43 protein-coding genes, 1 tRNA gene and 1 rRNA gene (1 of these 45 running past the window's edge) are annotated in these 57,671 nt (G+C 60.5%); 22 read left to right on the top strand and 23 right to left on the bottom strand.

Annotated elements, in window-relative coordinates:
- A protein-coding gene (locus GTP27_RS20800; protein WP_161041020.1) for a hemerythrin domain-containing protein crosses the window boundary here: on the bottom strand, positions 1 to 316 show its 5' portion. It extends 254 nt beyond the left edge of the window; only the first 316 of its 570 coding nucleotides appear in the window; it begins with the start codon at positions 314 to 316; the stop codon falls past the left edge of the window.
- 340 nt (positions 317 to 656) lie between these two features.
- Between GTP27_RS20800 and GTP27_RS20795 the strand changes: the two genes are divergently transcribed.
- The 5 genes from GTP27_RS20795 (at position 657) to GTP27_RS24090 (ending at position 10,757) form a co-directional block, all read left to right on the top strand.
- Entirely contained in the window at positions 657 to 1,481 is an 825-nt protein-coding gene (locus GTP27_RS20795; protein ID WP_161041019.1) for a type 2 periplasmic-binding domain-containing protein, read from the top strand.
- Between the two features lie 130 nt (positions 1,482 to 1,611).
- A complete protein-coding gene (locus tag GTP27_RS20790; RefSeq protein ID WP_161041018.1) occupies positions 1,612 to 3,669 on the top strand; it encodes a S9 family peptidase in 2,058 nt (685 codons plus the stop codon).
- A 76-nt stretch (positions 3,670 to 3,745) separates the two neighbouring features.
- Positions 3,746 to 6,385 (top strand): aminopeptidase N, encoded by a 2,640-nt coding sequence (gene pepN / locus GTP27_RS20785; RefSeq protein WP_161041017.1) that lies wholly within the window; start codon positions 3,746 to 3,748, stop codon positions 6,383 to 6,385.
- Positions 6,386 to 6,806: 421 nt separating this feature from the next.
- Positions 6,807 to 7,577, top strand: a complete 771-nt coding sequence (locus GTP27_RS23680; protein ID WP_202416970.1) for an NF038120 family PEP-CTERM protein — start codon at positions 6,807 to 6,809, stop codon at positions 7,575 to 7,577.
- 18 nt (positions 7,578 to 7,595) lie between these two features.
- Positions 7,596 to 10,757 (top strand): S8 family serine peptidase, encoded by a 3,162-nt coding sequence (locus GTP27_RS24090; protein WP_161041016.1) that lies wholly within the window; start codon positions 7,596 to 7,598, stop codon positions 10,755 to 10,757.
- A 57-nt stretch (positions 10,758 to 10,814) separates the two neighbouring features.
- On the opposite strand, the gene GTP27_RS20770 is transcribed toward GTP27_RS24090, so the two are convergent.
- From GTP27_RS20770 to GTP27_RS20760, 3 genes are all read right to left on the bottom strand, one after another.
- Positions 10,815 to 11,255, bottom strand: coding sequence for a hypothetical protein (locus GTP27_RS20770; RefSeq protein WP_161041015.1), 441 nt, complete (start codon positions 11,253 to 11,255; stop codon positions 10,815 to 10,817).
- A gap of 69 nt (positions 11,256 to 11,324) precedes the next feature.
- Positions 11,325 to 12,476, bottom strand: a complete 1,152-nt coding sequence (locus GTP27_RS20765) for a TIGR04552 family protein (RefSeq protein WP_161041014.1) — start codon at positions 12,474 to 12,476, stop codon at positions 11,325 to 11,327.
- A gap of 52 nt (positions 12,477 to 12,528) precedes the next feature.
- Positions 12,529 to 12,669 (bottom strand): hypothetical protein, encoded by a 141-nt coding sequence (locus tag GTP27_RS20760; protein WP_161041013.1) that lies wholly within the window; start codon positions 12,667 to 12,669, stop codon positions 12,529 to 12,531.
- On the opposite strand from GTP27_RS20760, the gene GTP27_RS20755 reads away from it, so the two are divergent.
- Positions 12,668 to 14,314 carry a M28 family metallopeptidase gene (locus GTP27_RS20755; RefSeq protein ID WP_161041012.1) on the top strand — a complete coding sequence of 549 codons (1,647 nt, stop codon included), beginning with the start codon at positions 12,668 to 12,670 and terminating at the stop codon, positions 14,312 to 14,314. The genes GTP27_RS20760 and GTP27_RS20755 overlap by 2 nt on opposite strands.
- Before the next feature lie 72 nt (positions 14,315 to 14,386).
- Here GTP27_RS20755 and GTP27_RS20750 read toward each other — a convergent pair whose 3' ends face one another.
- The 6 genes from GTP27_RS20750 to GTP27_RS20725 form a co-directional block, all read right to left on the bottom strand.
- On the bottom strand, positions 14,387 to 16,243 hold the full coding sequence (locus tag GTP27_RS20750) for an alpha/beta hydrolase family protein (protein WP_161041011.1): 1,857 nt from the start codon (positions 16,241 to 16,243) through the stop codon (positions 14,387 to 14,389).
- A 162-nt stretch (positions 16,244 to 16,405) separates the two neighbouring features.
- A complete protein-coding gene (gene trhP / locus GTP27_RS20745; protein WP_161041010.1) occupies positions 16,406 to 17,767 on the bottom strand; it encodes a prephenate-dependent tRNA uridine(34) hydroxylase TrhP in 1,362 nt (453 codons plus the stop codon).
- Between the two features lie 120 nt (positions 17,768 to 17,887).
- Complete coding sequence (locus GTP27_RS20740) at positions 17,888 to 18,592, bottom strand: glutathione S-transferase N-terminal domain-containing protein (protein ID WP_161041009.1); 705 nt, start codon at positions 18,590 to 18,592, stop codon at positions 17,888 to 17,890.
- Positions 18,593 to 18,714: 122 nt separating this feature from the next.
- Positions 18,715 to 21,393 carry a bifunctional acetate--CoA ligase family protein/GNAT family N-acetyltransferase gene (locus tag GTP27_RS20735; RefSeq protein WP_161041008.1) on the bottom strand — a complete coding sequence of 893 codons (2,679 nt, stop codon included), beginning with the start codon at positions 21,391 to 21,393 and terminating at the stop codon, positions 18,715 to 18,717.
- A gap of 70 nt (positions 21,394 to 21,463) precedes the next feature.
- A complete protein-coding gene (locus GTP27_RS20730; RefSeq protein ID WP_161041007.1) occupies positions 21,464 to 22,393 on the bottom strand; it encodes a histone deacetylase family protein in 930 nt (309 codons plus the stop codon).
- Positions 22,394 to 22,609: 216 nt separating this feature from the next.
- Positions 22,610 to 24,190, bottom strand: a complete 1,581-nt coding sequence (locus tag GTP27_RS20725) for an isocitrate lyase (protein WP_161041006.1) — start codon at positions 24,188 to 24,190, stop codon at positions 22,610 to 22,612.
- Positions 24,191 to 24,625: 435 nt separating this feature from the next.
- On the opposite strand from GTP27_RS20725, the gene GTP27_RS20720 reads away from it, so the two are divergent.
- Together GTP27_RS20720 and GTP27_RS20715 are read left to right on the top strand one after the other, a co-directional pair.
- Entirely contained in the window at positions 24,626 to 25,099 is a 474-nt protein-coding gene (locus GTP27_RS20720) for a cache domain-containing protein (RefSeq protein ID WP_161041005.1), read from the top strand.
- Positions 25,100 to 25,209: 110 nt separating this feature from the next.
- The gene (locus tag GTP27_RS20715; protein WP_371865968.1) at positions 25,210 to 26,091 is read left to right on the top strand and encodes a transporter substrate-binding domain-containing protein; all 882 of its coding nucleotides are present in this window, start codon (positions 25,210 to 25,212) and stop codon (positions 26,089 to 26,091) included.
- A 15-nt stretch (positions 26,092 to 26,106) separates the two neighbouring features.
- Here the strand turns inward: GTP27_RS20715 and GTP27_RS20710 are convergent, their stop codons facing one another.
- Complete coding sequence (locus tag GTP27_RS20710; protein ID WP_161041004.1) at positions 26,107 to 29,568, bottom strand: pre-peptidase C-terminal domain-containing protein; 3,462 nt, start codon at positions 29,566 to 29,568, stop codon at positions 26,107 to 26,109.
- A gap of 309 nt (positions 29,569 to 29,877) precedes the next feature.
- Between GTP27_RS20710 and GTP27_RS20705 the strand changes: the two genes are divergently transcribed.
- The 3 genes from GTP27_RS20705 to GTP27_RS20695 all read left to right on the top strand — a co-directional run bounded on the left by GTP27_RS20705 (position 29,878) and on the right by GTP27_RS20695 (position 32,582).
- Positions 29,878 to 30,825, top strand: a complete 948-nt coding sequence (locus tag GTP27_RS20705; RefSeq protein WP_161041003.1) for an extracellular catalytic domain type 1 short-chain-length polyhydroxyalkanoate depolymerase — start codon at positions 29,878 to 29,880, stop codon at positions 30,823 to 30,825.
- Positions 30,826 to 30,919: 94 nt separating this feature from the next.
- Complete coding sequence (locus GTP27_RS20700) at positions 30,920 to 31,264, top strand: STAS domain-containing protein (RefSeq protein WP_161041002.1); 345 nt, start codon at positions 30,920 to 30,922, stop codon at positions 31,262 to 31,264.
- Between the two features lie 31 nt (positions 31,265 to 31,295).
- Positions 31,296 to 32,582 carry a PP2C family protein-serine/threonine phosphatase gene (locus GTP27_RS20695; protein ID WP_161041001.1) on the top strand — a complete coding sequence of 429 codons (1,287 nt, stop codon included), beginning with the start codon at positions 31,296 to 31,298 and terminating at the stop codon, positions 32,580 to 32,582.
- 39 nt (positions 32,583 to 32,621) lie between these two features.
- Here GTP27_RS20695 and GTP27_RS20690 read toward each other — a convergent pair whose 3' ends face one another.
- From GTP27_RS20690 to GTP27_RS20675, 4 genes are all read right to left on the bottom strand, one after another.
- A complete protein-coding gene (locus GTP27_RS20690; RefSeq protein WP_161041000.1) occupies positions 32,622 to 34,403 on the bottom strand; it encodes a DUF885 domain-containing protein in 1,782 nt (593 codons plus the stop codon).
- Positions 34,404 to 34,715: 312 nt separating this feature from the next.
- A complete protein-coding gene (locus GTP27_RS20685) occupies positions 34,716 to 37,250 on the bottom strand; it encodes a DUF4214 domain-containing protein (RefSeq protein ID WP_161040999.1) in 2,535 nt (844 codons plus the stop codon).
- Positions 37,251 to 37,799: 549 nt separating this feature from the next.
- Entirely contained in the window at positions 37,800 to 38,558 is a 759-nt protein-coding gene (locus tag GTP27_RS20680) for a hypothetical protein (protein ID WP_161040998.1), read from the bottom strand.
- 324 nt (positions 38,559 to 38,882) lie between these two features.
- Positions 38,883 to 38,958, bottom strand: a tRNA-Phe gene (locus GTP27_RS20675).
- A gap of 78 nt (positions 38,959 to 39,036) precedes the next feature.
- Here GTP27_RS20675 and GTP27_RS20670 point away from each other — a divergent pair.
- The 7 genes from GTP27_RS20670 (at position 39,037) to GTP27_RS20640 (ending at position 47,470) form a co-directional block, all read left to right on the top strand.
- On the top strand, positions 39,037 to 40,257 hold the full coding sequence (locus tag GTP27_RS20670; protein WP_161040997.1) for an FAD-dependent monooxygenase: 1,221 nt from the start codon (positions 39,037 to 39,039) through the stop codon (positions 40,255 to 40,257).
- A gap of 49 nt (positions 40,258 to 40,306) precedes the next feature.
- On the top strand, positions 40,307 to 41,032 hold the full coding sequence (locus GTP27_RS20665; protein WP_161040996.1) for a DsbC family protein: 726 nt from the start codon (positions 40,307 to 40,309) through the stop codon (positions 41,030 to 41,032).
- Between the two features lie 117 nt (positions 41,033 to 41,149).
- Positions 41,150 to 41,608, top strand: coding sequence for a (2Fe-2S)-binding protein (locus GTP27_RS20660; RefSeq protein ID WP_161040995.1), 459 nt, complete (start codon positions 41,150 to 41,152; stop codon positions 41,606 to 41,608).
- Between the two features lie 11 nt (positions 41,609 to 41,619).
- Positions 41,620 to 43,833, top strand: a complete 2,214-nt coding sequence (locus GTP27_RS20655; RefSeq protein WP_161040994.1) for a xanthine dehydrogenase family protein molybdopterin-binding subunit — start codon at positions 41,620 to 41,622, stop codon at positions 43,831 to 43,833.
- Complete coding sequence (locus tag GTP27_RS20650; RefSeq protein ID WP_161040993.1) at positions 43,826 to 44,404, top strand: nucleotidyltransferase family protein; 579 nt, start codon at positions 43,826 to 43,828, stop codon at positions 44,402 to 44,404. Before GTP27_RS20655 ends, GTP27_RS20650 begins: the two co-directional genes overlap by 8 nt.
- 12 nt (positions 44,405 to 44,416) lie before the next feature.
- Positions 44,417 to 46,237, top strand: a complete 1,821-nt coding sequence (locus GTP27_RS20645; protein WP_161040992.1) for a M61 family metallopeptidase — start codon at positions 44,417 to 44,419, stop codon at positions 46,235 to 46,237.
- 6 nt (positions 46,238 to 46,243) lie between these two features.
- Complete coding sequence (locus GTP27_RS20640; RefSeq protein WP_229634263.1) at positions 46,244 to 47,470, top strand: GGDEF domain-containing protein; 1,227 nt, start codon at positions 46,244 to 46,246, stop codon at positions 47,468 to 47,470.
- Here GTP27_RS20640 and trpC read toward each other — a convergent pair.
- The 6 genes from trpC to rpe all read right to left on the bottom strand — a co-directional run bounded on the left by trpC (position 47,463) and on the right by rpe (position 53,056).
- Positions 47,463 to 48,263, bottom strand: a complete 801-nt coding sequence (gene trpC, locus GTP27_RS20635) for an indole-3-glycerol phosphate synthase TrpC (RefSeq protein WP_161040991.1) — start codon at positions 48,261 to 48,263, stop codon at positions 47,463 to 47,465. The two genes, GTP27_RS20640 and trpC, sit on opposite strands and share 8 nt — an antisense overlap.
- A 40-nt stretch (positions 48,264 to 48,303) precedes the next feature.
- Positions 48,304 to 49,341: an anthranilate phosphoribosyltransferase gene (trpD, locus tag GTP27_RS20630; protein ID WP_161040990.1), complete on the bottom strand. Its 1,038-nt coding sequence runs from the start codon at positions 49,339 to 49,341 to the stop codon at positions 48,304 to 48,306.
- 90 nt (positions 49,342 to 49,431) lie between these two features.
- Positions 49,432 to 49,995 carry an anthranilate synthase component II gene (locus GTP27_RS20625; protein WP_155436143.1) on the bottom strand — a complete coding sequence of 188 codons (564 nt, stop codon included), beginning with the start codon at positions 49,993 to 49,995 and terminating at the stop codon, positions 49,432 to 49,434.
- A 1-nt stretch (position 49,996) separates the two neighbouring features.
- A complete protein-coding gene (gene trpE, locus GTP27_RS20620) occupies positions 49,997 to 51,493 on the bottom strand; it encodes an anthranilate synthase component I (protein ID WP_161040989.1) in 1,497 nt (498 codons plus the stop codon).
- Positions 51,494 to 51,704: 211 nt separating this feature from the next.
- Positions 51,705 to 52,388, bottom strand: a complete 684-nt coding sequence (locus GTP27_RS20615) for a phosphoglycolate phosphatase (RefSeq protein WP_161040988.1) — start codon at positions 52,386 to 52,388, stop codon at positions 51,705 to 51,707.
- Positions 52,389 to 52,390: 2 nt separating this feature from the next.
- On the bottom strand, positions 52,391 to 53,056 hold the full coding sequence (gene rpe, locus GTP27_RS20610) for a ribulose-phosphate 3-epimerase (protein WP_161040987.1): 666 nt from the start codon (positions 53,054 to 53,056) through the stop codon (positions 52,391 to 52,393).
- A 181-nt stretch (positions 53,057 to 53,237) separates the two neighbouring features.
- Between rpe and apaG the strand changes: the two genes are divergently transcribed.
- Complete coding sequence (gene apaG, locus GTP27_RS20605) at positions 53,238 to 53,612, top strand: Co2+/Mg2+ efflux facilitator ApaG/CorD (RefSeq protein ID WP_155436139.1); 375 nt, start codon at positions 53,238 to 53,240, stop codon at positions 53,610 to 53,612.
- A gap of 37 nt (positions 53,613 to 53,649) precedes the next feature.
- Here apaG and GTP27_RS24085 read toward each other — a convergent pair whose 3' ends face one another.
- The gene (locus GTP27_RS24085) at positions 53,650 to 53,775 is read right to left on the bottom strand and encodes a hypothetical protein (protein WP_286173295.1); all 126 of its coding nucleotides are present in this window, start codon (positions 53,773 to 53,775) and stop codon (positions 53,650 to 53,652) included.
- 22 nt (positions 53,776 to 53,797) lie between these two features.
- On the opposite strand from GTP27_RS24085, the gene mltA reads away from it, so the two are divergent.
- Positions 53,798 to 55,015 (top strand): murein transglycosylase A, encoded by a 1,218-nt coding sequence (mltA, locus tag GTP27_RS20600; RefSeq protein ID WP_161040986.1) that lies wholly within the window; start codon positions 53,798 to 53,800, stop codon positions 55,013 to 55,015.
- A 22-nt stretch (positions 55,016 to 55,037) separates the two neighbouring features.
- On the opposite strand, the gene GTP27_RS20595 is transcribed toward mltA, so the two are convergent.
- A complete protein-coding gene (locus GTP27_RS20595; protein ID WP_229634264.1) occupies positions 55,038 to 56,276 on the bottom strand; it encodes an MFS transporter in 1,239 nt (412 codons plus the stop codon).
- 153 nt (positions 56,277 to 56,429) lie between these two features.
- Here GTP27_RS20595 and GTP27_RS20590 point away from each other — a divergent pair, with 153 nt between their 5' ends.
- Complete coding sequence (locus tag GTP27_RS20590) at positions 56,430 to 57,206, top strand: enoyl-CoA hydratase (RefSeq protein WP_161040985.1); 777 nt, start codon at positions 56,430 to 56,432, stop codon at positions 57,204 to 57,206.
- A gap of 351 nt (positions 57,207 to 57,557) precedes the next feature.
- A 16S ribosomal RNA gene (locus GTP27_RS20585) occupies positions 57,558 to 57,671 on the top strand; the annotation flags it as partial.

Raw genomic sequence — 57,671 nt, 5'->3', positions numbered from 1 at the left:
CGCGGCGCAGGCATTTTTGCACGGCGTTGAGCATGGCGCGGCCGATGCGGCTCAGTGCTTCCAGATCTTTCACCAGTGCCGCGCTGCTGGCGTCGGCTGCGCGCACGGCGGGCAGCAGACAGGCTTCCACCTTGCGCTGGTGGCGCGTTTCGGCAAAGGTGATGAGTTCCTGCAACTGGCTCTGGATATGCACAGGATCGATTTCCTGCGGGCGGCGCGCGCTGTTCTGGACGTATTGCAACATGCGCGCGATGAAGTGGCGTTCTTTTTTCTGTTCTATCGATAGTGTCAGCAAGACATAGGTAGCAGTGAGCATGGCGATTCCCGTATTTCGTCAGACTTCGGCAGCACGTTAGGTATCGCGCCCGAGGTGTAGACCATTACCTTAGCGGCGTACCGGACTCATACAACGTCGATTTACAATTGTTCACAAGTAGTCGTGAGGCAATACGACAGCACATTACCGGCGGGTACCCTTGCTGCGTTGCTCTTGCCGGCGAGAAGCTGGCGCAGTGGTTTGCTCTGAGTCGTAGATTATGCACCTGCATGCGGCCGCCGTGGCAGTTTTGCCAGCATTGATACAAAATATTTTCCGCATCTATTCCTACAGGAAATCACGATAGAATAGTCCCCTGCACGTTCAATCCGGAGTCTGTTTGTCCTGCGTTGCCCATCCTGTACGCTGCCTGCATGGCATGCTGCCAGTCCTGCTGCTGGCTGCCGGGCTGGCGCACGCCGGTTGCAGCCGGCCTATCGTGGCGCCTGTCGCGCCCACCGGCTATAGCGTGATCGTCAAGGATAATCAGGTGAGCGGGGCGTTTCCCGACGCCCTGCGCGAGCTGGGTCGGCAATATGGTTGCGAGTTCGTCTTTCCTGTCGTGCCGCGTGCGCGCAGCACCTATATGTTCCTCAATTCCGGCGAATCGGATCTGCTGCTGCCCGCCTCGCGCAGCGAGGAGCGCGACCGTCAGGCCGAGTTTGTGCCGATGATGAAACTCCGGATGGCGCTGATCAGCAACAGGCGCAGTCCGGTACGCAGTAGCAGCGTGGCTGATCTGCTAGCGCATCCCGAGTGGCGCGGTGCTGTGGTGCGCAGCTATGTGTTTGGCAACGAATACAACAGCCTGATCGAGAAACTTGATGCACAGCACAGACTTTCCTATGTGGCCGCGCCCCTGATGGTGGCCCGCATGATGAAAGTCGGGCGGGTAGATTTTACCGTGGTGGCGCCGATCATTTTCCTGAGTTCGCTTTCGGAAGATGCCACGCTGGCGAATTTTTCCAGCGAGGTGCAGGTGGCCGCTCTGGACGGCTTGCCGCCCGCCGAGAGCGGCATCTATCTGTCGCAGAAGTCGCTGGGCGCGGCCGACCGCGAAGTGCTGCGCCAGCTGCTGCGCCAGGCCGCCAAGGGCACGCTGTGGAAGTGGTTCCAGCACTATTATCCGCCCGAGATTGCGGCCTATGCCATACGCCCGCACTGAGGGCCAGGCTGGTCTAAGTATCGCAAAGTAACAATTCTGCCAGCACTTTGATTGCTGCACTGCACTCTTGGTATCATGCGGAACAGCCGGCCACGAGCCGGCCTTTTCTTACAATGTCGGAGATCACCGAATGAAACTACCTTTGTTGCTGCTGGGCACCGCGTTGGCGGCTTCCAGTGCCACGGCTGCGCCGCGCGGCTTTACCGTGGAAGATCTGGTGCGGATGGAGCGCGTGGGCAGCCCCGTGCTGTCGCCGGACGCCAGTCGCGTGCTGTACACCGTGCGCGCCACCAATATGGACAAGAACCGCGGTAACACCCAGCTGTGGATGCTGGACCTGCGCGCACCGAAAGCCTTGCCGGTACGTCTGACCCAGGCCGAAGCCAGCAGCACGGACCCGGAATGGTCGCCCAATGGCGATGCAGTGTATTTCCTGTCGGCACGCTCGGGCTCGCAACAGGTATGGCGTTTGCCGCTGGCTGGCGGCGAAGCCGTGCGCGTGACGGATCTGCCGCTCGATGTGGAGAATTTCCGCCTGTCGCCGCAGGGTGACCGGCTGGCATTGAGCCTGGCCGTGTTCCGCGATTGCGCCGATCTGGCCTGCAGCAAAGCGCGCCTCGACGCACAGGCCAAGAACAAGGCCAGCGGCAAAGTGTATGACCGCCTGTTCGCGCGCCACTGGGATACCTGGGCCGATGGCCGCAACAATGTGCTGTACTCGGCGCCTATCGATGCCAGCGGCAAGGTTTCCGCCCAGCCGGTCAGCCTGTCCGGCACGCTCGATGGCGATGTGCCGTCCAAGCCTTTCGGCGACCACGACGAATATCACTTCAGCCCGGACGGCAAGACGGTGGTGTTCTCGGCCCGTATCGCCGGCCAGACGGAAGCATGGTCGACCAATTTCGATATCTACACGGTGCCGGCTGCGGGCGGCACGCCGGCCAATCTGACGGCGGACAATCAGGCCTGGGACAGCAAGGCGATCTATTCGCCCGATGGCCGCACGCTGGCCTATCTGGCCATGGACAAGCCGACCTTCGAAGCGGACCGTTTCCACCTGGTGCTGATCGATGTGGCAACGGGCAAGAAGCGCAGCGTGGCTGATAGCTGGGACCGTTCCATCGCCGATTACCGCTGGACTCCGGACAGCAAAACCGTGCTGGCCACGGCCGACGATATCGGCCAGCATCGGCTGTTCGCCATCGACGCGGCCAGCGGCAAGGTCAGTGCTCTGAGCGGCAATGGCTATGTGAGCGGCTTCGACGTGGCACGCGACACCATCGTCATGGCGCAAGCCAGCCTGTCCTCGGGCGCGCAGCTGTACAAGTTCAAACTGGGCGGCACGGCTGACAAGGCCCAGCAACTGACCCAGCTGAACGCGCAGGCGCTGGCCGAGGTGAAGTTCGGCGAGTACGAGCAGTTCTCCTTCAAGGGTGCCAACGGCGAAACCGTGTATGGTCATGTGATGAAGCCATGGAATGCCGAAGCGGGCAAGAAATATCCGGTCGCCTTCCTGGTGCATGGCGGCCCGCAGGGCAGCTTCGGCAACTCGTGGAGCTATCGCTGGAACCCGCAGGTGTATGCCGGTGCCGGCTACGCCACCGTGTTCATCGACTTCCACGGTTCCACCGGCTATGGCCAGAAGTTCACCGACTCGATCAGCGGCGACTGGGGCGGCAAGCCGCTGGAAGACCTGCAGAAAGGTCTGGCCGCTGCGGTGGAAAAATTCCCATGGCTGGACCGCGAGCGTAGCTGCGCGCTCGGCGCCTCGTATGGCGGCTTCATGATGAACTGGATCGCCGGCAACTGGTCCGATGGCTTCAAGTGCATCGTCAACCACGACGGCGTGTTCGATACCCGCGGCATGGCTTACTCGACGGAAGAAATCTGGTTTACCGAGTGGGAAAACGGCGGCCCTTACTACGAGGTGCCGGAACTGCACGAGAAATTCAATCCGGCGCTGAAAGTGAAAAACTGGAAGACGCCGATGCTGGTGGTGCAGGGCGATCTGGACTTCCGCATCCCCACCGCACAGGGCTTAGGCACCTTTACGGCGCTGCAGCGCCGTGGCATACCGAGCAAGCTGCTGATGTTCCCGGACGAGAATCACTGGGTGCTCAAGCCGGCCAACTCGGTGCTGTGGCATCACACGGTGATCGACTGGCTCGATACTTATCTGAAAAAATAAGCTGAACCACTCAGCTTATCCGATCATCCTTATCCAACGCCCGCCCATGCGGGCGTTGTCCCTTGCAAGGAATACCATGAAAAAAACTCTGATTGCAGCCAGCATTGCGCTGCTGCTGGGCCAGTTGCATGGCGCCGCCATGGCCGCAACGCCTGCCCGTGCTGAAAACGCCTACCTGTCGCAGCAGGATGCTGCGGCCCGTTCGGCCCGCGTGGCCAATGTCGATTACACGCTGGACTTCACGCTGACCGGCGCCGAGCGCTTCAGCGGCAGCACTACACTGCAGTTCGACCTGAACGATGCCAGCGCGCCGCTCACCATCGATCTCGATAAGGCCAGCGTGCATAGCGTCAGCGTCAACGGCAAAGTCGTGACCACCCAGTACAACCAGTGGTTTGTCACCATCGCTGCAGCCGATCTGGTGGCTGGCCGCAACACCGTCACCATCAGCTACGAGCGCCTGCACAGCACCAATGGCGAAGGCCTGCACCGCATGGTCGATCCGGTCGACCAGCGGGTCTACACCTACACCCACTTCGAGCCGGCCGCTGCACACCAGATGTTCCCCTCGTTCGACCAGCCCGACCTGAAAGGCACTTACGCCATTACCGTTACCGTTCCGGCAGACTGGGTGGTGTCGTCCACCAAGCGCGAGAGCGGTATCGAAGATCTGGGTGCCACGCGGCGCTGGACTTTCCCCCGCACCAAGCGCCTGAGTACCTATAATTTCTCCATGCACGCCGGCCCCTACAAGGTGTGGGAAGACGGCAGCGCGAAATATCCCATGCGTTTGTTCGCGCGCCAGTCGGTAGCCAAGCAAGTAGCGCCGCAGGACTGGTTCAAATACACGCGTCAGGGGCTGGCCTTCTTCGACCAGTACTTCGGCCTGCCTTACCAGTTCGAGAAATATGACCAGCTGCTGGTGCCGGACTTCCTCTATGGCGCCATGGAAAATGCCGGTGCCGTGACCTTTGCCGAAGGCGGCTTCCTGCACCAGAGCGAAATGACGGCGGCCCAGCGCCAGAGTCTGGCCGGTGTGATCATGCACGAAATGGCGCACCAGTGGTTCGGCGATCTGGTCACCATGAAGTGGTGGAATGGCCTGTGGCTGAATGAAAGCTTTGCCTCCTTCATGGGCACGCTGGCCACGGCCGAAGCGACCGAATTTTCCAACGCATGGCAGGGCTTCTACTCGGGCGGCAAGCAGGCTGCCTATGTGCAGGACCAGCGCGTGACCACGCACGCCATCGAAACGCCGGTGCCATCGACTGCCAATGCGTTCGATAACATCGATGCGATTACCTATTCCAAGGGCGCTTCCACGCTCAAGCAGTTGCGCCATCTGCTGGGTGAAGAAACCTTCCGTCAGGGCGTACATAACTATCTGGTCAAATACTCCTACCAGAACGCCAGACTCGATGATTTCATCGGCAGTCTGGGCGAGGCAGCCAAGCGTGACCTGAGCGGCTGGACCAAGCAGTGGCTGTATGAACCGGGCGTGAATACCATCGCGGCAGACTTCAGCTGCGCCGGTGGCAAGATCAAGCAGTTCACTCTGCGCCAGAGTGCGCCGAGCGCCACCATGCCTACGCTGCGCGAGCAGCGCGTACAGATCGGCCTGTTCAAGCTGACGCCGCAAGGTCTGGCCTTGAGCAAGAATCTGCCGGTCACCTATCAGGGCGCGGCCACGCCAGTGCCGCAGCTGCAAGGTGCGGCCTGTCCGGATCTGGTCTACCCCAACTATCAGGACTGGGGTTATGCGCAGGTGCAGCTCGACGCCCGCTCGTTCAGCACGGCGCAGGCTAACTTGAGCAAAGTGGCTGATCCTATGCTGCGCTCCATGCTGTGGCAAAGCCTGTGGGACAGCGTGCGTGCCGCCCAGCTGCCGCTCGATGATTTCCTCAAGACGGTGCTGGCCAATGCACCCGCCGAGAAAGACTACACCCTGCTGGGCGATGTGACGGGCAAGCTGCGTATGGCCAAGGCCTATCTCGACGAGATGGGGCCGGAGGTGGCCAGCTCCCGCGACCAGCTGCTGCCGCAGCTGGAGCAGATGGCCTATCAGGCCAGTGTGGCTGCACAGGGCGATAACAATTTCCAGCGGCGCTGGTTCGGCACCTTCCTCGGTCTGGCCAGTACCCCGGCGGCGCTGGAACAGCTGGCCGATATCCTCAGCGGCAAACGGGTGGTGCCGGGCCTGACGGTGGGGCAGGATCTGCGCTGGGACATCGTCATCCGCCTGAACCGCTATGCCTATCCGGGCGCCGCAGCGCTGCTGGCAGCCGAACAGGCGCGTGATCCGTCCGATGCCGGCCAGCTGGCAGCGGTGGCGGCGACGGCAGTGCAGCCTGATGCGGCAGTGAAAACGGAATGGCTGGGCAAGATACACGATCTGCAGACCAAGCTGCCGTTCTCCAAGGTGCGCAAGGCGATGGAAAACCTGTATCCGGCCGAGCAGCGCGCACTGGCGGAGCAGACGGCTGCCCAGCGTCTGGCCCAGCTGGCACAGGTGGACCAGAGTGCCGGCCCCGTATTCATGCGCACTTACGCCAACACGCTGCTGCCTAGCGCTTGCACTCCGGCCAGTGTGGCACGTCTGCAGGCTGTGCTCGATGAAACGAAAACCCTGTCCGCCGGGACCTTGCGTTCCTTGCTCGTAGCACATCAGGAAGACCAGCGTTGCGTTGCCATAAAGAAAAAGCTCACCAAATTTTAATTGTTGAGCTTCTGACTGAGCAAAAGCCAGCCGCAAGGCTGGCTTTTTTTTATTCCTGAAGTTTCGCCGGAATAGACGCTTGCTGGATGATATTTAATCGCCAGAGAGCGACGATACGGAAAAATGTCTCAATTTAGACATTTTATAAATTTTGCTGAAAATTTTATTTTTGCAGATACACAACGTAAATTCATTCATTTTAAGTTGTTTTTGTGACAGCTTTATGACATGGCTGCCATAGTGATGTCAAGTTTTTATTCTGCATTTTCAATTATTTTCTAATTATTATTCAGTATCATTTCATTATTGAAATGTTGAGTGTTTGTTATATTGGTTGGCACTTTTAATAAAGTGACCACAGGCTCAAGTCGGTGTATCGACCGGTCGGGCCCTCGATATCCCTTTCCCACAAGGCAGACCAATGAACAAATCTACCCAATTGCAGCAGGCTCCGGTCGCACGCCGACTGAAGCAGCTCGGCATATCCGTGCTGGGCGCTATGGCTCTGGCGAGCGCTGCGCCAGCCATGGCCGATGTCATCACCTTTGACGGCCCGCTTCCCGATTTCCCTATTTTTGGCGGCGGCGAAAGCTTTACCAGCAGCGGCTACACGTTCCACGTGTTCGATAATCCGCTGTCGGTTTCCGGCACCGGTCTAGCCGGTGCTGTGTTGAATGGCAACGATCCTTTTGTCTGCAGCAATGCGGTATGCCCGAGTGGCAATAGCACCAGCTACTATGCGGGTCTCAATGATGGCTCTGTCAAGATGACGGGCAGCGATGTGCGCGGCTTCCGTCTGAGCGCCGTGGATTTCGGTTTCATTTCGCCGCTCGCCGGCCAGCCGGCTGGTCTGCTGCCAGGCAAGCTGACCATCACGGCGGAAAAAGTCGGTGGCGGTACGGTGTATGCCGAACTGGAGTTCGGTGCGCTCGATAACAGCAGTGCTTCGCCTTTCCTGCACGCTACGCTGGACAGCCAGTTCGGCAATGCGGCCTACAGCAGCGTGGTATTCAGTTCGTGCGTGTATGACAGCGCCAATGGTTGCAGCCAGGGCAAAAACCAGGCCCAGTTCGGCATCGACAATATCGAAGTGGCTGCCGTACCGGAACCGCAAACCTACGCCATGATGGGCCTCGGCCTGGCCGCCATCGGTCTGCTGGCCCGTCGCCGTCGCGCATCCCACAACGCTTGAGCTGAAAGAATTTATTCCATGAAATTACGTCCAATTACTTCGGCGGTACTGCTGGTGCTGTCGGCACTGACCAGCTCGGCGCACGCTGACGAAGAACGCCGTTCCTACATCGTGCAACTGGTGGATAAGCCGGTTGCCACCTACACCGGCCAGATCGCCGGTCTGGCTGCCACCATGCCCGTCAGCGGCCAGCGTCTGAATGTGGATGCCTCCGATGTGCAGGCTTACATCAGCTATCTGGAACAGAAGCAGCAGGCGGTGATCAGCAGCGTCAGTGCTGCCGAAGTCACCCACAAATACGATGTGGTCTTTAACGGTTTTGCCGCGCTGCTGACTGACGATGAAGTGCGTGCACTGAAAAACAATCCGGGCGTGGCGGCCATTACGGCCGACTCCATCATGCAGCTCGATACCAGCTACACGCCGAGTTTCCTCGGTCTGGATAAGGCCGGTGGTCTGTGGCAGCAGCTGGGCGGACAGGGCTCGTCCGGCGAGAACATGATCATCGGTATCGTCGATGGCGGTATCTGGCCTGAGCACACCAGCTTCGCCGACCGCGTCGATGAAAGCGGCAGCCCCAGCCACAACGGCAGCACCCGCGTCTACGATGCGCCGCCAGCAGGCTGGAAGGGCGCCTGCGATACGGGCGAAGGCTTCGGCACCAACAACTGCAACAACAAGCTGATCGGCGCGCGCTACTTCAAATCGGCCAGCCAGAGCCTGCACTGGACCGAGTTCAACTCGGCGCGTGATTCCGTCGGCGGTGCCGAAGGTTCGGGCGGCCACGGCGACCACACGGCCAGTACCGCAGGCGGTAACGCTGGCGTGACGGTGACGCAGAATGGCCTGAATCTGGGCAAGATCACCGGCATGGCGCCGCGTGCCCGTATCGCTGCCTATAAAGTCTGCTGGACCGACGCTGCCACCGCCAAGAATGGTTGCGCTACCGCCAACAGCGTCGCCGCCATCAATCAGGCGGTAAAAGACGGCGTCAACGTCATCAACTTCTCGATCGGCCCTAGCAGCGGCGGCGGTGCTTTCAACGAAGCGACCGAACAGGCCTTCCTCGGCGCAGCCGCAGCGGGTGTGTTCGTGGCCGCTTCGGCCGGTAACTCCGGACCGACTTCGACCGCACCCGCGCCGGTGGCCCACATCAGCCCATGGCTGACCACGGTAGGTAACTCGACCCATAACCGTATCTATCTGGGCGATGCCATCCTCGGCAATGGTGTTGCGCTGTCTGGCGCTTCGGGCAACGCCAATACTGCCTCGGCACCGCTGATACTGGCGAAGGATGCCGGTCTGGCAGGCGTCGATCCCGCCAGCGTCGCACTGGCGCAGTGCTTCGGCGCTGCCGACACGCAACCTGCACTGCTCGATCCTGCCAAAGTAAGCGGTAAGATTCTGGTCTGCGACCGCGGTAACAACGTGCTGGTGAACAAGAGCGCGAATGCCAAAACGGCAGGTGCAGTGGGCGTGGTGATCGGTAACGTAGCCGGTGGCGCCACCACCATCCTGAATCAGGCGCACACCGTCTCGACCGTGCACATCGATTATGCCAGCGCTACCACGCTGAAAAACTATGTGGCCGCCAATCCGGCCGCCGCCACGGCTGCGCTGGGCAATCTGCATGCAGCGCTAGATGCAACGGTGAAAGCACCGATCATGAACGGTTCGTCGTCGCGCGGTCCGAACGTGGCAAACGCCAACATCCTGAAGCCGGACCTGACGGCGCCGGGCACCGACATTCTGGCTGCCGTGACGGCGGACCTGAGCAAGGACCAGCGCAATGCCGTTGCTGCCGGTGGTGTGGCACCGAAAGTCGAATGGGCCTTCTACACGGGTACCTCGATGGCTTCGCCGCACGTGGCCGGTATCGCCGCACTGCTCAAGCAGCGTCACCCGGACTGGTCGCCTGCGGCCATCAAGTCGGCACTGATGACCACCGCGTTCGATACCTACACCGATGGCCTGACCACGGGCGTGGCCTGGGACGCGACGGCGAAGAACACCGGCACGCTGCCATGGGCACAGGGTGCTGGCCATATCGCGCCGACCTCGGCGGCAGATCCCGGTCTGATCTATGACATCGTTCCTAACGACTACACCCGCTTCCTGTGCGGTCAGGGTCAGGTGTATTCGGCTGCGCAATGTACTGTTGCCGGTGGGGCGATTGCTCCGCAAAACCTGAATCTGGCCTCGCTGACGGCCGGTAACATCCTCGGCTCGATGACGCTGACCCGTACTGTTACTAACGTGGGCAGCAGCCGCGCTACCTACAATGCAGTGGCTGCGGTGCCGGGCTACACGGTCGATGTCCAGCCAGCGGCGCTGACCCTGGCACCGGGCGAGAAAGCCAGCTTTACGGTCAAGATCACCCGTACCACCGCACCGATCGATACCTGGGCCTATGGCCGTCTGGTGTGGAGCGACGGCGTGCACACCGTGCGTAGCCCGGTGACCGTGCGCGGCAGTGCACTGGCTGCGCCATCGGCGGTGTACAGCGAAGCGACTTCGGGCAGCAAGATCCTGACCGTGGGTACCGGTTTTGCCGGCACCATGGGCACCGTCAAAGGTGGTCTGCTGGCAGCCAGCCAGGATACCCGCAGCATCGCCAAAGCGACCAATACGGCTTCGGCGGCACTGACGGCGGCCTGTGCGGCTGGTGGCGGTACCGGTGTGGTGGCGCACAATGTGACCATCCCTGCCGGTACTCTGCTGGCACGCTTTGCCCTGTTCGATAGCGATACTCTGGGCAAAGGCAATTCCGATCTGGACCTGCTGGTGGTGCGTGGTACGACGGCGGTGGCCAGCAGTGGTGGCGATACCTCGAACGAGCGTGTGCAGCTGCTGGCGCCGACCGCGGGCGATTACAAAGTCTGCGTGATCGGTTATGCACCGGCGGGCGGCAACGAGACCTACACCCTGTCCAGCTGGCTGGTACAACCAAGCTCGACCGGTGGCAACTTCAAGGTGCTCACGCCGGGTGCAGCCACTATCGGCGGTACGGCTACGGTGGCCATGAGCTGGTCCGGTCTGCCGGTAGGCAAGCGTCATGTCGGCGTGGTCAACTATGTGCTCGGTGGTGTCAAGCAGGGCACTACCGTGGTTGATGTCGATACCACCGACCCGCTGCCGCTGTTTAACAACTCGCGCGCCAAACCGGTACTGGCCGACTAAGCGTCCGTCAGCAGTAAGAAGCCCGCGCACCTCGCAGTGCGCGGGTTTTTTTTTGTTCTAGCGTCCGGCCGGCGTGCTGCTGGCGGGGCCGGTGGCGGGCGGGCGCAGCACGCAGCGTCCGGCGCGGCACTGGGCGCCGGGATCAGGCACCAGTGCGCAGTTGGACATCAGTTGCTGGCGCTGGTCGTCGGCACTGCGCGCCGTTGCATAGGCGGCAGCCAGCTGCTGCAGGCGCTGATCGTGGCGCTGGTCGTCCGACCAGGGCAGATAGCGTTCCGGCCCGCCGCAGGCCTTGCTGCCCACACCTAGGCTGTGGCACTGCTGGTCGTGCTGGCAGCCGCTGCGCTGGCTTTCAGCCTGTAGCTGTTGCCACAGTTCGGCGGTGGTAGCGGGCGGCGCTGCCGCATCCGGCAGGCTATGGCAGGCGCTGGCCATAGCCAGCAGCGCGGGCAGGGCCAGCCAGACCAGACGGCGCAAAGGAGGAGGGCGGGTTTTCATGGGCTTATCATGCGGCCAATTGCCAGGACTGGCAAGCGCGAGTTGTATCGGGTACGCTGGCGGCCGGCGTCAGCTGTGCGGCGTATGCGCGGCGATGCTGCGCAGCAGCTCGCGTCCGAATACGCGCGTGCGTGCCGTATCGACCTGCCGCTTTTTGTAGGCGTCGTGGCTGGCCGGGCCGGTCAGGCTGCGCTGGTAGCTGTCGGCATCCATCAGTTGGATTTCGTACTCGAAGAAAAAGCCCACGTCGTAATCCTGTTCCGGCGCCGCGTCGAGCTGCTGCACATGGATCATCTTGCGCACCGTGACCTGCACGCTGTTGTAGCCGCTGCCGGTATGGGGATTATCGCAGCGGGTCAGGGGCTGGGCCTGTTCGGCCAGCTCGGCATCCATCTGGCGCAGCAGTTCGCTAGGGTAGCCGTCGCTGGCTGCAATGCGGCTGCGGTATTTATTGAAGATCAGCTTGGCGGCATCGAGATCGAGCAGGGTGTTGCGGGTGCGCCCCGCATCGACGTTGGTGACCGACAGCAGGTGCGAGCGCTGCAGGGCGCGCAACGCCAGCAGGCATTCGAAGCGGGTGGCAAACACCAGCCGCACGCCCAGATGATCGAAGATGTCGGCGGCCAGATAGGCGGCTTTCTGCAGTAGCTTGAGCAGGATGCTGTTGCGGCCCTTGTTGTTTTTGCGGTCGTAGTGCAGCAGCGGCAGGCAGATTTCGCCATCGGTCAGGAAGTAGCGCTCGCCGTCGCTGCGGATCACTTCGTCGAGCGAGCCGAAGACCTGGCTGCGGATGGCGTGGAAGTGGCGCAGCTTGAGATTGTTATCGATGTAGAAAATGCCGTGCATGACTTTCAGCACGGCGCAGGCCCACATGCGGCGCAGATCGACCTGCTGGCCGCGCAGCGAGGCATACACCAGCAGCTGCAGCGGATCGCCGGGCGCACGCACCTCGGCGGGAATCAGCAGCGCCTGCTCCGGCGTGAGAAAGGTCTGGCAGATGAATTCCACTGCTTCGGCATGGGCCTGCCGGATCAGCCGGGGGGCAGCTGGCTGGTCCAGATCGAAACCGTATTCGCGCACGAACTGGCGCGCATCGTGGAGATTGCGCAACGCCAGCGCGCCCAGATCGATGGCGGACACCCCGTTGGCGATGGCGTTCAGATAGCTCCAGTTGAGCGAGAACTTGCCCGTGCTTTTCAGGGTGGGGGTCAGGGTCGGCATAGCGGCGATGGCGGACTGCGATAAACCAGTATCGCAGTCCCTACAGGCAGCGTCAATGCTGCACCGCGTCAGCGGGCAGGCCAGTAGGCGGTTGCTGCGCTATGGATTTCGTGTCAGTATTGCCGCGCGGGTAATCGGTCAAACGCACCGCATTAAAACTAAAAAATACGGAGATAGCTTTGAAAAACACCATGCTCATCTGCTCCCTGCTTGCTGCTGCCACCGCGCAGGCAGGCACGGGGCCGGAGTTCGATGCCAAGCACTTGTCGCAGGACGTGAAAGTGCTGGCATCGGATGAATTTGAAGGGCGCGGGCCGAATACGGCCGGCGAAACCAAGACGGTGGCCTATCTGATCGAACAGTTCAAAGCGGCCGGTCTGCAGCCGGCTGGCGATCTGCTCAAAGGCCAGAAGAATGTGCGTAGCTGGACCCAGGATGTGCCGCTGGGCCGCTTTGAAATCAAAGGCCCCGTCAAACTGCAGTTGCATGATGCCAAAGGCAATCAGGAACTGAAACAGGGCGAAGACATGGCCGTGCGTGCCGCCATGAACGGCAGCAAAAAAGTCGATTTCCGCAACGCGCCGCTAGTGTTTGTCGGCTATGGCGTGAATGCGCCCGAGCGTCGGTGGGATGACTTCAAAGGCTTCGATCTGCGCGGCAAACTGGCGGTGGTGCTGATCAATGATCCGGACTTCGAAACGGGCGTGGGCGACTTCGGCGGCAAGGCCATGACCTATTATGGCCGCTGGACCTACAAGTATGAAGAGATGGCACGGCGCGGCGCGCTGGGCACCATCATCGTGCACGAAACGGCGCCGGCCTCGTACGGCTGGGCCACGGTGAAGAACTCCAACACCAACGTCATGTATGACATCGTGCGCAAGCAGCCAGCCATGGCGCACGCTTCGATGGAAGCGTGGATACAGCGCGATCTGGCAGTGGAGATGTTCAAGCGCGGCGGGCAGGATTTCGAAGCGCTGAAAAAGCTGGCGCAGACGCGCAACTTCAAGCCCGTGCAACTGCAGGGCGTGACGCTGACGGCCAGCTATGCGGTCGATGCCCAGACCATCGTTTCGAAGAACGTGGCTGGGCGCGTGGTGGGCAGCACCCATCCCGAGCAGACCGTGATGTATAGCGCGCACTGGGACCACCTCGGTGTAGGCCTGCCCGACGCCAAAGGCGACAAGATCTACAACGGCGCGGTGGACAATGCCACCGGCATCGCCGCCTTGCTGGAACTGGCCCGTGCCTATGGCAAGGCGCCAGCGCCACAGCGTAGTGTGCTGTTCCTCGCTGTGACGGCGGAAGAAAAAGGTCTGCTCGGCTCCGAGTACTATGCCGCCTATCCGCTGTATCCGCTGGCCGAAACGGTGGGCGCGATCAATATGGATGCACTGAGCCCGTATGGTCCTGCGCGCAACTTCACCATTTCCGGCAGTGCCAAGCTCGATCTGCTCGACCAGCTGATCGCCAAGGCCAAGCAGTACGACATGGTGTATGCGGCTGATCCTAAGCCGGAAGCCGGTCACTTCTTCCGCTCCGACCACTTCCCGCTGGCCAAGCGCGGCGTACCGGCAATTTCCTTCGGCTCCGGCGACGACTGGATCGACGGCGGTCTGGCCGCCGGCCACAAGTCGGAAGAAGACTATGTGAGCAATAACTACCACCAGCCTTCGGACGAGTGGAAAGCCGAGTGGCCGTTCACCGGCATGGCGCGCGATCTGGGCCTGCTGTATGGTCTGGGCCGTGATCTGGCCGAGTCGAAAGACTGGCCGAACTGGGCGCAGGATGCCGAGTTCCGCATCATCCGCGATGCCAGCGCCAATAAGCGCCACTAGGCTGAGGCAGTATTAAGCACCAGGACCGCCAGCGATGGCGGTCTTTTTTTTCCCGCACCAGCGCCGCAATACCTATGGCGTGCGCTGGCCGATGTGCTGGGCGAGGAAGGTTTCGATCTGGCGCCACAGGTCTATGCGTGGCCGCTGGGTTTTCCAGTCATCGACTGTGGTGGTGTATTCGAGCCACTGCACGGGCGCCTGATGGGCTTGCAGTGCTTCATAAAGTTTGCGGCCCTGCTGGTAATCGGGCCGCTCGCTATCCTTATCGTATGCCAGCAGTACGGGCTGCTGCAACTGCTGCAGGTGTGCGCTGTCAGGGTCGTTCTTGGGCGCTACCATGGCCGACCAGCTGATGCCGCATTTGAATACTTGTGGCTGTTGTAGCAGGCTTTTCAGGGCAGTATAGCCGCCACTGCCTGCACCCGCGATGCAGACCCGGGCGGGATCGGTATAGCCCTGCTTGACGGCCCATTGCACGGCGTCGGTCAGATCGGTCAGCGCGTCGGGCGTCTGGCCCGCTGGCGCGCCTTGCGCATGCTGCCAGCCGAAGCCGCTGCTGCCGCGCGGGCTGACCTGTAGCACCGCATAGCCGCGCGAGGCGAGGAACTGTACTTCGGCATTCCACTCCCAAACGCCGTTGCGCTCGGACATGTTGCGGTTGTTCAGCAGCACAGTCGCAAACGGCTGCTTGCCTGTATGTTTAGGCAGGGTCAGGAATACGGGGATCATGCGGCCATCGCGGGCGGCAAAGCGTTCCATGTTCATATTGGACATACGCTGCGGTGGTAGGGCGGGCATGGCCGTGCCCAGTAGTTGCACTGCGCGGGTCTGGCTGTTGTACAGCAGATAGGCGTGGCTCTGGATGTCCGAATGGGTATTGATCAGCACATATGGGGTAGTGCTTTGGCGTCCGCGTGAAATCAGGTTGACCAGTCCGGGGAATTGTTCGTCGACCTGCTGCTGCAAGGCTTTCATGGCGGGATCAAACCAGACCGTGGTGGTGGCATCCGTGTTGAAACGGTAGCCCAGAATATCGCGCGCCCCCACGATGAAATGCCCGTCCAGATCAAAGCCAGGCGCAACGACCAGGGCGGGTTGCTGCAGCGCCCTGCGCTGCATATCGTAGCGGTAGATGGCGGCCTCGTCGCGCTGATTGCGCGCGCGCACATACAACTGGTCTTGTGCATACACCAGCGGCTTGAAGCCGTCGTCGTGGTGGATGTCGCGGGTGTCGAATTCGTTCCAGCTGTCACCATCGCGGAAATAGCTGCGCATTTGTTCGTTGCGCCGGGCCACGGCCACGCGTGGCAGGCCCTCGGCGTCGATCAGGGTATGGAAGGTTTCGCTGGGCGAACGGATATTCGTAATCCGGCCCGTGCGCGTGTTCAGGCGCACCACTTCCGAGTGGTCCAGATATTGCGAAATGACATACATCTCGTCCTTGGGCCAGACGGGAAAACCGCCGTAGTTGGTGGGGCCGCGAAAATCGTATTTGATCTGGTAGCCATCGGCAAAGCCATGCGGCCTGTCGATGGTGGAGCGCAGCAGGATGCGGTTGCTGCCATCGCGGTCCATGGCATAGAGTCCGGTCTGGCCGATCTCTCCGCCATGGTCGATATTGGTCGTAGTGAAACCTATGCGTTCGTCGCTGAGCCAGAAGAATTGCTCGATGTCGGCATTGTTGAAGTTGGCCACGGCACGGGATTGCTGGGTTGCCGTATCCAGCACGGCCAGCATCATGCGGCCATGAGGGGATAGCCGGCGGATGGCGAGATAGCGCCCATTCGGGGATATCGTGGCACCGCTGGTGTCGGGACGCTGGAAAAACTGTTCGACGGGAATCTGGCTGGCGACTTCGGCGGGGGCTTGCGCCTGGATGTGGCTGGTGAAAAGCACCAGACTGAAGAGACTAGCAGCAAGCAAGCGCATGATAATTTTTAGATAACTAATTAAAATGCAACTTTAACGGCAAATGGTGGCTGCAGCAATCACCGTGTGAAATTAGCGCCCGCTGCGCCCACGCGCAAACGTAGGCGTGGTGGCGCGCGGGGCACGGCCGCCTGCGCTGTGCGGCCGGAGCAGGGGGCGCTGTTACAGGTAGCGCGACAGCAGGGCGCGGTTGTAGGCGGCGCCCAGTTCGATGCGCACGATGTGGCCGCTGCCGGCAGCGACGCTGATCTCGTTGCCGTCGTCGGACAGCATGCGGGTGAGCGTGATGTCGTGGTTGCCGTCAGGGTGCATGACTTCGATCTTGTCGCCCACGCTGAAGCGGTTTTTCACGTCGACGCGCGCCCAGCCGTTTTCGACACCGATCACATCGCCCACGTACTGGCTGCGGTCGGCCTCGGAAGCGCCGCGCATATAGTTCTGGTGCGCCTGGGTATGGTGGCGCTGGTAGAAACCATCGGTATAGCCACGGTTGGCCAGACCCTGCAGCTGGCCCAGCAGGCTGATATCGAACGGACGGCCAGCCACCGCATCGTCGATGGCGCGGCGGTACACCTGCGCCGTACGGGCTGCATAGAACAGCGACTTGGTGCGGCCTTCCACCTTGAGCGAATTGACGCCGATCTTGACCAGACGCTCGATGTGCTCGACGGCGCGCAAGTCTTTCGAATTCATGATGTAGGTGCCGTGCTCGTCTTCGATGATCGGCATCAGCTGGCCCGGACGCTGGGCTTCTTCAATCAGATACGGACGGTCGGCCAGCGGGTGGCGCGCTTCCTGATGCAGGGTGGAGAACGGACGGGCATCCGCTTCTTCGATGGCGCGCTGGAAGTTGAGGGGAATGACTTCCATCCGGCCCAGATCGCCGGTGGCGTCCTCGGCGGCGTTCTTCACCTGATAGTCCCAGCGGCAGGAATTGGTGCAAGTGCCCTGATTCGGATCGCGGTGGTTGAAGTAGCCCGATAGCAGGCAGCGGCCTGAATAAGCGATGCACAGGGCGCCGTGGACGAACACTTCGAGTTCCATTTCCGGACATTGCTGGCGGATTTCCTCGATCTCGTCGAGCGACAGTTCGCGCGACAGGATCACCCGGGTCAGGCCCATGCGGTGCCAGAACTTGACGTCGGCCCAGTTGACGGCATTGGCCTGCACCGACAGGTGCACCGGCACGTCCGGCCACTTGTCGCGCACCATCATGATCAGGCCGGGGTCGGCCATGATCAGCGCGTCGGGCTTCATATTGATCACCGGCTCCATATCGCGCAGATAGGTTTTCAGCTTGGCGTTGTGGGCGAAGATATTGCTGGCCACGAAGAACTGCTTGCCCCGTGCGTGGGCGCCATCGATACCCTCCTGCAGGGCATCGAGGGTGGAAAAGTCATTATTGCGCACGCGCAAGCTGTAGCGAGGCTGGCCCGCGTACACGGCATCGGCGCCGTAATCGAAGGCGGCGTGCATTTTGGCCAGCGAACCGGCAGGCAGGAGGAGTTCGGGAGAGCTAAGCATGATAAAAAGAAGCGCGCAAAGTGGCGGATCTTAGTGCCTAGCGTCTAGCTAGTCCTTGATCTGGATCAAAAAGATGGGATATCGGGACCAGACCGGCCTTGCTGGCCCCGTAAAGTACACCTAGCTGCGGGCCGGGATGTGAAGGCCTTTCGCCACGGCCGGCCGGGCCACGAAAGCGGCCAGCACGCGCTGCACTTCGGGATAGCGGCTGATTTGCACCAGCTCGCCGGCGCCGTAGAACTCGATCAGGTTGCGTATCCACGGGAAGATAGCGATGTCGGCGATGGTGTACTGCTCGCCCATGATCCACTGGCGGCCTTGCAGGCGCTGTTCCAGCACGCCCAGCAGGCGGCTGGCTTCGGCCACGTAGCGGTCGCGCGGGCGCTTGTCTTCGTATTCCTTGCCGGCGAATTTGTGGAAGAAGCCCACCTGGCCGAACATCGGGCCCACGCCGCCCATCTGGAACATCAGCCATTGCAGGGTTTCGTAGCGCAGCGCCAGATCGTCGGGCAGCAGCTTGCCGGCCTTGGCGGCCAGATAGATCAGGATGGCGCCCGATTCCCACAGGCCCAGCGGCTGACCCTCAGGACCATTGGGGTCTATGATGGCGGGAATCTTGTTGTTCGGGTTGAGCGAGAGGAATTCGGTCGACAGCTGGTCGTTCTTGTCGAAGCTGACTAGATGGGCTTCGTAAGGCAGGCCCAGTTCTTCCAGTGCGATGGAGATTTTGACGCCGTTGGGTGTCGGCAGCGAGTACAGCTGGATGCGCTCGGGGAATTGCGCCGGCCATTTCTGGGTGATGGGGAAGTCAGCAAGAGTTGTCATGTCGGGTCCGTAGAAAACTGTTGAGCGGGAATTATCCACGGATTTGCCGAATGCTGCTCGCGGTGCCCGCAAATGCTGGGCGGGGCACCGTTGCAGTGTGTTTTAGCGCAGCAGTGATGCGCTTACAGTGCCTTGCTGCACAGACGGAAGTCGGGATCGTCCGGATACGGCTGGATCTGGAAGCCCAGACTGGCCATGAGCTTGAGCATGCCCGTGTTCTTGACCAGCACCAGTCCGTCGATTTCCGTCAGGCCTTTGTCGCGCGCCACGTCCATGATGGCCAGCATCAGCCGCGTGCCCAGACCCTGGCCGCTGTAGCGGTCATCCACCAGCAGCGAGAACTCGCAGGTGCTGTGGTCGGGATTGGCGATGTAGCGCGACACGCCGATGATGTGCGAGGTCTCGATAAACTCGCCATCTTCGCCCGGCGTGCGGGTGGTCTGTACGGCCACCAGCGCCATTTCGCGGTCGTAGTCGATCAGCGTGTACTTGGCCAGCATGGGCACTGACAGTTCGCGCAGCGAGGAAGCGAAGCGGTAGTAGCGCGATTTCTCCGACAGGCCGCGTACCAGATCCTGCAGCATGGAGGCATCGTCCGGCTGCACGGGGCGCAGGGTGTACTGGCCACCGCCGCGCATCGGCCATTCCTGCGTGTAGTTGGACGGATAAGGCAGGATGGCCAGATGGTCGTAATCGCTGGCCGATGGCGGCGCCGCGTCGACCACGATGCGGGCATCGACTGCCAGCGCGCCGTTTTCATCGACGATCAGCGGGTTGATGTCCATCTCGCGCAGCTGCGGCAGCTCGCACACCATTTCCGATACGCGCAGCAGCATCTGTTCGACCGCTTCGCGCTGGGCTGGCGGCGCACCGCGCCATTCGCCCAGTGTTTCGGCAGTGCGCACGCGGTCGATCAGGCGCTGGGCCAGGAACAGGTTCAGCGGCGGCAGTTCGACCGCACGGTCGTTGATCAGTTCTATCATGGTGCCGCCCGCGCCAAAGCTGATAGCGGGGCCGAACAGGTGGTCGGTCACCACGCCGATATACAGTTCGCGGCCATGGCGTTTGCCAGCCATCTTCTGGATGGTGACGCCGTTGATGCGCGCTTCCGGCTGCAAACGGCGCACGGTGGCCATCATGTCGCTGAAGGCGTCGCGCACGGCGGCGGCATTCTGCAGGTTCAGCACCACGCCCTGCACATCGGATTTGTGCGGGATATCGGGGGAATCGATTTTCAGCGCCACCGGGTAGCCCAGCTGGCTGGAAATGAGCATGGCTTCGCTGGCCGTGCGGGCGAGGATGGTCTGGGTGATCGGAATGTGGAAGGCCGCCAGCAGGGCTTTCGATTCCATCTCGGTGAGCACCTTGCGGCGTTCGGCCAGCACGCCTTCGATCAGCAGGCGGGCGCCATCCAGATCGGGCTTGGCCAGCTGCGATAGCGGCGGCGGGGTCTGGTGCAGCAGTTGCTGGTTCTGGTAGAACGAAGCGATATTGCTGAAGCCATCGACCGCTGCTTCCGGCGTGCGGAAGGTGGCCACGCCGGCCGTGTTGATGATCTGGCGCGCTTCGGCCACCTGTTCGTCGCCCATCCAGCAGGTCAGCAGGGGCTTGCCCAGTCCCGCATTCATGGCGCTGACGGCGCGCGCCACGCCGGCCGGATCGCCGCCCAGTTTGGGCGAGTAGATCACCAGCACGCCATCGACTGCGCTATCGCGCGCGCACGCCTGTATTGCGGCGCAGAAGGCGTCGGCATCGGCATCTTCCGACAGGTCGAGCAGGTTGGACAGGGTGGCATTGGCCGGCAGGATAGGCATCAGGGTGCGCGCCGCTTCGTCCGACAGACGGGCCAGTTTCAGATCGAGTTCGTCGATCCAGTCGGCGGCCAGCACGCCGGGGCCGCCGCCATTGGTGACGATGGCCAGGCGCGGGCCCACCGGACGGTAGCGCGAAGCCAGACACTTGGCGGCAGCGAACAGCTGCACGAACGACTTCACGCGCACTGCACCGGTGCGGCGCAGGGCAGAATCGAAAATTTCGTCGGAGGCGACGATGGAGCCGGAGTGGGTCAGTGCGGCCGCCGAAGCCGCCGAAGCATTGCCGGCCTTGAGCACCACCACCGGCTTGGTATTGGCCGCGCCACGCAGGGCCGACAGGAAGCGCCGCGCATTGGTCACGCCTTCCATGTAGATCACGATGCTCTGGGTGGCCGGATCGGTGGCGAGGAAGTCCAGCGTCTGGGCCAGATCGACGGCGGTATTGGCACCCAGCGACACCACGGTGGAAAAGCCCACGGCATTCTTGTTGCCCCAGTCCAGAATCGCCGAAGTCAGCGCGCCCGACTGCGAAATCAGCGCCAGACTGCCGGGCTGGGCCAGCTGGCCGGCCACGCTGGCGTTGATGCACAGGCGCGGACGCTGGTAGCCCAGACAGTTAGGCCCCAGCAGGTGGATGCCGTGTTTGCGGGCGATGTTGTGCAGCTCGCGCGCCTGCGTGCTATCCACCCCGGCCGACAGGATCAGCGCGGCGCGGCACTGGATGCGGCCCGCCACTTCCAGCGCAAAGCACAGTTCTTCGTTGGGCAGGGCGATCACGGCCAGATCGGCGCGCGAATGGGCCAGATCGGCCAGCGTGCCTGTCATGCCGACATCCAGATAGGTTACCGGCCCCTTGAAGCCGCCCTGTTCCAGCTGGGCGCTGATACTGCGGCCATAGCTGGTCTGGGTGTCCGGCTGGTCCGGCTTGCCGGCAAAAACAACGATGGACTGGGGCGAGAACAGGGGGGTAAGGTAGTGGGTTTCCATGAGCGTGATCGGCAGTGTGGGAGATCGGCAAGCGCCGGGTAAGCGCTGCCGACAATAGCATTGATCGGGTTCAGTCGTCCATTCCGAGCAAAACTTTCACGTGCGCGGCGGCGCTGCGCGCCAGCGAGGACATCACGTAGCCGCCTTCCAGGCAGGACACGATGCGGCCCTGGCAGTGGCGCTGCGCTACGGCGACGATCTGTTTGGTGATCCACGCGTAGTCCGCCTCGACCAGACCGAGGTTGCCCATGTCGTCATCGCGGTGGCCGTCGAAGCCGGCCGAAATGAAAATCAGCTGGGGGCGGAATTGATCCAGCGCGGGTATCCATTTTTCCAGCACGGCCTGACGCAGCGGCTCGCTGCCGGAGCGGGCCGGCAGGGCCACATTCACCATATTCGGCCCGCGCGGCACATTGCCGCAGAACGGATACAGCTTGTCCTCGAAGATGGAGCACATCAGCACGCGCTCGTCGTCATGCAGAATGTCTTCGCTGCCATTGCCGTGGTGGACGTCGAAATCTACCAGCGCAACCCGTTCCAGCCCGTGCACATTGAGGGCGTGGCGTATGCCGACGGCAACGTTGTTAAAAAAGCAGAAGCCGCCGGCGGCGTTGTACTCGGCGTGGTGGCCGGGCGGGCGCACATTGCAGAAGGCCGTGCCGGCGCCCTTGGTCAGCACCACGTCGGTGGCCAGCACGGCAGCCCCGGCAGCACGCAGGGCGGCCTGATAGGTGTAAGGGTTCATGCTGGTGTCAGGATCGACCTGCACCGTGCCTTCCTTGGGCGACTGGGCCGCCAGTTCGTGGATGTACAGGCTGGCATGGGCTTGCGCCAGCTGTTTTTCGGTGGCTAGCGGGGCATCCATGGGCTGCATGAAATCGAGCAGGCCCTTGATCAGCAGCATGTCGTTGACCGCGCCCAGGCGCTCCGGGCATTCGGGGTGTTGATCGCCCATCGAGTGTTTCAGGCAATCGGGGTGGGAAATATAAACTGGCAGCATCGTCAAACGTGGGGTAGCGTTACAGGCACGTGCGTTGGCTATGCACGTGGTCGTGGGTGAAACCTAACGAAGTCAATTCAGTGTAATGAGCGAGATCAAGTATTTCGTTGATCTATATCAAAGATACACAAGGCATATAAGGCAGAAAAATCAGGACGAAAAAAAACCGGGCTCTGCAAGAAACAGAGCCCGGTTTTCTAGTCCAGCACGTTGACCTTAGAACTGGTTCATCGTGTTGTCTTTACCTGCTGCTTTCAGGGCTGCTTCGCCGCTGAAGTAGTCTTTGTGGTCGTCGCCGATATCGGAACCGGACATGTTCTGGTGTTTTACGCAAGCGATACCCTGACGGATTTCTTTACGTTGTACGCCAGCGACATAACCGAGCATACCCTGATCGCCGAAGTATTCTTTGGCCAGATTGTCGGTCGACAGCGCAGCCGTGTGGTAGGTCGGCAGCGTGATCAGGTGGTGGAAGATGCCGGCTTCGCGGGCTGCATCAGCCTGGAAGGTGCGGATTTTCTCGTCAGCTTCTTTGGCCAGTTCGCTGTTGTCGTATTCCACGCTCATCAGCTGGCTGCGCTCGTAGGACGATACGTCTTTGCCGGCCGCCTTCATGGCGTCGTAGACTTGCTGACGGAAGTTCAGCGTCCAGTTGAACGATGGGCTGTTGTTGTACACCAGCTTGGCGTTAGGGATGACTTTGCGGATTTCGCTGACCATGCCGCCGATCTGGGCGATATGTGGTTTTTCCGTTTCGATCCACAGCAGGTCGGCGCCGTTTTGCAGCGAGGTGATGCAGTCCAGTACGCAGCGGGCTTCGCCGGTGCCGGAACGGAACTGGAACAGGTTCGATGGCAGACGCTTAGGACGCAGCAGCTTGCCTTCGCGTTTGATGATCACGTCGCCGTTGCCCAGTGCGTCAGCCGACACTTCTTCGCAATCGAGGAAGGAATTGTACTGGTCGCCCAGGTCGCCTGGCTGTTTGGTCACGGCAATCTGCTTGGTCAGGCCGGCGCCCAGCGAGTCGGTACGGGCCACGATGATGCCGTCGTCCACGCCCAGCTCCAGGAAGGCGTAGCGGATGGCGCGGATCTTGGCCAGGAAGTCTTCGTGCGGCACGGTGACTTTACCATCCTGGTGACCGCATTGCTTCTCGTCCGAAACCTGGTTTTCGATCTGGATGCAGCAGGCACCGGCTTCGATGAACTGCTTGGCCAGCAGGTAGGTTGCTTCGGCGTTACCGAAACCGGCGTCGATGTCGGCGATGATAGGCACGACGTGGGTAACGTGGTTGTCGATTTTTTCCTGGATGGCAGCTTTAGCGGCGCCTTCAGCAGCGTCCAGTTGACGGAACAGACCGCCCAGTTCACGTGCATCCGCCTGACGCAGGAAGGTGTACAGCTCTTTGATCAGGGCCGATACGGCAGTTTTTTCGTGCATCGACTGGTCTGGCAGCGGGCCGAATTCCGAGCGCAGAGCGGCAACCATCCAGCCCGACAGGTAGAGGTAGCGGCGTTCGGTGCTGTTGAAGTGCTTCTTGATCGAAATCATCTTCTGCTGACCGATGAAACCGTGCCAGCAACCGAGCGACTGGGTGTATTTGCTTGGGTCGGCATCGTAGGCGGCCATGTCGGCGCGCATGATTTTGGCCGTGTATTTAGCGATGTCCAGACCGGTTTTGAAGCGGTTCTGGGCGCGCATACGGGCAGCCGACTCAGGGTTGATGGCGTTCCATGCACTACCTTCTTTTTGCTTCAGTGCAGCAACGGCTTGGATGTCGTCTTGGTATTGGGACATGATGATTTCCTTGGCTGTTAAACGAAATAATTAAGACTGAAAAAGGGCGCCGGTAGTGGGGGTAATGCGGTTCACTGTGGCCGGCTGGTAAGTAAATAATGCGTTGAAAACTTTCTTTAAAAAGCGAAGTTCGATGGAATAATCATAGCCCTTTTTTCCTCGAGTGGCATGTCTTATATAAGACATATAACTTAATTTTATCTATTATTTTTCAATGACTTAGTTATTAAATTTTATGATGTGGAACGACTTTTTATCGGATGGGATAAAATCTGTGGTTTTTTAGCGACCCGGATTCTGCAATGTGAGAATGCCTTTTCGCATTGTGGGAAATACTGTCTGAATGGTGCGACGTTGTGTTGCCATATGTCATTGATTTACTTTGCCGGCAGGCGTAAGGTCGATTTTGCGGGAGAAACTACAAAGGAGATAGCAATGAAAAAGAGCGCGGCCTTCATGGCGTTGATGTTGCAGTGCGGTTGGCTGGCCGGTGTGCAGGCAGGCGAGGCGCATGGCAGCATGGCCGAAGCGGAAGCCATGGTGCAGCAGGCGGTAGCACTGGTGAAATCGGCCGGTCCGGACAAAGCCTATAAGAGCTTTACCGAGCACCCGAATGGCGCATTCCGGGACAAGGATATGTATGTGTTCGTCTACGACTTCGAGGGCAACTGTCTCGCGCAAGGGGCCAATGCCAAGATGGTGGGCAAGAACCTGTACATCATGAAAGACGTCGACGGTAAGCCCTTCATCAAGGACATGATAGACATGGTCAAGAGCAAGGGCAAAGGCTGGTACGGGCCCTATAAGTTCAATAATGCGGCGACCAATAGCTACGATCTGAAAAAGTCTTACTGCGCCCAGGGGGCAGCCAACACTATGGTGTGCGTGGGTATCTACGAAGGGAACTAGTACGCGGGGCGTGGTGGCGGTCTGGCCGCGCCTCACAAAATGTCTTTATGATAAGCTCCGGAGCATGGCCGCTTACCCGCTGCGGGTAATGACGATCCGGAGGAGATATCGTGCCGCTATACCGATGGGTGCTGGGTAGGGGATTGTGCATGCTGGCGCTGGTGGGCTTGCAGCAGTACGCATGGGCCACCGATGTGTACACCATCGATATGAACTCCAGCAAATCGCGCTTCAATAATAGCCATGTGATGAACTTGCTGAAGGCAGCGCTGGAGGCCTCCAGTAGCCGCTACGGTGCCTACGAACTGAAGGTCTCCTCGCTGCACATGGAGCGCGAGCGTCTGCTGCAGGAAATGCTCAAGGGCGATAGCGTGAATTTGAGCGGGCAGGTCACTTCGGCCGAGTGGGAAAGCCGGCTGATTCCTATCCGCATACCGCTAGACAAGGGCTTGTCCTGCTACCGGATTTCCCTGATCGACGGGCGCAAGCAGAACCTGTTCAGCGCGGTGCAAACGCTCGATCAGCTAAAACAGTACAGTGTGGGGACGGGGCGGCAGTGGAGTTCCAGCAGTATTTACCGCCATGCCGGTTTACCGCTGGTAGAAAGCAATAGCACGCTGGGTCTGCACAATATGCTGGCGGCCGGGCGCTTCCAGTATTTTCCTCGTGCGATAGATGAAGCATTCTACGAGCAGGCGGCTCACGTGCAGGAGTTTCCTGCGCTGGCGGTGGAGCGCAGCTTTGCCCTCTACATTCCGGCGCCACGTTATTTCTTTATCGGTGGACAGCAGCAGCGGCTGGCGCAGCGGCTTGAATACGGTTTGCAGCGGCTGATTGCCGATGGCCGCTACGAGCAGCTATTTCACCAGTTCTACGACGGTCTGATCGAGCAGGCGGGCCTGCGCAAGCGGCGCATTTTCCGGCTCGACAATCCGGAACTGTCGCCGCTGACGCCGCTGCAAGTCAAAGCCTACTGGTATGTGCCGGACTAGCCGCCGCCGGCCAGGCTAGCCATACGGAGTGTAGTCGAAGCCGTTCTGCATCACTCCTATCAGCGCTGCCTTGTTTTCCGCACTCTCGCTGATGTCGGCCAGGGCCTGTGCCACCGTAATGACTTTGGTATCGAGCAGGTTCAGATACCAGTTCAGGCCGCCCGCATCAGGTGCACGGTGCAGCACGTTGTCATACATTTTTTCCAGTATGGCGCGGTTGCCGCTGGCGCCGCTGTATAAAGTCTTGAATTCGTCGGACTGGACGAAAGCCGTGCTCACCTCGGCCAGACTGACGCCCTGATCCATGGCCTTGATCCAGAAGCCCAGTCCGCCCTTGTCCGGGCTGCGGGCGAAAGCGGCCTGATAGATGCGGTAGGCCTGGCCGGCATTGCCATCGATGTCGAAGGCCATCGAGCGGTCATCGAACTGTACCCGTTCGATGCCGAGCAGGGTGTGCAAGCCTTGCGGCAGGAACCAGCCATCGATCTTGAGTACTTCGCCAGTCTTGCGGATCAGGTAGTCACTGGCCGTGCCAGGCATGATGACGGTGTCTATGCCGCCCTTGCCATCGATGATCTGGTTGCCGACCGGACTGCGGAAGGTTTCATTGGCGGCACTACCGTCCTGTCTTGCGGGTGAGGCCGGCGTACGGAATTTGATAGTGGTGCCCTCGAACAGGTGCTTGCTGGTATCGGCCACGCTGCCGGCGGCTAGTGTCAGCACATAATCTGTGTCATAAGCCAGCGCGCTAGGGCGTAGGGTCAGGGTGGCCATGCCACTCTCCACGCTGGCATTGCCCTTGGTGCCACTGAATTCTTCGACTAGTTCACCGCTGGCCAGCCGCAAGGTGGCGGCACCGCTTGCGAGACTCAAGGTTTCGTCAAAATTAAGGTACAGCGCGGTGCCCCGTTCTAGTATGCGTCCGGCACTGACGCCCTCGAGGAATTTGTACAGCGGAGGCAGGGTGTCAACGAAAGCATTGTAATCAAGGCTAGCCTTAAGGGTATAGCTACCGGTTGAATTGTCCTGCTGCGCAACGCGCAAATATAGCGTGGTAGCACTGCTGGCATGATAGTTAAGTACCGGATCTTTGCCGTACAGCGGACTAGGGCTGGCGATGACTGTACCGCTGCTATCCACCAGTGCTAGCTGCATCATATTCGAGGGCAGGGTACCACCCCGTCCGGTGGTACCAGTCAGTTCGAAGTTGTACTGGTGCCCTGCCTGCATGTCGACGCGGTACCAGTCCGCATCGGTGGCAAAGTCGATATTCCCCAGCTTGACCTGACCGGGGCTCAGGCTGGCTGTCGTGCTGGTGTCGCCAGCAACAGTGTCTTGCCGATTGGCTGCCATGCTGATGGTATAGCTGGCAGTACGTGCATACATGGGATCGTCGAGTGCCAGATAGTAGGTGCCCGTCTGGCTGGCGTGAAAAACCAACTGGCTAGTCGCGTCATAACCCCAGTCCGTACGTTGCGCTAGCAGCTTGCCGCCAGCGTCGCGCAACTGCAAGCGCGCCGCCGTTATCAACGACGGGTCAGCGTTACCGCCCTCGAGCCGGAATATATAATCGGTGCCTGCCTCCAGCGATAGCTTGAACCAGTCCACATCGCCCGGCACTTCCAGCGTCCCGCTGGCGCGCGCTGCGGCAGCGAGCTGCCCGGTGGTGCTGGTGTCGGCGCTGAAATCATCTGGCGCAGCCGGCGCCACTGTCAGGGTGTAGGCGCCCGTTTCGGAGAAGCTAGAGACTTGAAAATAATAGTCGCCACTGGCCGTGGCTTTCCAGAGCTGGGCATTCTGCCCGCTGACAATGCTGTTATCGAAGCCGGCGGGCTGGCCATAGGCGTCGAAGAAATGCAGATCGAGCTTGGTGCCGTTGCTCGTCTGTGCTCGCATCAGGTAGGACTGGCCTGCCGTTAGAGTGGCTTTGAACCAGTCGGCATCGCCCAGCACTTCCAGTTTGCCTTGCGCCGGCGCGCTGGCCAGCACGCGGCCGGTGGTTGCAACGCTGGCCAGATAGTCGTCCGGTGCCAATGTCAGGGCGATGTGGTAGGCAGGCGTTGCGCCAGGCAGACTGCTGGCGCTGATGAAGTACTGGCCATCCTTGTAAGGCAGCAGCGTTACAAAGCTCGCGCCATCGCTAGTGTAGCTGTGGGTACTGACCCAGGTGTCAGGCGTGAAGTACAGATAGCGCTGTAGCTGGTCCGGTGCGGCAGTGCCGCGGTCGAGTTTGACGGTGTAGCTGACGCCGGCCTGCAATGAAAGGGCGAACATATCGGTATCGGTGCCGTAGTCGATCTTGCCGTTGAGCTGGCCATTGACGGGTAAGGGCGTGGCATTAGATGTGTTGTCGCCGTGGTCATCATATTGCAGTACGCTGGCGCTGAGCGTATAACTTCCACGTAGATAGGCGGACCCCATGTCGAGGTAATACTCGCCGCTACGGGTGGGGGTGAACTTGATGGTAACGGGGGCACCTAAGGGCGCGCTCTCGGTCAGGCCCGCATTGACAAATTGGCCTGGCGCGACCTCTTCCCACAGGCGTAAATAAGGTTCGAAGACTTCATAGCCAGCGGTGTCGAGTGTGCCTGCATGTGATTCTAGCCCTTTGAAGGTGAACTGGTAGAGTGTCAGTGCATCGAGTTTGACGCGGAACCAGTCATGGTCGCCAACTTTTTCCAGCATGCCTTGTACGCTGCTCCCCACGTCGAGCCGTCCCGCGGTTGAATTATCGGCGGCCAACTCGCTGGCGGCGCTGACACTAAAGGCCAGCGGCGCGGTAAAGGGCGATTTTTGGAATACCAGATCCATCGATTGGGCAGTGACCTGATAGTTGCCAACGGGCAGATCGAACCACGCCGCCCAGTTGCCATCGCGCCCCACCACGGTACGGACTTGTTCCTTGCCATCGAGGTAGATCATGAGGACGGTATTAGGCTCGGCAGTTCCGCTGAAATGTGGGCGGTCAGTGCTGAGGACGTTGCCGGCACCGTTGTCCAGCATGATGGTCGGTGCAACTGGGGCTACGCTATCAATGTGGACCTTCCATGGTTCGGTTGTGCTGGTGCTACCTAAATTATTGGTAGCAGTGGCGGTGAATATGTAGTCGCCATCGTCCAGATGGGGCGTCAGACCAGCCCAGTGGCCATCAGCTTCGGCCCGAATAGTATAGAACGCTTGACCGTTGCACTGGATACGTATGGTTGCACCGGGTGTGCTCATGCCATACATAAAGAAGTTAAGCGAGCGTGCCTGATGAAAGTCGCCATCCAGACCCTGATAACCCGACTGGAGTGTTGTAGTCGCGACTTGGAAAGGGAGATTCACTTTCAGCACTTCGCTGCTGTCCGTCAGGAAGTCCTTGCTGCTAGCCTTGGCGACGAACTCGTGCGGGCCAAAGGCTGGCCATGTGGGTAACTGGTAGGTGTACATGCCGTCTGCACCGGACGTCAGAGTCGTCAGCAGTGTTCCATCCATATACAGTTCGACTGTGCAGTATTCTGAGGTCCAGCCAGTCAGACCAAAGTGGTCGAGCTTTTCCGGGGTATCCGTGATTCTGTCGACAAACAATTTTGGCTTGATCAGATAACTCATGCGAGTAGGGAAGCTGGTTAAATAAATTGAAAGTGTAGCCGATTTGATAATTTTCGCGGTGTTTTTGTAACCTAGGTGTGGGGGCGGGAGAGTGATGATGCTTGGTCTTGCAATGTTCGGCAGACTGGATTTGTTTGTGACGGAGGGATGTATATGCCAGCCTTACGTTGTTTATTGACACTGTTTTTTCTTATGCTGGCTACGCAGCAGCTCGCGGCGGTCAGAACGGCGCAGGCGCAGACCCGGGTGCCGCTAGCCCAAGCAGGGGCGAAACTGGAAGAGTTGTACGTGCACGGGCGCAAGGTGCTGGTGCATGTTCCATCTGGTTATGATTCCACCCGCGTTCTGCCATTAGTATTAGGTTTGCATGGCGGCGGCGGGCATGCCGAACTGATGGCGGACGATAATCGGTATGGCTGGCTGCGGCAGGCCGATCAGGGTGGTTTTATCGTGGCGTTTCCGAATGGTGCCAGCCGGTTGCCCGGCGGACGTCTGGCGACCTGGAATGCCGGCGGCTGCTGCGGCTACGCGCGCGATCAGAATCTGGATGATGTGGCGTTTCTGCGCGCCGTGGTGGCCGAGCTCAGGGGACGTTACCGCATCGATAGCGCACGGGTGTTCGCTGCCGGCATGAGCAATGGCGGCATGATGGCGCACCGCCTCGCCTGCGATGCGGCCGATCTGTTCCGTGCCGTCGCTTCCGTGGCGGGCACCGATGCCAGCGCAGGCTGTCAGCCATCCCGTCCCATCCCCGTGCTGCATATCCATGCCCGTGACGATGATCATGTGCTGTATGCGGGCGGTGCCGGTCCGGCAGCGTTCCGCGACCGGCGCAGCGTGATGGAATTTGTCTCGGTACCGGACACTATCGCGCGCTGGGTACAGCGCGACCAGTGCCAGAACCGGCCGGTGCGCGTGCTGGAGGTAGCGGGCGGCTGGTGCGAGGCCTATCGCGACTGCAGCGCGGGAAGCAGCGTCGAGCTATGTGTCACGCAGACGGGCGGGCACTCGTGGCCCGGTAGCCGCGCAGGGCAGGGTAGCCAAGCCTTCGATGCGACAGAGCTGATCTGGCGCTTCTTCTCCGCCCAGTCTGCACCGCCGTCCGCAGCAGAAACCCGGCCCGTCAATACGGGACGCTAGGCGCCGGTGCTGTCACGCTCCAGTCACATTGGGCGCGTACGCTAGTACGGATGGGCGCTGTATGCGCTCCCCAACCTCAATTCGTGGGATGTACATGAGCATAGACCATATCGACGTTAGTGACCGTTTGCGCAGAGTGATGCTGGGCGGCCGTCTGGACATCGTAGGCACGGAAGAAATCGCGCTACAGTTTGCCGCCCTCACCGCTTCGGGAAAACATCGCGTGGTGGTGGACCTGAGCGCCGTGAGCTATCTCGCGTCAATAGGCATACGCGCCATTGTGGCCAATGCGCGCGCCATGCAGGCACGCGGCACGCGGCTGGTGCTATTCGTCGGAAACAATGAGCTGGTGGCGCAGACGCTGGAAGTGACGGGCATAGACGGCGTGATTCCCATGCTGCGCGATCTGGCGCTGGCCGACGAGGCAGCGCTGGCTTGAATACCCTGCTCAGTCCGGGCCTGGGCGCAGCATGAACTGTGCGGAATTTGCGCGCCGCCCGTTCCGGCGGCGTGAGGTGCCCGATCACTGGCTAGGCCAGCGCCGCCTTGGCGCGGCGGATGCCGAGCGCCGGCGGCTGGGCATGAGCTGGATAGGCTTGTTCCGTCAGGCCAGTGCGGAGGCTGTCGAGGCCACGCTGGCCGGAGCTGAAGTCATCGCGCTGCCTGCGGGCAGCGTGCTGCTGGAATATGGCGCGGCCAATCATAGCGTGTACATCCTGCTGTCCGGCAGGCTGTCGGTCCACTTTGATGGGCTGGCAGCATCGGTGGCGGCGATCACCCTAGCACCGGGCGAGGTGATAGGCGAAATGTCTGCCATCGATGGCGAGCCGGTATCGGCGCTGGTGCAGGCTTGCGAGCCGGCGCAGGTGCTGCAGCTGTCGCGCGACCTGTTCTGGGAAAAGCTGATGGCGCTGCCCGGCGTGGCCAGTAATCTGATGACCACGCTGACGGGGCGCATGCGACGCTCCAACGAGGCTGCGCTGCAAGCCCAGCGGGCCACGCTGGAGCTGGCCCACTGGCGCAAGGAACTGGAGATCGCCCGTCAGCTACAGGTCACCATGGTGCCGCTGCAGCGGCCGATGTTCCCCGACCGGGCCGAGGTCGATATCTGCGGCTTTATGGAGCCGGCCTCGCATGTGGGCGGCGATCTGTTCGACGCCTTTTTCATCGACGAGCATCGCCTCTTCATCGGCATAGGCGATGTATCGGGCCATGGTATTGCAGCGGCGCTGTTCATGGCCCGTACCATAGGCCTGCTGCGCGTACTGGCGGTGAGCATAGACGAGCCGGAAAAGCTGCTGGCCGAACTCAATGAACGTCTGTGTGCGGGCAATGAGGTGAGCCTGTTCGTGACGCTGTTTGTGGGTGTCTATGATGTGCGCAGCGGTGTGCTGTGCTATTCGAATGGCGGTCATTGCCGGCCCATGCTGCTGTCGGGCGGCGTGGCCAGCCTGTTGCCGATACCCAAAGGCGCACTGGTAGGCGCATTCCCCGGGCTGAATTTCGGCAGGATGGAAACCGTGCTGGCGCCTGGCGATACGCTGCTGTGCTACACGGATGGCGTCACCGAGGCTGCCAATAGTGCGGGCGAACTGTTTGACGAAGCGCGCACGCTGGAGCGCTTGTCCGGCTGGGCCGAATTGCCGCTGGCGCAGGCGCTCGACGGTTTGCGTGCTGCACTGGACGACTTTACCGGACAGACCGTGCTGGAAGACGATTGCACGCTGCTGGCGCTGCGCCGCCCTGCATCAGCTTAGCCGCACGGTGCGGCGCCGCTGGCAGGGCGGTCAGCCGGCTTACAGTTTTGCCTGTGCCGCGATCCAGCGGTCCACGGCGGCTTCGAGTACATCCAGCGGTACCGAGCCGTGCGACAGCACTTCGTTGTGGAAGGCGCGCAGGTCGAACTTCTTGCCCAGTTTGGTTTCGGCACGGCTGCGCAGTTCGCGCAATTTCAGTTCGCCGATCTTGTAGCTGAGCGCCTGACCGGGTATCGCAATGTAGCGCTCCACTTCCTGTACGGCGGTGACTTCATCCTGCGGCACGTTGTCCTTGAAGTAGGCAATTGCCTGTTCGCGCGTCCAGCCTTTGGCGTGGATGCCGGTATCGACTACCAGCCGCACGCCGCGCCAGATTTCTGCCGTCAGGCGGCCTACCCATTGCCACGGATCGTCGTACATGCCGATCTCCTGCCCCAGCATTTCGCTGTACAGGCCCCAGCCCTCGGAGAAGGCGGTGCTGGAACCGAAGCGGCGGAAGTCCGGCAGGCCGGTGGTTTCCTGTGCCAGACTGCGTTCGAAGTGGTGGCCCGGTATGGCTTCGTGCAGGAAGAAGGCGTTGGTGGTGTAGCGGGTGCGCGTCTCCGGTTTGTAGGCGTTGAAGTAGAACACGCCGGGACGTTTGCCATCGACCGAGCCGCGCTGGTAGGACGCCGGCGCAGCGCTGACTTCGCGATAGCCTTCCACCGGACGGATTTCGAACGGCGCTTTCGGCAGGTGCGCAAACAGCAGGTTCTGTTTGGCCTCGACTTGCGGGCGGATGGCTTCATAGGCGGCCTGAATTTCTTCGCGGGTTTTGAAGCGCAGCTCCGGCGCCGTGTTCAGGTGCTGGAAGAACTCTTTGAGCGTGCCCTTGAAGCCTACTTTGTCCTTGGCGATTTCGAACTGGGCGCGGATGCGTGCAACTTCGCTCAGACCGATATCGTGGATCTGGGCCGGTGTCAGTTCGGTGGTGGTGGAGCGGCGTGCCAGGAAGGCATACCATTCTTGCCCGCCGGGCAGAGCGCCTATGCCGGCCGTGTCGCGGCCTGCGGGTAGATAGGTGTCGCGCATGAAGGCCTGCAGCTTGCGGTTGGCTGGCGCCAGTTGTTCGCGCACCAGTTTGGCGTAGGCGGCCGTCAGGCGTTCCTTGTCGGCAGCGCTGAACGAGGACGGGAATTTTTTCACCGGACCCATATAGGTGCTGGTTTCCAGATTGTCGCTGCCGACATTTTCCAGTTGCGGCAGCACGCGCTGGATCAGCGCTTTGGGCATGACGACGCCTTGCGCTATGCCTTTGCGCATATCGTCCATCAGGTGATCGACGGCGGGCGTATAGCCGGCGGCACGCTGCAGCCAGTTGTCATAGTCCTGCACGGTCTGGAAAGGCTGGGCCGAGCTGCCCGAGCCCAGTTGCGCCATGTTCAGGTGCAGGCCGGAGAACTGGTCGACCGGCATCAGGTCGGTAGGGAAGCGCAGGCCATCGAGTACCTGCTGCAGGCGGTAGCGCAGCAGGTCATAGCTGATGCGGTCTTCGGCGGGCAATGGGGCGGGGTCGTAGCTGGCCGTCAGAGCCAGATATTTTTCCGCCAGCGCGCGGCTCTGCGCATTGGCCTCGGCAGCTGTCAGGGGGCCGAACAGATGGTTGTAGCGCTGGTCGCCATTGTAGGTGGCGGCGATCGGGTTTTCGCGCAGATAGTCTTCCCAGTACTGGGCGTAGAGCTGGTTCATCTTTTCCGGCGTGGCCGGGGTTTTGACCTGAGCAAGAGCAGGGATGGCGACGCACAGCAGGGTGCACAGCAGCAGCGGGAGCGATGGGCGCATGGTGTCCTCAAGAAATATTAGCCGTGCAAGAATAGCATGCGCGCGTGCGGGCCATGCACGTATTCTATACGCCATTTCTGTCCACTGAAAAGCGCGGGACTGCCCGATTTGGCAGCCACGCAGCGGCAGTTGCTGGCGCAGGATTAGCCCGTACGGGTGGTGAAAACAGGAACGCCACGCCACATCGAGTGGCAGCGGCCCAGTGCAGCTTGAACGGGATTAAATTGCAGCGCGCTCCTATAGCCGAACTCTTGTGCGCGTGTGGAACGTCTGCATACGAGCCGCGAGTTAGATCGGCGATAAGAGCGGGCCTCAGTAATAAGTTTGACTGAGTGCGATCGGCACGTAACCGACCTCGTAACCAGCTGGCGGCGTCAGTAAAATGGCGGCGTCTAGTACCACCAGCTGGCCGACGCTGGGCGGCGACATCAGCGCAGTATTGCCGGTCCAGCCAGCATGGATTTTTTCCACCAGCGCTTGCAGACGGTTTTTTTCCTCCTGGGTCCAGCCAAAGCCTTGCAGTGACGGCTGGTCGATAAAGCGGTACCAGGCGTATGTAACGGTGGAGCCGTCGCTCAGGGTCGCCGTCAAGGGCGCAGAGGCAGCGGTCGGCTTGGCCCAGCTTGGCGGCGACGTGTAGAGTTCCTGGCCCCAACCCTCGGATTGAATGACCTTGAATGACACGCCCTTCAGCCCGGTCTCGGCAGGCACGCTGGCGACGTCGCGCGGGAGGGCGATGCCGCCTGCAGTTTGATAGTACTCGGGAAACACGCCGTTCTTCGCAGCGGCGCTAAACTGCAGCGCTAGCGCAACATTTCCGCCACTGGTGGGGACGATTTTGGGGGTGACAAATTGTTCGAAGCCACTGACGCTTTGCACCGCCAAGCCCGCTTGGTTGTTACCGAAATAAAAATTTGGCGTCGAGATCTGCGGCTGGTGGGCCCCACTCGCAGCGAACCCGGCGGGCATGGCGCCGGTACCGTTCGACCAGTCCAGGAAGGGCTGGAACAGCGCGTCGCGCGAATACAGCGTGAAGTCCGTCAGGATATAGCTCAGGCCCTGGGCATCGGTGGGAAAGGCAAAGCGTTGCAGGCGCATATATTGATCGCCGTTCCTGGCTTTGCCGGTGAAGTAGCGCATCTGCATTTCCATCACCAGCGTTTTGATCTGCGCCGGCCGCACATCGAGGCCGCGTCCGGCGACGGTGGGGTAGCTCTTCGCCATCACCTCCCATACGTCGGGCAGATAAAATGCGACTGGTCCCTGATAGTTGCTAGCCTTAAGGAATAGCGTCCAGCTTTGATTGCCTACCGGTGTGGCGCCGCCTTTTGCCAATGTGAGCGGTAAAGCCATCCAGGACACGCCCAGCAGCTCGCCGGCCGTGCCGGCCTTGAAGGTCATCCCATCGGGCGGCACCAGGATGCGGTTGCTCAGCTGCGCCAGCCCAGCGCTTCCCATCGGCAGACCCCAGCTGCTGGTATTGCCTGCGGCCACGGCGTCACGGCCGAATTCCCAGCCGGGCGCGGACAGTTCATCCACGTAGCCGTTGGGTGTGCCGTTGATCCGGAACTTCGGCTGGGCTGAACGGTAGTGGGTATTGACCCAGTAACCGGCGCTGCCCTCTATGCTTTGAAACAAAGTGCGCCAGTTTGTTGCGGCACTGTCCGGCGTTGCCTCGCGCATCGGATGGCCCGGTGGCAGCAGGGGCAAAGTGAAGTCCTCATTGTCCGGATTGATCCAGGTACCAGCTAGGCCATGGTTGACCCCGCCTAATTGAGGATCGACCAGGGGCCAGATCGCCGTGTACATGCTGTAGCCGCTGGTGTAGCCGGGTGGCGCAGCCGAAGGCGAGGCCTGCAGGTAGCCGCCCAGATGCTGGTCCGCGCTGTCCGCTTGCAGGGGCGCACTGCCATCGCGCCAATACATATTGTCGTTGTTGCGGAAGCCGACCACTTTGCCGTTCTGGAACTGCAATTTGAAATTGATGCCGCTCGTCTTATTGAATGCATAGGGATTGCTGCTGTCGGTCAGCAACAGACCGTGGGCCAGATCGGCTTGCAGATTCCAGCTCGTTCCCGCCTGATTGAGGTATTGCAGCGCGCTTGCGGAGTCGGCGCGCAGTGACATGGTGCCGCTGGCATAAGGATCGTTGGATGCTGGCAGCATACGGTAGGTGCCCAGTACATCGGCCAGCGTGAGCGGCGGCACGAATTCGGTCGGCGGGGCTGCCGCCATCACCTGCAGATGGTCAGCCCGTAGCGCCTTGGCCAGCATGTCGACGATGGTGGCCTGTATGCCCAGGAGGGCGCTTTGAGCAGTGTTCAGGTCGGTGTCCCCGCTGATGCCTCCCAGCATGCTCCGGACCGCCGCGCTGGGCGCCAGTCCAGAGTAAGCCGCCTGCAATTGCGCGGTGGTGAGGCTGGCAGTGAAGCTCACCGCCACACTGGTCTTGTTATTCACCGTCGTCATGTCGCTGCCCTGCGCCCCGCTCATGATAGCCAGTGCGGCGCCGGCGCGTGTCAGCACGCCCCGGTCGAGCAAGTCCGACCAATACGCTGCGCCGGCCGCCTCGGCTGGGCGGTTGAACAGGTTCTGGTAAATGGCGTTGATGAAGGTGTTGTTATTCCCGGGATAGAGCGCCTGTGATTCTGCGCTCGTGGCGAAGGTATCGATCAAGGACTTGACGCTGGCATTGCTGTAATACGCCAGGCTGATGCCGGTCACGCTGGTAGGCGCACCCGCCTGCCGGTACAGCTCGGTATAGAAAGCCAATCCGGCCGGGTCGGCGGGGCGGCCGAAATAGCCGACATAAATGCTTTGCAGGGCGCTCGTGTAGTCGGCCGCCACTGGCGCTGCGCCTTGCCGCAACGCTGCTGTTCTGGCTGCGCGCGTGCTCTCAGGCTTGCCACCGCATGCAGCGAGGCTGGCCACTAACAGGCAGTAGATCAGGCTGACGCCTCGATTGCTTGGGAGGATGTGAACTGACACGTGGTTACCCTTTAAATCGAACTCGACTGGTGTCGAGAAGGCTGGTCAACAGAATTTGTCAGTGTTTTGCCTATTTTTAACAGGTGGCAAGCGCGTTGATAAATTTCAACTAGACACTGCGGGCCTGTCTGGCTAGAACGGGAACTTCTCGCCTGACCTGGCCGAGCTTACCATTTTTATATTTTATTATCTAGTTGGCAATGAAAATTAAAATCGTTCGATGGGGACGGCCAATTAGCAGAGGATGTGCTGCAAATAATCGGATCAGATAGCCGCAACTGCGGCGGCCCATCAGCGCTAGTCGAGCGTCGAGCAAACTCGTGGCGATTCATCCGGTCATGCTAACAAGTACCATCAACGCTACCAGCGCGGTGCTTATGGTCTCGCGTAAGGGTGAGCAGGCGATCATTAGTAGGCTCCCCAAACGTAGACGAATAACGTGTTATTGCCACTCGGATTGCGGCCTGCGCCGTCGTAGTTGGCGGCTGAGCCATGGTAACGCTTGAAGTTGAAATATTGGGCGCCGACGCGCAAATATTGTACCGGGGTCCAAAACACCTCTGGAATCCAGCCGCGTGTATCCGGATTACTGGCAGCGTCTGGATATAAATTAGTGTCCGAAGTCCCGGTAGTGCGGAAGTAGCTGATGCCACTTCCGAAACGCGCTCTATAGACGTAGCTGCCCTTAATCCGCAACTGCCTGAGGCGGTTGTTCGGGTTGGATGCCATGCCCGTAGCGTCTCCATTGTCGATCGCTTCCGATATGTAGCTCAGTTGGATCGTGGCTGCGTGTGGATCAAGCAGGTGTTGGTACTGGGCGTCGACGCCGCGATCTCGATAATGGATAGTGGGGCCGGATGGATTCAGATTGTCGGGGTAAATGTTGGCATTCATCGCCATCACGCCGACCATGGCGCTATGAGGCCCCCAGTCGTGGCTGAGCGCAAGTCGCACGTATGGATTGGTCCCTTGTAGCTTGACCTGATCGGCGTTCTTGGTGCCTTGGCTAAGGAACGACCAAGCCCCATTGGCGGTTTGATAAGCAGCCACTTCCGCGTATAAGGTCTGATTTAAGAAAGCATAGGCGGCGACGCCGGCGGCCTGCGTGCCTAGCTGAGACACGATTGGAGCAGCATCGGGGCCGGTGACACCGAATTGAGTTGGCACATACTGCATCCAGGCTGGAGCGGTATTCCAAGGGTCGGCCAGTGATGGATTGTTGTTTAGCGTCAGGCCGAAAATCAGGTCACGCTTCGTATCGATTAGACGATCTGCATAACGCAGCTCGAAATTGTCCGATCCCCAGTGGGATCAATCCAGCGCGCAAACGAACAGGCTGAACGATAAAGGCTAATGGTAGGGCTGTTGGGTGGGATTTGTGTGGCGCGCAGTGTTTTCCTACCCCTCCGAAAATAGACCGGAGCCAAGGACTACAGAACCCACAATGCAAAACGCCAACCTGCATGGTTGGCGTCTCGTGAGGTATGTTCTTGGTGGCCCGGGGCGGAATCGAACCACCGACACAAGGATTTTCAATCCTCTGCTCTACCAACTGAGCTACCAGGCCAAGAGGCAATATTGTAGCAGACTTGCGCAGAAGTGCAAGTGCCGGTTTTCTGCCAACGCTAAACGCTATAATGATTGCATGAATATTCCAGCTTCCAGCGCTGCGCTGCGCGTGATCGAGAGTGATATCTGTATCGTTGGCAATGGCGCAATTGCCAAGACCACCGCGCTGGGCCTCGCCCAGGCCGGTTTCAGCGTGACCTTGCTGGGGCCGCCTGCGCCGCCGCCGGCGCCGGCCGGCTCCGATCCGGGCTGGGATGCGCGCGTCTACGCTCTCAATCACACTGCCTATCGTCTGCTATCTTCGCTTAAAGTGTGGGGAGCACTCGACGCCAGCCGGGTTGCGCCGGTGGATGCCATGATCGTGCAGGGTGATGGTGCGCAGGCTGGCGGCCTCGGTTTCGACGCCTACGGCGCCCGTACCGATACGCTGGCGTGGATCATGGAAGACCGCAATATCGCCCAGGCGCTCGATGCCGCGCTGCGCTTTGCGCAGAATGTGCGGCAGGTAGACGGCCGTGCCACGGCATTGTTGCAGACGCAGGACGATGCCACAGTGCAACTAGAGAATGGCAGTTGCATCAAGTCGCAGCTGGTCGTGGGCGCCGACGGCGCCCAGTCGTGGGTGCGTGGCCAGTGCGATATCGGTTTCGATTACCGCAGCTATAACCAGCGTGCCGTGGTGTCCAACTTTGCCTGCGAACTGCCGCACCATGGCGCTGCCTACCAGTGGTTCACCGGCGTGGATGGTATCGTGGCACTGCTGCCACTGCCCGGCAATCAGGTGTCGCTGGTGTGGTCGGCGCCCGATGCGCTGGCCGATACCCTGCGCAGCGAGTCGGCCGCGCAGATCGCGGCGCGGCTGGCCGTATATGCGCAGGAAAAGCTGGGGGCACTGACTCCGCTGCAGCCGGAACTGGTACGCGACTTCCCGCTACGCCTGATCCGACCTCATTCCATGGTGGCGCAGCGGGTGGCGCTGGTGGGCGACGCCGCCCATGTGGTGCACCCGATGGCGGGCCACGGCATGAATCTGGGCTTTGCCGACGTGGCGCAGCTGGTCAAAACCCTGAGCGAGCGCGAGCCGCAGCGCAGCCTGGGCGACGAGCGCGTGCTGGCCCGCTATGCCCGCGCGCGCAAGGAAGATGTGCTGCTGATGCAGCTGACCACCGACGGTCTGGCGCGGCTGTTCGGGGCAAATGTCGAGCCGCTGCGCGTGGCGCGCAATTTCGGATTAAACTTGCTGGATAAATTGCCCGCTGTGAAGCGCCGGCTGATTTCCCACGCGCTGGGAAAATAGCCGGTTTTCACCAAAAAGTGCGGGTTTGTCTGTCGTTACCGGAGAAGTTATGAGTAAGAGTAAGCTGGGTTTATTGTTGTTGTCGGCGCTGATGGCCGGTTGTGTGAGCGCTGAAACGCCGTCGACTGAAGCGATCCGCAAGCTGGTGGAACCCCGTCTGGGCGCCAATGTGAAGGTCGATTCGGTCAAGGAAACCCCTTACGCCGGCCTGTATGAAGTGCGCGTTGGCACCGACATTCTGTACACCGACAAAACCGCCACCTATCTGTTCTCCGGCCACGTGTTCAATCTGGTGACCAGCACCGACCTGACCAAGGAGCGGCTGGACGAAATCAATCGCATCAAATTCTCCGATCTGCCGCTCGACAAGGCCATCAAGACCGTCAAGGGCGATGGCAAGCGCGTGATCGCCGTGTTCGAAGACCCTAACTGCGGCTACTGCAAGCGCTTCCGCCAGACCACGCTGAAGGATACCGACAACGTCACTATCTACACCTTTATGTACAACATTCTGGCGGAAGATTCCTTCACTAAGTCGAAGAACATCTGGTGCTCGCTGGACCGCAGCCAGGCCTGGGATGACTGGATGATCCGCAACAAGCCAGCTGCCGCGGCCTCGGCCAGCTGCGTCACGCCGAATGACGAAGTGCTGGAGCTGGGCCGCAAGCTAGGGGTGAACGGTACGCCGGCGATCTTCTTCGCCGACGGTAGCCGTGTGCCGGGCGCGATCGATAGCAAGATGCTGGAAGAGAAGCTCGCCAAGATTAAGCAGTAAAGTAAGCCGTAGTGATTTCCCGGGCCGCAGTTCTGTGGCCCGGAGCTAGCAGTCCTCGTTGTTCAACCCAAGTTTAGTTCTAGTGCCGTGCAAGCGCTGCACCGACAGGAGACTCGTATGATTACCTTGAACATCAATGGCAAAGACATGCAGGTGGACGCTGATCCATCGACGCCGATTTTATGGGCGCTGCGCGACAATCTGAATATGACCGGCACCAAGTTCGGTTGCGGCGCGGCGCTGTGCGGCGCCTGCACCGTGCATCTGGGCGGCCAGCCGATACGCTCGTGCGTGACGCCTATCTCGGCCGCCGTGGGGCAGAAGATCACCACCATCGAAGCGATGGAGAACGATAAAGTGGGCAAGGCCGTGCAGGCGGCCTGGGTCAAGCTCGATGTGCCGCAGTGCGGCTACTGTCAGAGCGGCCAGATCATGAGCGCCACGGCCCTGCTGCGCACTAATAAGGCACCGTCCGATGCCGACATCGACAACGCCATGAGCGGCAACATCTGCCGCTGCGGCACCTATCAGCGTATCCGCGCGGCCATCAAGGATGCCGCCAAATCCATCGCCTAAAGGAGACTGTCATGCGTATCGAATGGCTGCAACAGGAAACGCAGGCGCCGGCAGCTGGCGGCGTATCGCGGCGCGGTTTCATGAAAGCCGGCGCAGTCGCGGGCGGCGGGCTGGTATTGGGCTTTTTCCTGCCGACCGGCGGACGCTTCGCTCAGGCCCAGCAGGCGCAGGCCAAGGTGTATCAGCCCAACGCTTTCCTGCACATCGCGCCCGATAACCGGGTGACGGTGCAGGTGAACCGGCTGGAATTCGGTCAGGGCGTGCAGACCTCGCTGCCCATGCTGATCGCCGAGGAGCTCGATGCCGACTGGTCGAAAGTGAACGGCGCACTGGCGCCAGCGGGCGACCAGTACAAAGACCCTGCGTTCGGCATCCAGATTACGGGCGGCTCGGGCAGCATCGCCCACTCGTATATCCAGTACCGCGAAATCGGCGCCAAGGCGCGTGTCATGCTGATTGCGGCGGCAGCCGAACAGTGGAAGGTGCCGGCCGAGCAGATCCGCACTTCGCGCAGCATGCTGCTGGGGCCTGCGGGGCAAAAGGCCAGCTACGGCAGCATGGCCGACGCTGCCATGCGCCAGCCGGTGCCGGCCAGCGTCAAGCTGAAAGACCCCAGGGATTTCCAGTTCATCGGCAAGCCTATGAAGCGGCTCGATGCTGCCGCCAAGTCGAACGGCAAGCTGCAGTTCGGGATGGACTTCAAGGCGCCGCACAGCAAAGTGGCCGTGGTGGCCCGTCCGCCCGTATTCGGCGCGCGCGTCGCCAGGTTCGATGCCAGCAAGGCCAAAGCCATCAAGGGCGTGATCGAAGTGCTGGCGGTGAACACTGACCGGGGTGGCAATGGCGTCGTGGTGATTGCCGACGGCTACTGGCCTGCCAAGATGGGGCGCGACGCACTGGTGATCGAATGGGATACCAGCGCGGTTGAAAGAGTCAGCAGCAGCGAGCAGATGGCGCACTACAAGGCGCTGGCGCAGCAGCCGGGTAAACCGGCACGCAAGGCCGATACCTCGAAGCTGGCCGGTGCGGCGAAAAAAATCTCGGCCGTGTACGAGTTTCCGTATCTGGCCCATACCCCGATGGAGCCGCTCAACTGCGTGGTCGATCTGCGCGCCGATGGCTGCACGGTATGGGCGGGCTCGCAGTTCCAGACTATCGATCAGGGCGCGATTGCGGCCACGGCCGGCCTCAAGCCGGAACAGGTGGTGCTCAATACCATGATGGCTGGTGGCGGCTTTGGCCGCCGCGCCGTGCCCAGTTCCGACTATCTGGTGGAAGCAGTCAACATCGCCAAAGTCTGGCGCGCCGCCGGCAAGACCGAGCCAGTCAAAGTGATCTGGAGCCGCGAGGATGACGTCAAGGGCGGCTACTACCGTCCGTCGCATGTACATCGCGCCGATCTGGGACTGGACGACCAAGGCAATATCGTTGCGTGGGACCATGTGATCGTGGGCCAGTCCATCATCAGCGGCACGCCGTTCGAGCCGATGATGGTCAAGGATGGCATCGATGCGACCATGGTGGAAGGCATGGGCGAACCATATGAAGTGCCGCTGAATCTGAGTGCCCATACCGTCAAGGCCAATGTGCCGGTGCTATGGTGGCGCTCGGTGGGCTCCACGCACACGGCGTTTGTGATGGAAACCCTGATCGATGAGGCGGCCTATGCGGCCGGCATGGATCCGGTGGCCTACCGCAAGAAGCTGATGGGCGAGAAAAGCAAGCGCCATCTGGCCGCGCTCGATCTGGCGGTAGCCAAATCGGGTTACGGCAAGAAGGCTTTGCCGAAAGGGCAGGCGTGGGGCGTGGCCGTGCATGAATCGTTCAACACGGCGATAGCCTATGTGGTAGTAGCGTCGGTGAAGAACGGCGTGCCCAAGCTGCACAAGGTAACCGCCGGCGTGCATTGCAACCAGCCCGTCAACCCGCTCACCATCGAAGCGCAGATACAGGGCGCTGCGCTGATGGGGCTGGGCATGACCCTGCCTGGCGCTGCCATTACTCTCAAGGATGGCGTTGTGGAACAGCAGAACTTCAGCGATTACACGCTGGCGCGCATGACGGATATGCCGGTAATCGATGTGCACATCGTGCCGTCGAACGACCCGCCTACCGGCATGGGCGAGCCGGGCCTGCCGCCGCTGGCACCGGCCTTCGCCAATGCGCTGTTCAGGCTGACCGGCAAACGTCTGCGCAAACTGCCGTTCGACCTCGCCAGTGCCTGACCATCCGGCACTGACAGGTATTCTGCTGGCCGCCGGACGCGGCCAGCGCTTTGATCCGTCGGGCAGCGACAACAAACTGTTGCAGACCTTGCCCACTGGCGAGCCCGTAGTGGCTGCCAGTGCGCGTAATCTGCTCGCTGCCGTGCCGCGCGTGCTGGCCGTGGTGCGCCGTGGCGATGACGCGGTGGCCCAACTGCTGGGCAAACTTGGTTGCGAGGTGCTGGTCTGTGATAATGCTGCGGATGGCATGGCCGCGTCGCTTACGCTGGCCCTGCGCGCCAGCAGCGCCGCGCCGGGATGGCTGATTGCGCTTGGTGATATGCCGTTTGTGCAGCCCGAAACGATGCGCGAGCTGGCCGCTACCATAGGCCGCGGTGCACGTATCGCTGCGCCCATGTATCAGGGCCAGCGGGGAAATCCGGTGGCCTTTGGCGCCTATCATTTACCATTGCTGCTGGCGCTGCAGGGCGATCAGGGCGCGCGCGCCATTTTAAAGAATCATGCAGTAAGTGAGCTGGTGGTGGACGATGAGGGCGTGATCCGCGACATCGACACGCGCGCAGATTTGTAATCAAGGATAGTCATGAAAAAACCTAACAAGAATAAAGCAGCGATCGCCTACAGCATTGTTGGCCACGATCTGGCCGCACACCTGTTCCGCGTCACGCTGACGGTGGCCCAGCCGGCTGAAGGCGGACAGATTTTTGCGTTGCCGGCCTGGATACCGGGCAGCTATATGATCCGCGAATTTTCGCGCAATATCGTGCGCATCCATGCGGTATCCAATGGCCAGCCGGTAGCGCTGAGCAAGCTCGATAAGCATAGCTGGCAGGCTGCGCCACTCAAGGACCGTGGCGCCAGCCTGACCGTCCACTATGAAGTCTATGCATGGGATCTGTCGGTACGCGCTGCCCATCTGGACCAGAACCACGCGTTCTACAACGGCACCAGCGTGTTCCTGCGCGTGCTGGGGCAGGAAGACCAGCCGCATGTGGTGGATATCCAGCGTCCGGCCGATGCGGCGGCGCGCAACTGGCGCGTGGCTACTTCCCTGCCCGAGCTCAAAGCCAAGCGTTACGGCTACGGCACGTATGTGGCCGGCGATTACGATGAACTGATCGACCATCCGGTCGAGCAGGGCGAGTTTGCGCTGGCTACCTTCAAGGCGCACGGCATCCCGCACGATGTTGTCATCACCGGCAAGGTACCGCATCTGGACATGGCGCGCCTGTGCGCCGATCTGAAAAAAATCTGCGAAACCCAGATCGCCTTCTTCGAACCGAAGACCCGTAAAGCGCCGATGGAGCGCTACGTGTTCATGACCATGGCCGTGGGCGATGGTTACGGTGGTCTGGAGCACCGCGCCTCGACGGCACTGATCTGTGCCCGTGCCGATCTGCCTAGCACCAAGGCCGCCAGCAAGGACATCAGCGACGGCTATCTGCAATATCTGGGCCTGTGCAGCCACGAGTACTTCCATACCTGGAACGTCAAGCGCATCAAGCCGGCCGTGTTCGCGCCCTACAACCTGCAGGTGGAGAACTACTCGCCGCTGCTATGGCTGTTCGAAGGCTTTACCAGCTATTACGATGATCTGATGCTGGTGCGGGCCGGTCTGATTAGCGAGCAGACCTATTTCAAGCTGGTCGCCAAGACCGTGGGCAGTGTGCTGCGCGGCAGTGGCCGTACCAAGCAGAGCGTGGCCGATTCCAGTTTCGACGCCTGGGGCAAGTACTACCGTCAGGATGAGAATGCACCGAACGCCATCGTTAGCTACTACACCAAAGGTTCGCTGGTGGCGCTGGCGCTGGACCTCAGCATCCGCGCCAAAACAGGCGGCAAGAAGTCGCTCGATGATGTGATGCGCGCGCTGTGGCAGCGCTACGGCGCCAGCTTCTATCAGGGCGCAGGCCGTGGCGTTACGCCGGCCGAAGCGGAAGCCCTGTTCGATGAAATCAGTGGTGGCCGCTTCAAGCCCTTCTTCGACAAATATGTGCGCGGTACGGAAGACCTGCCGCTGGCCAAGCTGCTGGCGCCGTTCGGTGTCAAATATGCCGATGAGCGTAAATCGGCCAAACCTAGTCTGGACGTCAATCCCGGCAAGGACGGCAACGACTGCAAACTCAATAGCGTGCACGAAGGCGGTGCGGCCCACCTTGGCGGGCTGTCGGCGGGCGATGTGCTGGTAGCGATCGACGGTCTGCGTGTCACGGCGGCCAATCTGGATACGCTGCTGTCGCGCTATGGTGTGGGCTCGCAGATCAGTGTGCACGCGTTCCGGCGCGACGAACTGATGACCTTCAGCATCACCTTGCAGGGCGAGCGTATTCCCGGCATCAGCCTGAGTGTGGATGGCGCCGGCAAAAAAGCCGGCACGCCGCAACGTCCAAGTCAGGCCGAATAAGCGCCTATGCTGCTCGATCCTGCTACCCTGATCTTCATGTCGGTGCTGATGGCAATTGCCATGAGCATTGTGCTGTTCTCTTCCTATTACAGCTATCCGCCAGAGATCAGGGGGTTGAACTACTGGGCCTCCAGCCTGCTGATGCTCGTGGCCGGCGCCGGCCTGTTTGCTTCCAACCGGCTCGGCGTGCCCGATCTGGTGGTGCTGCTGACGGCAAATTCAGCCTTTGTCTGCGGGGTCGGTCTGACGCTGATCGGTACGCAGAAGTTCTACGGACTTAAGCCTTCATGGTGGCTGTTCTCCCTGGTGTGGGTGCTTTGTCTGGCGGGCGTAACGTACTGGCATGTGTGGCAACCCAGTTTCAGTGCGCGGGTAGCCGTGTTCTCGTATCTGGTGTCGGTGTATTACTTCTACCTCACCATCATCGTCTGGCGCTATGGTGAGCCACATTTCTCTACCCGCTTCCTGTATGTGCTGCTGGGCATACAGTCGGTAGTGGTGTTCACGCGCGGTACGCTGGCCATGCTGTTCGGCTCCGAACTAGTGAATATCATGGCCATCGGCCCCTTCCAGAGCCTGTATCTGGCGCTGGGCCAGTTCATGATCCTGCTGCTGGCAGTGAGTTTCAACACTGTGTCTACCCGCCGCCTGCAAGGCTTGCTGGAACGCCGCTCCACGCTGGACCCGCTGACGCAGGTGCTGAACCGGCGCGGTTTTGCCGATGTATATGCCAAGGAACTGGGCTTGATGCGGCGCCAGTTCACGGTGATGACGGTGCTCAGCATAGATCTGGATTTCTTCAAAAAGATCAACGACACGCATGGCCACATCGTCGGTGACCGCGTGCTGGTAGAGGTAGCGGGGCTGATAGGCAAAGCCTTGCGCGTCTCGGACCACATTGCCCGATTCGGCGGCGAAGAATTCGTTGTGCTGTTGCCGGAGACGGGGCTGGACCGCGCGCTGCAGATCGCCGAGCGCATCCTCAAAGCTGTACGTGCTTCCGGTGCGCACGGGCTGCCGCCTTATACGGTCAGCGTGGGCGTGGCTTGCCAGAGTAGTCCGGACGAGAATCTTGATGGTTTGCTGCTGCGGGCCGATCAGGCGCTGTATCGCGCCAAGGATGGTGGCCGCGATCGTATCGAGATCGCGGCGCCGGTGGTGACTTCGGCGGTGGCCATGCCACCGATGCCGTCGCTGGCGCCCGTGATGGCGACCAGCGTGAAGCTTAGTTAAACAGCCGCGCCAGTTCCGCGCCCGGATTGTCGGCGCGCATGAATGCTTCGCCGACGAGGAAGCTGTGCACATTGGCAGCCCGCATGCGCTCTACATCGGCTGGCACCAGTATGCCGGATTCGGTGATGACGATTTTTTCGGCAGGGATGCGATCGAGCAGGCCCAGCGTGGTGTCCAGTGTCACGTCGAAGGTGCGCAGGTTGCGGTTATTGATGCCGACAAGGGCTGTCTTCAGACGCAGGGCCGCATCCAGTTCGGCTGCGTCATGCGTTTCCACCAGTACGCCCATGCCCAGTTCGTGGGCGCAGGCTTCCATTTCGGCCATCAGGCCATGGTCGAGCGCCGAGACGATCAGCAGGATGGCGTCCGCACCCATGGCACGTGCTTCATAGATCTGGTACAGATCGATCATGAAGTCCTTGCGCAGCACCGGCAGTGCGCAGGCCGCACGGGCCTGCTGCAGATAGGCTACCGAACCCTGAAAGAACTGTTCGTCGGTCAGCACCGACAGGCAGGCCGCGCCATGCTGGGCATAGCTGGCGGCAATGTCGGCGGGACGGAAATCGGCGCGGATCACGCCTTTCGATGGCGAGGCTTTCTTGATTTCGCTGATGACGGCAGCTTTGCCGGCGGCGATTTTGCCGCGTAGGCTGGCTTCGAAACCGCGCAGACCGGCGCGCAGCTCGCTATTGTTTTCCACCTCGGCGCGCAGGCTGGCGTAGCTGCGCTGCTGCTTGGCGGCGGCCACTTCCTGTGCTTTGACGGCGAGGATTTTATTCAGAATGTCGGACATGATGGCTACCTGAGTAAATGATTGCGTTGCCCGCGGGCGGTCAGTTGTGCTGGCCCAGCGTCTGGGTCACCTGCACAAACTGTTCGATTTTCTTCAGTGCGGCACCGGAGCTGATCGCCTCGCGGGCGCGCAGCAGGCCGTCTTCTATCGAGCTGGCCACGCCGGCCGCATACAGCGCGGTGGCGGAGTTGAGCGCGACGATATCGAAGGCTGCGCCCGGCTCGCCGCGCAGGGCTTCCATCATCTTGGCTTTGGATTCGGCGGCGTCAGCCACTTTCAGATTGCGGCTGGCGATCATCTGCAGGCCGAAGTCTTCCGGATGGATTTCGTATTCGCGGATTTCGCCGTTGACCAGTTCGCCCACCAGCGTGCTGGCGCCGAGCGAGACTTCGTCCATATTGTCGCGGCCATACACCACCAGCGCGTGCTGGGCGCCGAGGCGCTGCAGTACACGCACCTGTATGCCCACGAGGTCGGCGTGGAATACGCCCATCAGGATATTCGGTGCACCGGCCGGATTGGTCAGCGGCCCCAGAATATTGAAGATGGTGCGCACACCCAGTTCGCGCCTTACCGGTGCGGCGTGCTTCATGGCGGCGTGGTGGTTGGGCGCAAACATGAAGCCTATGCCGGTCTGGGCGATGGACTGTGCGATCTGTTCCGGCTTCAGGTTGATGTTGGCCCCTAACGATTCGATCACGTCGGCGCTGCCGGACGAGGACGAAACGCTGCGGCCACCGTGTTTGGCCACGCGGGCGCCCGCAGCAGCGGCGACAAACATGGAAGCGGTCGAGATATTGAAAGTGTGGGCGCCGTCGCCGCCCGTGCCGACGATGTCGAGCAGGCCGCGCGTGTCGGCCATCGGCACTTTGGTGGAGAACTCGCGCATCACTTGCGCGGCGGCGGTGATTTCGCCTATGGTTTCCTTTTTCACGCGCAGGCCCATGGTCAGGGCGGCGATCATGGTGGGCGACATTTCGCCCGACATGATCTGGCGGAACAGATGCAGCATCTCGTCGTGGAAAATCTCGCGGTGTTCTATGCAGCGCAGCAGTGCTTCTTGATGGGTGATAGGCATGGCAATCCTCGCAATAATTTGGCACAGATAGTCAGTTAAACGCGCCGCTACAGGCGCAGACAGGAGCGCGCATGCAGCGCGCCGCCAGCCTTAACGGACCAGGAAGTTTTTCAGCAGTGCGTGACCGTGTTCCGACAGGATGGACTCGGGGTGGAACTGCACGCCCTCGATGTCGTATTCCTTGTGGCGCACGCCCATGATTTCGCCGTCGTCGGTCCATGCCGTCACTTCCAGACAGGCCGGCAGCGAGCTGCGTTCAATGGCCAGCGAGTGATAGCGGATCACTGTGAAAGGCGAGGGCAGGTTTTTGAATACGCCCACGCCGGTATGCGCGATGAGAGAGGTTTTGCCATGCATGACCTGCTTGGCGCGGATAACTTTTCCGCCAAAGGCTTCGCCTATGGCCTGATGGCCGAGGCATACGCCCAGTATCGGTTTCTTGCCAGCGAAGTGCTTGAGCACTGCGATGGAAATGCCTGCCTGTGCCGGATCTTTGGGGCCCGGCGAGATGCAGATGTGGTCGGGATTGAGGGCTTCGATTTCCTCAATGGTGATTTCGTCGTTGCGGTACACCCGCACGTCTTCGCCCAGTTCGCCGAAATACTGCACGATGTTGTAGGTGAAGGAGTCATAGTTGTCGATCATCAGCAGCATCTCAGAACTCCCCATCCAGACCATCTTGCACTTGTTCGGCAGCGCGCAGCACGGCGCGCGCCTTGTTTTCAGTTTCCTGCCATTCCATTTCCGGTATCGAGTCGGCCACGATGCCGGCGGCGGCCTGCACATACAGCATGCCGTCCTTGATCACGCCGGTGCGGATGGCAATCGCCACATCCATTTCGCCGCCGAAGGACAGGTAGCCGCAGGCGCCGCCGTAAATGCCGCGTTTGGAAATTTCCAGCTCGTCGATCACTTCCATCGCCCGCACTTTCGGCGCTCCCGTCAGGGTGCCGGCCGGGAAGGTGGCACGTAGCACGTCCAGATTGGACAGGCCAGATTTCAGCTTGCCTTCCACGTTGGAGACGATGTGCTGTACGTGCGAATACTTTTCGATCACTAGACGGTCGGTGACTTTCACCGTGCCGATATCGGAAATGCGGCCCAGATCATTGCGCGCCAGATCGATCAGCATCACGTGTTCGGCGATCTCTTTCGGATCGGCCAGCAGTTCGGTGGCCAGTTCGGCATCGCGTTCCGGCGTCGAGCCGCGCGGGCGGGTGCCGGCGATCGGGCGCAGCGTCACACGCTTTTCGCCATCGGGCAGGGTCTCGTTACGTACCAGAATTTCCGGCGAGGCACCGACGATCTGCATATCGCCGAAATTGTAGAAGTACATATACGGCGACGGGTTCAGCGAGCGCAGCGCGCGGTACAGCGTCAGCGGCGAATCCACATACTGCTTGCGGATGCGCTGGCCGATCTGCACCTGCATCAGGTCACCGGCCATCACGTATTCGTGGGCGCGCGCCACGGCTTTCAGATAGTCTTCCTTGGCGAATTCGCGGATCGCTTCGGTGCGCACGGAAGCGCTGGTCACTGGCGCATCGACGCCACGGCGCAGCATTATGCGCAGGTCTTTCAGGCGCTGACGGGCTTTGGAATAGGCTTCCGGCTGGGTCGGATCGGCATACACGATCAGATACAGTTTGCCGGACAGGTTGTCGATCACGGCCAGTTCTTCCGTCACCATCAGCTGGATGTCGGGCAGGCCCAGATCATCTTTCGGCTGGGTATTGGCCAGGGTTTTTTCGATGTGACGCACCGTGTCGTAGCCGAAGTAGCCGGCCAGACCGCCGCAGAAGCGCGGCATGCCGGGGCGCAGGGCCACCTTGAAGCGCTGCTGGTAGCTCTCGATGAAGTCGAGCGGATTGCCTTCGTGCGTCTCGATCACCGTGCCGTTCTTGACGATTTCGGTGCGATGGCCGAAGGTGCGTAGCACCGTGGTTGCTGGCAGACCGATAAAGGAGTAGCGGCCGAAACGCTCGCCGCCCACGACGGATTCGAGCAGGAAGGTATTCTTGCCGGCGTTCTGGGTCTGGGCCAGTTTCAGGTATAGCGTGAGCGGGGTTTCGAGATCGGCAAAGGCTTCGGCGATCAGCGGGATGCGGTTGTAGCCGTCGGTGGCCAACGATTTGAATTCGAGTTCGGTCATGTCTGTTCTCCATGCCGCCTGTCTAGCGATGGATGTGGTACAGGCGGGTGTGGTTCAAAAAACCTGTCGCGCAGGGGCGCAACAGCAATCAGTTCGGCTTAGTTGTGCCAGGATTGCCAGCGTCGCCAAAGCCAGGCCTCAATCGCGCCGGTTTGGTTGACTTGGTGTTTTTTGAACAGAGACATTACGGTCAGCGTTGGTTCAGCTAAGGTTAATTTTGCGAACGAATCAAAGTCGCTGCGGATAGCAGCGTGTCTACTATACCATCGGAATCGATGGTGTGTATAGCCTCGCCGTGATTGTAGCCATAAGGGACCGTCAGCACCGGGCAACCCGCAGCCCGTGCGGCTTGCGCGTCATTCGACGAGTCGCCGATCGCCACTACCTGCGTTGCCGGCAGGTCGAAATCGGCGCAGACCGTCTGCAACGGCAGGGGATCGGGCTTTTTGCGCGCCAGCGAATCGCCGCCGTAGACCACCTCGAAATAGCTGGTCAGGCCTTTCGCGGCCAGCAGCGGGGTGGTGAAGCTGATCGGCTTGTTGGTCACGCAGGCCAGCCGCAGGCCTTGTTGTTTTAGCGCACTCAGGCCTTCCAGCACCTCGGGATACAGGCTGCTGAATTGACCATTGATGCGTAAATAGTGGCGCTGATAGGCGTCCATCGCCTGCGCAAACTTGGCTTCCACTTCGTCCGGCGCCAGATCCAGCGCCAGTACGGCGCGGATCAGGTTTTCCGAGCCTTTACCTACCATCAGCGCGATTTGCTGCTGGCTGATAGGAGCGAGGCTCAGCTCTTCACGCATGCTGTTGATCGCGACGTGGAAGTCGGGAATCGTGTCCAGCATGGTGCCGTCGAGGTCGATGATTGCGGCGCGTACGCCTGCCAGCACACTCATGCTTACACCTTGGCCAGATTGGCGCGCATGGCGTCGATCACGGCCTTGTAGTCAGGCTGGCCGAAGATGGCCGAACCGGCCACGAAGGTGTCAGCGCCGGCAGCTGCGGCGGCAGCGATGTTGTCGATCTTGATGCCGCCATCGACTTCGAGCATGATGTCGCGGCCCGATTCGTCGATTTTGCGGCGTGCCAGCGCGATTTTCTTCAGCGCTTCGGGGATGAAGGACTGGCCGCCGAAGCCGGGGTTGACCGACATAATCAGGATCATGTCGATCTTGTCCATCACGTGGTCCAGATAGTGCAGCGGCGTGCCCGGATTGAATACCAGACCGGCTTTGCAGCCGTGGTCGCGGATCAGCTGCAGGCTGCGATCGATGTGCTCCGACGCTTCCGGATGGAAGGTGATGATGTTGGCGCCCGCTTTGGCGAAGTCAGGGATGATGCGGTCCACTGGCTTGACCATCAGGTGCACGTCGATCGGCACGTCCACGTGCGGGCGGATAGCCTGGCACACCATCGGACCTATGGTCAGGTTGGGCACGTAATGGTTATCCATGACATCGAAGTGGATAATGTCGGCGCCAGCGCTGACGACGTTACGCACTTCCTCGCCCAGACGGGCGAAGTCGGCTGACAGAATGCTGGGAGCAATGCGGAAATTGGACATGGGATGGGCCTGCATTTAAAAAAGATGCGCTATTTTACGCTGCACAGCGGCTATGCGCCCGTTTTCAGGCGCGTCGTCCTTGCATACGGGGGCGATTTGGGGTGCAATGGCAGTCTGGCGATATACAATCGCCAACCTTGCTGAGAGTGCCAGTGCACTCGCCCCGATTGAAGGAATTTGAATGGCCACTTATGAAATGACGGTGACGGTCAGAACCCAGTATCTGCCGGAGCAGTCCGACCCGGAGCGTACCAATTTCGTGTTCACCTACTCGATCACGATCAAGAATACGGGAACGGTGGCCGCCCAGCTGATTTCGCGCCACTGGGTTATCACGGATGCTAACAACCACAAGGAAGAGGTCAGCGGCCTCGGCGTGGTGGGCCATCAGCCGTTGCTGCAACCGGGCGAACAGTTCGAGTACACCAGCGGCACGGCCTTGCGTACCCAGCAGGGCTCCATGTATGGCGAGTACTTCTGCGTGGCGGAAAATGGCCACCGCTTCGAAGTGCCGATACCGGAATTCGTGCTGTCGCTGCCCCGCACCCTGCACTAGGTCAGGTGCTCGCAACCACTGCTGCGGCCTGAGCGGATCAGTTCTGCTCGTCGCGCTGTGGTTCTGCTGGCTTGTCCTCGTCGCGCGGTTTGGGTTTAGGCGCGTACATGGTCCACCAGACGATGAACACCAGCAGGAAAAACGCCACACATGCTTCTATCATCAATATCCACATAACAGTCCTTATGTTCTCGACACGCCGTAGTCTACCTGTTCCGCTCACTCTCGTCGCGCTGGCTCTGGCCGGTTGTACTTCGACGCCGCTGCCGCCTGATACCAGCCGCGCACCTGTCACGCCGATACCGGCCCCGGTGCCTGCACCCGAGCCCACACCGGCGCCGGCGCCGGCCAAGCCCGCTGTCATGCAGCTGGTGCCCGCGCCGTTCAGCGCGCTGCCGGGCTGGGACAAGGATGATCTGCGGGCGGCGTGGCCGGCGTTCATGTCGTCCTGCGCGGTGCTGGTCAGGCAGCCGAACTGGAAGGAGTCCTGTACCATCGCCCGCAGCGTAAACAGCAGTGATGATAAAGCGATCCGTACCTTCTTCGAAGCGTTCATGGAGCCGAATCAGGTCATCGCGCCGGATGGTGCCAACGAAGGGCTGGTGACAGGTTATTACGAGCCGCTGCTGCGCGGCGCCCGCAAGAAGGGCGGCCCTTACCAGACCCCGCTGTATAAAGTGCCGGAGGATATGATCACCGTCGATCTGGCCAGTGTGTATCCGGAACTGAAGGGCATGCGCCTGCGCGGCAAGCTGGTGGGCAAAAAGCTGGTGCCGTATGCCACCCGTGCAGATATCGAGAAAGCCGACTTCGGCGGCAAGGAGCTGCTGTGGGTCGATGATCCGGTTGAATCGTTCTTCCTGCAGGTGCAGGGCTCGGGGCGGGTGCAGCTCACCGATAGCAAGGAAACCGTGCGCGTGGCCTATGCCGACCAGAATGGCCATCCGTATAAATCCATCGGCAAATATCTGGTGGAGAAGGGCGAACTGACGCTGGAGCAGGCTTCGGCGCAGGGCATCAAGGCGTGGATCGCCGGTCATCCTACCCGTATGCAGGAGCTGTTCAATGTGAACCCTAGCTATGTGTTCTTTAAAGAAGAGCGCCTGCCCGATCCGAAAATCGGCCCGAAAGGTGCGCTAGGCGTGCCGCTCACGCCATCGCGTTCGGTCGCTATCGATGCTTCGCAATTGCCGCTGGGCGCGCCGGTGTTCCTGTCCACCACCATGCCGAACAGTGATATTCCGTTGCAGCGGCTGGTCATGGCGCAGGATACGGGCGGCGCTATTCGCGGCGCTATCCGGGTGGATTACTTCTTCGGTTTCGGCACCGAGGCGGCGGAAAATGCCGGTCGCATGAAACAGCGCGGTAATGTCTGGGTACTGCTGCCCAAGCAGGTGCAGTAAGCGGGTGTAACGGGCTGCTGGCTTAATGCTGTGCCGTAGCCAGCGGCTCGGGTGGTTTTCTCAGGTAAGGATTGAGGGCCATCAGTACTGTGAGCACGATCCCGCCCGCCGCAATACAGGCCATGCCGGTGCGGATGCCGTAGTGTTCGCCCAGATAGCCGCCTATCAGCGCGCCCGCGGGTGCGCTGGCCACGGTGAGGAAGCGCATGGTCGATACCATGCGTCCCAGATAGGCATCGGGCGTGACTTTCTGGCGCAGTGTCATATACGGCATAAAGAACAGCATCACGCCGCAATCGAGCATCATGGTAACCAGTGCGCTGACAACGGCGCTGACAAGGGGGCTGCCGAACAGATTAGCCGGAATCATGGGCATGGCTGTGAACGCGCATGCTGTCAGACCTATGCCTATTAGTACCGTGGTGCCCATGCCGTAACGGGCATTGAGCGGGCGTAGCAATACAGAACTTAGCATCACTCCCACGCCGCCTATCATTTGCGCCATGCCGAGCAGGCCGGGCGTCATGCCCAGCTCGCGTGTGCCGAACAGCACGCCGAGCGCGGTAAAACCATAGAACAGCATATGCCAGAAACCTGCGCTCCATGCCAGCGTGCGTAGCAGAGGGTTATGCCAGATGAAGAGCAGGCCATCATGAATATCGCGCAGCATGTGCTTTTGCGAGGGCTCCGGCTGCGGGTCGTTGACATCGAGCCGGCGCAGGATGAGGATGGAAAAGATAAAACCCAGTGCATTAAAGATCACGGCAAATGGCGCGGTCAGCCATTGAACCAGCACGCCGGCAATGCCGGGCGCGACGATACGGGCGATGGAGTCCACGGCGGCAAATTTGGACTGGGCTTCGATCAACTTGTCGCGGCCTATCAGATTGGTGAGGAAAATCTGTTCTGCGCCGCCACCTATCAGCGAGCAGCAGCCGTTGAGCAGGGCCACCACATACATCCATTCTATGCTCAGCTTGCCCAGCCAGTAGGCCAGCGGGATGCTGCCGAGCGCGGCCGCCTGTACCATTTTGCTGGCTAGTAGTACCGGCAATTTACGATGCCGATCAAGAAATACGCCCGCGGGCAAAGCCAGTAGTGCGAACGGTACTGCTGCCGCCGCGCCCAGTATGCCCATCTGGGAAGGCGTGGCATGCAGCAGTATGGCTGAACACAAGGGCAGGGCTAGCGTACTGATATAGCTGCCGAAGTCATTGAGGATGGCGCTGATCCAGTAGCGCACGAAGTTTCCGTTGCGCAGCAGGGCGTCACCTTCCAGATATTGCTGAACTTTGAGGCGTAGAGCGGAGAGAATGGCAGCTTCCTGTAGTCTGGACTGGACGAACTATGATACCAGCGCAGCGGATAGGCGCTACAATCGCAGAGTAAATATCCCACTATTAAGGAGGCAGCTATGCAGTATGAAGACCTGATCGTCGAAGTGCACGAGAAAGTGGCACTGATCCGTTTGAATCGTCCCAAGGCGCTGAACGCCCTGAACGACCGCATGATGAACGAGCTGGGCGACGCCCTGCAGAAGTTCGATGCTGATCCGGCGATCGGCTGCATTGTGCTGACGGGTAGCGAGAAAGCCTTCGCTGCAGGCGCTGACATTGCTGCCATGGCAGACTACACCTATGTAGATACCTACCGCGATAACTACATCACCCGTAACTGGGAACACATTCTGCGTATCCGTAAGCCGGTAGTCGGCGCTGTGGCCGGTTATGCGCTGGGTGGGGGCTGCGAACTGGCCATGATGTGCGATTTCCTGATCGCTGCAGACTCGGCCAAATTCGGTCAGCCTGAAATCAAGGTCGGTGTCACGCCGGGCGCAGGTGGCACCCAGCGTCTGCCACGCACCATCGGCAAAGCCAAGGCCATGGACCTGCTGCTGACAGCCCGTACCATCGATGCGGCGGAAGCCGAGCGTATCGGTCTGGTTTCGCGCGTGGTGCCCGCCGATAAACTGATCGAAGAAGTGCTGACCGCTGCCAAACAGATCGCATCGATGCCGACCTCGGTTGCCATGATGATCAAGGATGCCGTGAACCGCGCCTTTGAAACCACGCTGACGGAAGGCGTGAACTACGAGCGTCGCCTGTTCCAGGCAGCGTTCGGTACGCCTGCTCAAAAAGAAGGCATGCATGCCTTCCTCGAGAAACGTACACCTAACTTTGACGGCATGTAATCAGAGCTGTGCTGATAGTCCCTCGCTATTCATTTCAAGTAATTGCATAGTGAGGGTTGACGAGTTTGGGAAATGCCTGCATAATCTCGCTTCTCTGCTGCTGACAAACAAAACGATTTGTCAAAACGCAGCAAGCAGTACCGAATAAAGTTCTTTAAAAATTCACAGTCGATAAGTGTGGACGTTTGATGAAAGTGCACACGAAGCTAGTCTTCGTGATACTTAAAAAATATCAAATGTTCACAAGAAATAAATGAAATAGGACGCTTTGTAAAAGAAGCGAACTGTCAGTATTTTGAGTGAGCGACCCATCGAAAGATGGTGCCGAGAAATCGGCAAAAAACAGAGATTAAACTGAAGAGTTTGATCCTGGCTCAGATTGAACGCTGGCGGCATGCCTTACACATGCAAGTCGAACGGCAGCACGGAGCTTGCTCTGGTGGCGAGTGGCGAACGGGTGAGTAA

Origin of the sequence: Duganella qianjiadongensis, from assembly GCF_009857915.1 — a bacterium.
In the GTDB taxonomy this organism is placed as follows: domain Bacteria; phylum Pseudomonadota; class Gammaproteobacteria; order Burkholderiales; family Burkholderiaceae_D; genus Rugamonas; species Rugamonas qianjiadongensis.
Note: the sequence above shows the minus strand (reverse complement) of the source record. Positions and strands in the feature narration are given on the sequence as shown.

Bases quoted from the DNA above. Each gene is read 5' to 3' on its own strand.
- GTP27_RS24090 (WP_161041016.1), top strand. From the start codon at position 7,596: ATGAAATTACGTCCAATTACTTCGGCGGTACTGCTGGTGCTGTCGGCA.
- GTP27_RS20760 (WP_161041013.1), bottom strand. From the start codon at position 12,669: ATGGTGTTTTTCAAAGCTATCTCCGTATTTTTTAGTTTTAATGCGGTG.
- GTP27_RS20615 (WP_161040988.1), bottom strand. From the start codon at position 52,388: ATGAGTGTGCTGGCAGGCGTACGCGCCGCAATCATCGACCTCGACGGC.
- GTP27_RS20660 (WP_161040995.1), top strand. From the start codon at position 41,150: ATGATTACCTTGAACATCAATGGCAAAGACATGCAGGTGGACGCTGAT.
- GTP27_RS20735 (WP_161041008.1), bottom strand. From the start codon at position 21,393: ATGGAAACCCACTACCTTACCCCCCTGTTCTCGCCCCAGTCCATCGTT.
- GTP27_RS20640 (WP_229634263.1), top strand. From the start codon at position 46,244: ATGCTGCTCGATCCTGCTACCCTGATCTTCATGTCGGTGCTGATGGCA.
- GTP27_RS20725 (WP_161041006.1), bottom strand. From the start codon at position 24,190: ATGTCCCAATACCAAGACGACATCCAAGCCGTTGCTGCACTGAAGCAA.
- GTP27_RS20690 (WP_161041000.1), bottom strand. From the start codon at position 34,403: ATGCGCCCATCGCTCCCGCTGCTGCTGTGCACCCTGCTGTGCGTCGCC.
- GTP27_RS20750 (WP_161041011.1), bottom strand. From the start codon at position 16,243: ATGCGCTTGCTTGCTGCTAGTCTCTTCAGTCTGGTGCTTTTCACCAGC.
- GTP27_RS20665 (WP_161040996.1), top strand. From the start codon at position 40,307: ATGAGTAAGAGTAAGCTGGGTTTATTGTTGTTGTCGGCGCTGATGGCC.
- trhP (WP_161041010.1), bottom strand. From the start codon at position 17,767: ATGCTTAGCTCTCCCGAACTCCTCCTGCCTGCCGGTTCGCTGGCCAAA.
- GTP27_RS20695 (WP_161041001.1), top strand. From the start codon at position 31,296: ATGAACTGTGCGGAATTTGCGCGCCGCCCGTTCCGGCGGCGTGAGGTG.
- GTP27_RS20625 (WP_155436143.1), bottom strand. From the start codon at position 49,995: ATGCTGCTGATGATCGACAACTATGACTCCTTCACCTACAACATCGTG.
- GTP27_RS20730 (WP_161041007.1), bottom strand. From the start codon at position 22,393: ATGCTGCCAGTTTATATTTCCCACCCCGATTGCCTGAAACACTCGATG.
- GTP27_RS20720 (WP_161041005.1), top strand. From the start codon at position 24,626: ATGAAAAAGAGCGCGGCCTTCATGGCGTTGATGTTGCAGTGCGGTTGG.
- GTP27_RS20645 (WP_161040992.1), top strand. From the start codon at position 44,417: ATGAAAAAACCTAACAAGAATAAAGCAGCGATCGCCTACAGCATTGTT.
- GTP27_RS20700 (WP_161041002.1), top strand. From the start codon at position 30,920: ATGAGCATAGACCATATCGACGTTAGTGACCGTTTGCGCAGAGTGATG.
- GTP27_RS20790 (WP_161041018.1), top strand. From the start codon at position 1,612: ATGAAACTACCTTTGTTGCTGCTGGGCACCGCGTTGGCGGCTTCCAGT.
- GTP27_RS20740 (WP_161041009.1), bottom strand. From the start codon at position 18,592: ATGACAACTCTTGCTGACTTCCCCATCACCCAGAAATGGCCGGCGCAA.
- trpD (WP_161040990.1), bottom strand. From the start codon at position 49,341: ATGCCTATCACCCATCAAGAAGCACTGCTGCGCTGCATAGAACACCGC.
- mltA (WP_161040986.1), top strand. From the start codon at position 53,798: ATGTTCTCGACACGCCGTAGTCTACCTGTTCCGCTCACTCTCGTCGCG.
- GTP27_RS20765 (WP_161041014.1), bottom strand. From the start codon at position 12,476: ATGCCGACCCTGACCCCCACCCTGAAAAGCACGGGCAAGTTCTCGCTC.
- trpE (WP_161040989.1), bottom strand. From the start codon at position 51,493: ATGACCGAACTCGAATTCAAATCGTTGGCCACCGACGGCTACAACCGC.
- apaG (WP_155436139.1), top strand. From the start codon at position 53,238: ATGGCCACTTATGAAATGACGGTGACGGTCAGAACCCAGTATCTGCCG.
- GTP27_RS20705 (WP_161041003.1), top strand. From the start codon at position 29,878: ATGCTGGCTACGCAGCAGCTCGCGGCGGTCAGAACGGCGCAGGCGCAG.
- GTP27_RS20655 (WP_161040994.1), top strand. From the start codon at position 41,620: ATGCGTATCGAATGGCTGCAACAGGAAACGCAGGCGCCGGCAGCTGGC.
- GTP27_RS24085 (WP_286173295.1), bottom strand. From the start codon at position 53,775: ATGATAGAAGCATGTGTGGCGTTTTTCCTGCTGGTGTTCATCGTCTGG.
- GTP27_RS20590 (WP_161040985.1), top strand. From the start codon at position 56,430: ATGCAGTATGAAGACCTGATCGTCGAAGTGCACGAGAAAGTGGCACTG.
- GTP27_RS20770 (WP_161041015.1), bottom strand. From the start codon at position 11,255: ATGAAAACCCGCCCTCCTCCTTTGCGCCGTCTGGTCTGGCTGGCCCTG.
- rpe (WP_161040987.1), bottom strand. From the start codon at position 53,056: ATGTCCAATTTCCGCATTGCTCCCAGCATTCTGTCAGCCGACTTCGCC.
- pepN (WP_161041017.1), top strand. From the start codon at position 3,746: ATGAAAAAAACTCTGATTGCAGCCAGCATTGCGCTGCTGCTGGGCCAG.
- GTP27_RS20670 (WP_161040997.1), top strand. From the start codon at position 39,037: ATGAATATTCCAGCTTCCAGCGCTGCGCTGCGCGTGATCGAGAGTGAT.
- GTP27_RS20710 (WP_161041004.1), bottom strand. From the start codon at position 29,568: ATGGATGGAACACTGCTGACGACTCTGACGTCCGGTGCAGACGGCATG.
- GTP27_RS23680 (WP_202416970.1), top strand. From the start codon at position 6,807: ATGAACAAATCTACCCAATTGCAGCAGGCTCCGGTCGCACGCCGACTG.
- trpC (WP_161040991.1), bottom strand. From the start codon at position 48,263: ATGTCCGACATTCTGAATAAAATCCTCGCCGTCAAAGCACAGGAAGTG.
- GTP27_RS20755 (WP_161041012.1), top strand. From the start codon at position 12,668: ATGCTCATCTGCTCCCTGCTTGCTGCTGCCACCGCGCAGGCAGGCACG.